At 70.8% G+C, this 50,975-nt stretch carries 40 protein-coding genes; 22 read left to right on the top strand and 18 right to left on the bottom strand.

The genetic code is table 11. The features are described from left to right. On the top strand, positions 1-507 hold a 507-nt coding region (locus tag AB0395_RS29400), incomplete at its 5' end, for a tectonin domain-containing protein (RefSeq protein ID WP_366286529.1). A gap of 142 nt (positions 508-649) precedes the next feature. Here the strand turns inward: AB0395_RS29400 and AB0395_RS29395 are convergent. Beyond that, on the bottom strand, positions 650-1,003 hold the full coding sequence (locus tag AB0395_RS29395) for a TetR-like C-terminal domain-containing protein (protein WP_366286556.1): 354 nt from the start codon (positions 1,001-1,003) through the stop codon (positions 650-652). On the opposite strand from AB0395_RS29395, the gene AB0395_RS29390 reads away from it, so the two are divergent. Next, the gene (locus tag AB0395_RS29390) at positions 935-1,603 is read left to right on the top strand and encodes a hypothetical protein (RefSeq protein WP_366286561.1); all 669 of its coding nucleotides are present in this window, start codon (positions 935-937) and stop codon (positions 1,601-1,603) included. The genes AB0395_RS29395 and AB0395_RS29390 overlap by 69 nt on opposite strands. 119 nt (positions 1,604-1,722) lie before the next feature. Here the strand turns inward: AB0395_RS29390 and AB0395_RS29385 are convergent, their stop codons facing one another. The 3 genes from AB0395_RS29385 to AB0395_RS29375 form a co-directional block, all read right to left on the bottom strand. Continuing rightward, the gene (locus AB0395_RS29385) at positions 1,723-2,727 is read right to left on the bottom strand and encodes a P1 family peptidase (protein ID WP_366286527.1); all 1,005 of its coding nucleotides are present in this window, start codon (positions 2,725-2,727) and stop codon (positions 1,723-1,725) included. Positions 2,728-2,987: 260 nt separating this feature from the next. After that, entirely contained in the window at positions 2,988-3,413 is a 426-nt protein-coding gene (locus AB0395_RS29380; RefSeq protein ID WP_366286525.1) for a nucleoside deaminase, read from the bottom strand. Next, entirely contained in the window at positions 3,410-4,264 is an 855-nt protein-coding gene (locus AB0395_RS29375; protein WP_366286522.1) for an LLM class flavin-dependent oxidoreductase, read from the bottom strand. Before AB0395_RS29375 ends, AB0395_RS29380 begins: the two co-directional genes overlap by 4 nt. Before the next feature lie 93 nt (positions 4,265-4,357). Here AB0395_RS29375 and AB0395_RS29370 point away from each other — a divergent pair, with 93 nt between their 5' ends. Beyond that, positions 4,358-4,813 carry an Lrp/AsnC family transcriptional regulator gene (locus tag AB0395_RS29370; protein WP_366286519.1) on the top strand — a complete coding sequence of 152 codons (456 nt, stop codon included), beginning with the start codon at positions 4,358-4,360 and terminating at the stop codon, positions 4,811-4,813. A 280-nt stretch (positions 4,814-5,093) separates the two neighbouring features. On the opposite strand, the gene AB0395_RS29365 is transcribed toward AB0395_RS29370, so the two are convergent. Beyond that, positions 5,094-5,639, bottom strand: coding sequence for a hypothetical protein (locus AB0395_RS29365; protein WP_366286517.1), 546 nt, complete (start codon positions 5,637-5,639; stop codon positions 5,094-5,096). A gap of 136 nt (positions 5,640-5,775) precedes the next feature. Here AB0395_RS29365 and AB0395_RS29360 point away from each other — a divergent pair, with 136 nt between their 5' ends. The 4 genes from AB0395_RS29360 (at position 5,776) to AB0395_RS29345 (ending at position 10,899) form a co-directional block, all read left to right on the top strand. Next, the gene (locus AB0395_RS29360; RefSeq protein WP_366286514.1) at positions 5,776-6,450 is read left to right on the top strand and encodes a response regulator transcription factor; all 675 of its coding nucleotides are present in this window, start codon (positions 5,776-5,778) and stop codon (positions 6,448-6,450) included. A 29-nt stretch (positions 6,451-6,479) separates the two neighbouring features. Beyond that, positions 6,480-7,871 carry a HAMP domain-containing sensor histidine kinase gene (locus AB0395_RS29355; RefSeq protein ID WP_366286511.1) on the top strand — a complete coding sequence of 464 codons (1,392 nt, stop codon included), beginning with the start codon at positions 6,480-6,482 and terminating at the stop codon, positions 7,869-7,871. Then, a complete protein-coding gene (locus AB0395_RS29350) occupies positions 7,868-8,350 on the top strand; it encodes a hypothetical protein (RefSeq protein ID WP_366286509.1) in 483 nt (160 codons plus the stop codon). Before AB0395_RS29355 ends, AB0395_RS29350 begins: the two co-directional genes overlap by 4 nt. Before the next feature lie 254 nt (positions 8,351-8,604). Next, the gene (locus tag AB0395_RS29345; RefSeq protein WP_366286506.1) at positions 8,605-10,899 is read left to right on the top strand and encodes a bifunctional serine/threonine-protein kinase/ABC transporter substrate-binding protein; all 2,295 of its coding nucleotides are present in this window, start codon (positions 8,605-8,607) and stop codon (positions 10,897-10,899) included. Between the two features lie 117 nt (positions 10,900-11,016). Here the strand turns inward: AB0395_RS29345 and AB0395_RS29340 are convergent, their stop codons facing one another. From AB0395_RS29340 to AB0395_RS29305, 8 genes are read right to left on the bottom strand one after another with little or no spacing between them, the layout of a single operon-like run. Next, a complete protein-coding gene (locus AB0395_RS29340; RefSeq protein WP_366286505.1) occupies positions 11,017-11,232 on the bottom strand; it encodes an MbtH family protein in 216 nt (71 codons plus the stop codon). Positions 11,233-11,263: 31 nt separating this feature from the next. Next, positions 11,264-12,298 (bottom strand): methyltransferase, encoded by a 1,035-nt coding sequence (locus AB0395_RS29335; protein ID WP_366286502.1) that lies wholly within the window; start codon positions 12,296-12,298, stop codon positions 11,264-11,266. After that, on the bottom strand, positions 12,295-13,110 hold the full coding sequence (dpgD, locus tag AB0395_RS29330; protein ID WP_366286500.1) for an enoyl-CoA-hydratase DpgD: 816 nt from the start codon (positions 13,108-13,110) through the stop codon (positions 12,295-12,297). Before dpgD ends, AB0395_RS29335 begins: the two co-directional genes overlap by 4 nt. Continuing rightward, positions 13,107-14,342 (bottom strand): enoyl-CoA hydratase/isomerase family protein, encoded by a 1,236-nt coding sequence (locus AB0395_RS29325; protein ID WP_366286498.1) that lies wholly within the window; start codon positions 14,340-14,342, stop codon positions 13,107-13,109. The genes dpgD and AB0395_RS29325 overlap by 4 nt, the downstream gene beginning before the upstream one ends. Next, on the bottom strand, positions 14,339-14,947 hold the full coding sequence (gene dpgB / locus AB0395_RS29320; protein ID WP_366286495.1) for an enoyl-CoA-hydratase DpgB: 609 nt from the start codon (positions 14,945-14,947) through the stop codon (positions 14,339-14,341). The genes AB0395_RS29325 and dpgB overlap by 4 nt, the downstream gene beginning before the upstream one ends. A 17-nt stretch (positions 14,948-14,964) precedes the next feature. Then, positions 14,965-16,011 (bottom strand): 3,5-dihydroxyphenylacetyl-CoA synthase DpgA, encoded by a 1,047-nt coding sequence (gene dpgA / locus AB0395_RS29315; protein ID WP_366286492.1) that lies wholly within the window; start codon positions 16,009-16,011, stop codon positions 14,965-14,967. A gap of 11 nt (positions 16,012-16,022) precedes the next feature. Further along, entirely contained in the window at positions 16,023-36,209 is a 20,187-nt protein-coding gene (locus AB0395_RS29310; RefSeq protein ID WP_366286490.1) for an amino acid adenylation domain-containing protein, read from the bottom strand. Between the two features lie 23 nt (positions 36,210-36,232). Then, a complete protein-coding gene (locus AB0395_RS29305) occupies positions 36,233-37,438 on the bottom strand; it encodes a PLP-dependent aminotransferase family protein (protein ID WP_366286487.1) in 1,206 nt (401 codons plus the stop codon). An 847-nt stretch (positions 37,439-38,285) separates the two neighbouring features. On the opposite strand from AB0395_RS29305, the gene AB0395_RS29300 reads away from it, so the two are divergent. After that, the gene (locus AB0395_RS29300; protein ID WP_366286484.1) at positions 38,286-38,786 is read left to right on the top strand and encodes a SigE family RNA polymerase sigma factor; all 501 of its coding nucleotides are present in this window, start codon (positions 38,286-38,288) and stop codon (positions 38,784-38,786) included. Next, entirely contained in the window at positions 38,783-39,814 is a 1,032-nt protein-coding gene (locus tag AB0395_RS29295) for a PASTA domain-containing protein (RefSeq protein ID WP_366286481.1), read from the top strand. The genes AB0395_RS29300 and AB0395_RS29295 overlap by 4 nt, the downstream gene beginning before the upstream one ends. Here AB0395_RS29295 and AB0395_RS29290 read toward each other — a convergent pair. Together AB0395_RS29290 and AB0395_RS29285 are read right to left on the bottom strand one after the other, a co-directional pair. After that, a complete protein-coding gene (locus tag AB0395_RS29290; RefSeq protein ID WP_366286478.1) occupies positions 39,776-40,183 on the bottom strand; it encodes a hypothetical protein in 408 nt (135 codons plus the stop codon). The two genes, AB0395_RS29295 and AB0395_RS29290, sit on opposite strands and share 39 nt — an antisense overlap. Further along, complete coding sequence (locus AB0395_RS29285; RefSeq protein ID WP_366286475.1) at positions 40,180-40,683, bottom strand: hypothetical protein; 504 nt, start codon at positions 40,681-40,683, stop codon at positions 40,180-40,182. The genes AB0395_RS29290 and AB0395_RS29285 overlap by 4 nt, the downstream gene beginning before the upstream one ends. Before the next feature lie 285 nt (positions 40,684-40,968). On the opposite strand from AB0395_RS29285, the gene AB0395_RS29280 reads away from it, so the two are divergent. The 11 genes from AB0395_RS29280 (at position 40,969) to AB0395_RS29230 (ending at position 49,055) form a co-directional block, all read left to right on the top strand. Further along, on the top strand, positions 40,969-41,709 hold the full coding sequence (locus tag AB0395_RS29280; protein ID WP_366286472.1) for a DUF4118 domain-containing protein: 741 nt from the start codon (positions 40,969-40,971) through the stop codon (positions 41,707-41,709). Between the two features lie 256 nt (positions 41,710-41,965). Further along, positions 41,966-42,295 (top strand): PadR family transcriptional regulator, encoded by a 330-nt coding sequence (locus AB0395_RS29275; protein ID WP_366286469.1) that lies wholly within the window; start codon positions 41,966-41,968, stop codon positions 42,293-42,295. A gap of 2 nt (positions 42,296-42,297) precedes the next feature. After that, entirely contained in the window at positions 42,298-42,711 is a 414-nt protein-coding gene (locus AB0395_RS29270) for a DUF1048 domain-containing protein (protein WP_366286466.1), read from the top strand. Further along, positions 42,711-43,511, top strand: a complete 801-nt coding sequence (locus tag AB0395_RS29265) for an ATP-binding cassette domain-containing protein (protein ID WP_366286465.1) — start codon at positions 42,711-42,713, stop codon at positions 43,509-43,511. Before AB0395_RS29270 ends, AB0395_RS29265 begins: the two co-directional genes overlap by 1 nt. Before the next feature lie 9 nt (positions 43,512-43,520). After that, positions 43,521-44,282 carry an ABC transporter permease gene (locus AB0395_RS29260; RefSeq protein WP_366286462.1) on the top strand — a complete coding sequence of 254 codons (762 nt, stop codon included), beginning with the start codon at positions 43,521-43,523 and terminating at the stop codon, positions 44,280-44,282. 588 nt (positions 44,283-44,870) lie between these two features. After that, positions 44,871-45,398 carry a hypothetical protein gene (locus tag AB0395_RS29255; protein ID WP_366286461.1) on the top strand — a complete coding sequence of 176 codons (528 nt, stop codon included), beginning with the start codon at positions 44,871-44,873 and terminating at the stop codon, positions 45,396-45,398. 32 nt (positions 45,399-45,430) lie between these two features. Beyond that, complete coding sequence (locus tag AB0395_RS29250) at positions 45,431-46,339, top strand: DUF4097 family beta strand repeat-containing protein (RefSeq protein ID WP_366286459.1); 909 nt, start codon at positions 45,431-45,433, stop codon at positions 46,337-46,339. A gap of 17 nt (positions 46,340-46,356) precedes the next feature. Next, entirely contained in the window at positions 46,357-47,322 is a 966-nt protein-coding gene (locus AB0395_RS29245) for an ATP-binding cassette domain-containing protein (RefSeq protein WP_366286457.1), read from the top strand. After that, positions 47,319-48,122: an ABC transporter permease gene (locus AB0395_RS29240; protein WP_366286454.1), complete on the top strand. Its 804-nt coding sequence runs from the start codon at positions 47,319-47,321 to the stop codon at positions 48,120-48,122. Before AB0395_RS29245 ends, AB0395_RS29240 begins: the two co-directional genes overlap by 4 nt. After that, entirely contained in the window at positions 48,119-48,661 is a 543-nt protein-coding gene (locus AB0395_RS29235) for a DUF1707 domain-containing protein (protein WP_366286452.1), read from the top strand. The genes AB0395_RS29240 and AB0395_RS29235 overlap by 4 nt, the downstream gene beginning before the upstream one ends. A 112-nt stretch (positions 48,662-48,773) precedes the next feature. Continuing rightward, entirely contained in the window at positions 48,774-49,055 is a 282-nt protein-coding gene (locus AB0395_RS29230) for a putative quinol monooxygenase (protein WP_366286450.1), read from the top strand. A gap of 16 nt (positions 49,056-49,071) precedes the next feature. Here AB0395_RS29230 and AB0395_RS29225 read toward each other — a convergent pair whose 3' ends face one another. Next, a complete protein-coding gene (locus AB0395_RS29225) occupies positions 49,072-49,275 on the bottom strand; it encodes a hypothetical protein (RefSeq protein WP_366286448.1) in 204 nt (67 codons plus the stop codon). A gap of 10 nt (positions 49,276-49,285) precedes the next feature. Then, the gene (locus AB0395_RS29220) at positions 49,286-49,621 is read right to left on the bottom strand and encodes an IS3 family transposase (RefSeq protein ID WP_366286553.1); all 336 of its coding nucleotides are present in this window, start codon (positions 49,619-49,621) and stop codon (positions 49,286-49,288) included. A 44-nt stretch (positions 49,622-49,665) separates the two neighbouring features. Between AB0395_RS29220 and AB0395_RS29215 the strand changes: the two genes are divergently transcribed. Together AB0395_RS29215 and AB0395_RS29210 are read left to right on the top strand one after the other, a co-directional pair. Beyond that, on the top strand, positions 49,666-49,809 hold the full coding sequence (locus AB0395_RS29215; RefSeq protein WP_366286550.1) for a hypothetical protein: 144 nt from the start codon (positions 49,666-49,668) through the stop codon (positions 49,807-49,809). A 232-nt stretch (positions 49,810-50,041) separates the two neighbouring features. Continuing rightward, positions 50,042-50,413, top strand: coding sequence for a hypothetical protein (locus tag AB0395_RS29210; protein WP_366286445.1), 372 nt, complete (start codon positions 50,042-50,044; stop codon positions 50,411-50,413). A 243-nt stretch (positions 50,414-50,656) separates the two neighbouring features. Here the strand turns inward: AB0395_RS29210 and AB0395_RS29205 are convergent. Next, positions 50,657-50,975 (bottom strand): tetratricopeptide repeat protein (locus AB0395_RS29205; RefSeq protein WP_366286442.1); only part of this gene is annotated, 319 nt, incomplete at its 5' end.

Genomic DNA, 50,975 nt, shown 5'->3' with positions numbered 1-50,975 from the left:
TCGGCAGGAAACATCTTCAGATACACCGGAGACCAAGGCCCAACCCACTGGGTCCAGATCCCCGGCGCCCTGACCCGGATCTCAGCCGGATCGAGGACCAATGTGTGGGGCGTCAACTCCGCCGGAAACATCTTCCGCTACACCAACGATGACGCCAATCCCTGGATCCAGATTCCCGGCGGCCTGAGCGACATCGGCGCAGCCGCCGACGGCACCGTCTGGGGCGTCAACTCGGCAGGAAACATCTTCAGATACACCGGAGACCAAGGCCCAACCCACTGGGTCCAGATCCCCGGCGCCCTGACCCGGATCTCAGCCGGATCGAGAAGCAATGTGTGGGGCGTCAACTCCGCCGGAAACATCTTCCGCTACACCAACAACGACACCAGCCCCTGGATCCAGATCTCCGGCGGCCTGAGCGACATCGGCGCAGCCGCCGACGGCACCGTCTGGGGCGTCAACTCCGGTGGAGACATCTTCCGGTACGCCGGGGACCAGCCGGGCTAGGAGCTGTCAGGCGAAGCGGCCCTGGTTGTCGAAAACCGCGCCAGTCTCGCCCCCGCGACACCTGCCTCCCCGGGCGTGAGCACACGACAAGGACGGCTCCGCTGACGTCCGTCAGCTCGTCGTCCGGCGAGGACCCCGGGGATCAGGTGCCGTGGCGATGCGGTGACGGTGTCCTGCGGCTGATCTCGAGGAGTTCCTCGAAGTCGACGGCGATCCCCTGCAGGAGCATGTCCACGAATCCCACGGCGAGGGAGGAGGTGAAGCGGGACTCACCGAACAGACTCGCCTGGAACACCGCGGACGCGAGCAGATCGATCACGAGCTCGGTGTCGAGCCCCGGCCGGAGGTGTCCTCGGTCCACCGCCCTGGTCAGTGTGGCGGCAACCGCGTCACGAACGGGCCGGATGAGCGTGTCCATGAGGTGCCGGTGAAGTTCCGGGTCGGCGGAGCAGTCCGCGACCAGCGGGGCGAACACGCCGTTCGGTACCCGCTGCAGCAGTGCGTCGGCCAGCAGTTCGACGCTCTGGATGAGATCACACCGGGTGCATTCGTATCGTTCTTCGGGCAGCACCTGGGCGGCTTCGACCCGCTGCCCGCAGGTTTCCTCGGCGCGGCGCTCGCGGCGGGCTGGACCGTCGGCTCGATGCTGAGTGCCGGCAGAGCCGGCCAGGCGCGGCAGCTGATGGCGATCGCGCCCCTCGTCTCCGCGATCGGCCTCACCGGTCTGGCGCTCTCCGCACACCCCGAGGCGTCACTGATCACCGTGCTGCTCTGGGTTGTCCTGCTGTTCGTCGCCGGTAGCGGCGTCGGCATCGCGTGGCCGCACATGATGACGACCGTGATGAGCACAGGCCGCACCCCGGAGGAGAAGGACACCGCGTCCGCGTCCATCACCACCGTCCAGTTGATCGCCACGGCGCTGGGTGCTTCCCTCGCCGGAACGGTCACCAACCTGGCCGGGATCGACGGAGACGCGTACGCGATCGGCACGGCGGCGCGGTGGCTCTACGGCACCTTCGCGGTGATCGTGTTCCTGGGCGTGCTGTACGCCAACCGCATCGTCCCGCCGTACGAAACGAGCAGGTCGGAAGCCTGAGCGGAAGCCTCTTCACGGCCCGGCGTTGCGGTCGCACGGCGACGCCGGTGCCGCAGAGCACGTCATCCTGAAGGCCGGCTCATGACTGCGCCTTCAGGATGGCGATCATGACAGTGCCTTCATGACAGTGCCTTCAGGACGGCGGAGTGCGGTACGGCGACAGCTTGGCGACCGCAGGGCGCGGTCACGGTGGTAGCCGCGAGCAACGCGTCGAGCACCGCTTCCTCCACCGAATCCATCACGGCGGCGAACACGAGGTCCAGCTCACCGGACCGGAGGTCGGACGGAGGCGAGCCGGCATCGGTGGAGAAGGCGAGCGCGTAGTCGCCGCTGCCGTGGCTGTAGGCGGCTCCGGTCCGGCCGAGCGCGAGGACACCACGGTTCGCGATCCGGGTCAGCTGCCGTGCCGAGCAGGGGAAGTCGATGGCGACGACCACCACGCAGGACCCCTCAGCCGAGCGTGGACCCGCCATGGGCAGGTCCAGGCTCTGCGGCGTCACCAGCTGTCCGCGGAGCCGGAGTTCACCGCCCATGTTGGCCTGCACGAGCACGCCGACCACGGCGTCCCGGCCACGCACCCGCACCTTGCGTGATGAGGTGCCGATCCCGGCCTTGTAGCCGAGGGCGCACGCTCCCGTTCCACCGCCCACATTCCCCATGTCGACCGGGCCGCTTCGAGCCGTGTCCAGCGCGCTCCACACGTGCTCCGGGGTGATCGGCCGCAGGTTCGTGTACGACAACCACGTGTCATTGACCTCGCCCACGACCGGATTGATCGACCGCACCGGTTCGTCGGCGCGGTCGATGATCCAGGTGAGCAGAGCGTCGGCGACGCGGAAGGTGGACAACGTGGAGGTCAGCAGGATCGGGGTCTCGATCTCCCCCAGCTCCATGACCTGCGTGGCACCGACGAACTTGCCGTAACCGTTGGCCACGCTGAACCCGGCCGGGAGTCGCCGGCCGTGCGGCACGATCGCCGTCACCCCCGAGTACACCCCCAGCTGCTGGTCGCTGATGGTCGTATGGCCCACCCGGACACCGCTGACGTCGGTGATGGCATTCCAAGGACCGGGGTCGAGCCGGCCGATCACTTGACCCGCATCCCGGATCCGCAGCTCACTCACGCGCCTCCACCTTTCTCATGTACGCCGTCCACTCTGCGGAAGACATGAGGTGGGGACACCGTACCCGCGGACAAGAAACAGGGACCGGATTGGGCCCGCGGACAAGTTCGTACCGCTGTCCCGGCGAGGCCGCCCGTTTTCGCCCGAGGCGACGACCCGGTACGGCCTGTGCAGGCCGTACTCAACGCAGCCGCGTGATCCCCGAAAGGGGCATCACCGCCAGGGCAGGCCGTGGGTGTGACCAGGGCCTGCCTGGCGACTCACCGGTAGTACCCCTCGACCGGGACGCGCGCCTCGTCATAGAGGGCCGGGCCCTCCTGCGGCACCTGCGGAAAGTCGCCACCCGGTTTGAGGCCGGTGAGCTGCTCCCCGGAGAGGGCGAACACGACGCGGCCGAGCCCGGAGCGCTGGAGCGCCCCCGTGCACATGGTGCAGGGCTGGCAGCTGGTGTACATGGTCGTGGCGGCCGCGGTTGCGGGATCGAGCTCGCGGGCCGCCCAGCGGGCCAGTTTCAGCTCCGGGTGCGCGCTTATGTCGGCGTCGGTGAGCGTGGTGTTCTGCTCCTCGACAAGCACGTTGCCGTCAGAGTCCGCCAGCAGCGATCCGAACGGCGGGTTGCCGCCCGCCCGTGCCGCGGCGGCGAGCTCGATCGCGCGGCGTAGAAGTCGTTCCTCGTTCTTTGTCACGGTTGCTCCGTTCGCGGGTGAAGGTCCCAATGAGCGGCGACAGCTGCGAGCATCTGCCATTTCGCCTCGGGGTGAAGGGTCTCGTCCGGGTCGCCGCCGAACGGGTCGAGCACGACCGTCTCGGCACCGAGCAGCCGTAGCTGTTCGAGGTCCTCGACGACCTGGTCAATGGTGCCCTCGCCGGCGAGGCGGTTGGGATCGGTGACGTGCGAGCCGGTGATCCGCAGGACGATGCGTGGGACGAAAGCAGGCACCGGCCGGTCACCGGCGGCGGCCTTCATCCGGTCGACCGCCTCGCGCAGCCAGGGGAGAGTGTTCCTGAGCGGATGCCACCCGTCGCCGAGGCGAACCGCTCGGCCGATGGCGGCGTCGCTGTTGCCGCCGACCCACAGCGGTATCGGTCCGGCGCGGTAGTCCTCGATGTCGTCCCGGGCGGCCCGTAGCGCCAACAGGGTGTCGTCGGTGAGCTTCCCACGCTGGCCGAACGGCACGCCGAGCGCTGCGAACTCCTGCCGGGCCCAGCCTGCGGCCACGGCGAGGACCAGTCGGCCGCCGCTGAGCCGGTTGAGGTTGGCGGCCATGCGAGCGGTCAGGAGCGGGTGCCGGTAGGGCGCTATGAGCGCCGTGGTCCCGAGCCGGACCCGGCCGGTGATGCCGGCGAGCCAGGCGAGGGTGGTGAACGGCTCGTAGAACGGCGCGGGATATTGTCTGGCGACATCGGGCGTCACCACGACATGGTCGGAGACCATCAGGAGATCGAAGCCCAGCCCCTCCACCGTCTGCGCCCAGCTGTGCAGGACGCCGGGGTCAGTGCCGGGCCCGAAGTTCGGAACGTTCACACCTATTCGCACCGGTTCAGGCTATCCAGGCGATCGCCCGATGATTAAGAGGTTCCTTCCGGCATAGGCGGTAGACATCCGGGATTCTGCCGGTATTTTTACCAGATGGCCGAGAATCTTGACTTGACGGACTGGGCGATCCTCGTAGAGGTCCAACGGGACGGCCGCGTCCCGCTCACCGAGCTGGGACGGCGGGTGAACCTCAGCTCCTCGGCGACGACCGAACGGGTGAGACGCCTCGAATCGATGGGCGTCATCACCGGCTACCACGCCGAGGTCGACCTGGAGAAGGTCGGGTTCGCGGTGCTCGCCATCGTGCGCCTCAAGTACCCCGGCAACCGGCACGAGCCGCTGCACCGGCTGCTCGCCGAGCGGGCGGAGATCCTGGAGTGCCTGCGAACCACAGGCGACGACTGCTACACGCTGAAGGTCACCGCGGCGTCCATGCTCCATCTGGAACGGCTGGTCGGCGAGATCGCCGAGTTCGGAAGCACGACGACCAACATCGTCTACAGCCAGACGCTGCCGTACCGCGGTCCGCAGCGAGCCCCGGACGCCTGATGGCCGCGTGCACGTCCGCTATCGTCTCGAGCCTGTTCGCCATCTGCGCCTACCGGTTCTCCCCGTGGACCGCCGACCTGGGCGATGCGCGATCGTGGCGTGCCAGAACCCGCACTGTCTACGGGCCGCTGGAACACATGTCCCGTCGCAGCGCAGGCCACCTCGACCGGCCCCGGCTCCTGACAGGAGAAGCCGGGGCCGACCGTGTCCTCGCCAACCCTTCCCTCAGCCCCGAAAAGGGAAGAGCATGGCCTGGCGAGAGCTCGGGTGGCTGGTTCTTCTACTGCGGCTGCGGGTCCAGGGAGGCGCACCCCTCCTGGACCTTCAGCCAGGCCTCCGACTTGGGCCTGAGCTCCTTGAACCCGGCCGGCTTCTTCTCGTCCTTGGTGATGGGCTGCCAGGCGCCCCCCTTACGCAGGCACAGGGCCCACGCGGCGAACGCGTCGTCCTCCTCGGGAGAGGACGGCTCTGAGTCGCCGAGGATCACCGAGTTCCACTCCTCGCACGCCTTCATGGCGGCGTCGAGCTTGGCCTGGGTGGCCTTGGTGACGGCACTGGTGTCGAGGTCCTGGCCCTTGACCGGGTCCGGGATGTCGATCCCGTTCTCCCGCATGCACCCGGCGAACTTCACCGCGGTCTCGTGCCAGCTGGGCTTGGCGGAGCTGGAAGTAGCGGGAGCAGGGGAAACAGCGGAAGCAGCGGAAGCAGCAGGAGCAGCGGAAGCAGCGCTCGACGTGCTGGCGAAACTCTGAGCCCCGCACGCCGTGGTCAGCGCCAGAGTGGGAAGAGCGGCCAGGACGGCAAGACGCCGTTTGGTGATGAACACATGTCCTCCAACGGGTCGCTTACTGCCCAAAACCCTGGCCCACCCGTATGAGCGGCCCGTCCGTGCCATGTCATGAACGTGTAATAGCTTTCAGGTCCGGACAAACCGCGAGTCAGAGACGCCGATACTGGGACACATGGCGCGCGTGTTGCTGATCGAGGACGACCCGAACGTCAGGAACGCTCTGACGCTCGCCCTCAAGGGCAGGGACCACGAGGTCGAATCGGCGGCGTCTGGGGAGGAAGGGCTGGAGCGGCTGACGCGCTTCGCCGCCGACGTGGTCGTGCTCGACCTCATGCTGCCCGGAATCGATGGGTTCGAAGTCTGCCGTCGCATCCGCGCGACCACCTCAACCTCGATCGTGATGCTGAGCGCGCGGGGCGACGACTTCGACGTGGTCGGCGGGCTGGAGGCCGGCGCGGACGACTACGTGGTCAAGCCGGTGCGCCCGCAGGTGCTGGAGGCCCGGATCAGGGCGGTGCTGCGCCGTACCAACGGCGTGCCCTCGCCCGTGGAGACCTACGGCGCACTGTGCGTGGACCGCGCCTCCCTGACCGTGAGCAGAGACGGACGGCGGGTCGCACTGCCACCGATGGAGCTGCGGCTGCTGCTGCATCTGTCGGCCGCGCCCGGGCAGGTCTTCAGCAGGCAGCAACTGCTGGAGTCGGTGTGGGAGCACGACTACCTGGGCGACTCGCGGCTGGTGGACGCGTGCGTGCAGCGACTGCGCGCCAAGATCGAGGACATGCCTGCCGAGCCGAGGTACGTGCAGACCGTGCGCGGATTCGGTTACCGCTTCGGGCCGGTATGACCTGGCTGCGGGGGTTACGGGCCCGGCTGGTGATCACGTTCGTCCTGGTGGGCGCGCTGAGCGCGGTGGGGTCCGCCGGACTGACCTACTACACGACGCGGGTCAACCTGCTGACCGGGGTGCAGAACCGGTTGCTGAAGGACTTCAGGAACCGGGTGGTGCTGCTGTCGCGCGACATCGTGCTGCCCGCCGGCGACGAGGAGCTCGCCCAGCTGGCCGAGGACCTCGAGGTGGGCGACCGCAAGGTGTACGTGGTCAGGGACGGCGCCATCCCCAGCGACGCCCGCATCACCGCCGAACTGCGCGCGCGCGTTCTGCAGCGGCCCGAGCTGGCCTGGCAGCGGGTGATCCGCGACGGCGTGCCGTACCTCGTGGGCGGCAGCAGGGTCATGCTCCTCGCGGGCGGCAACCCGTCGGGGATCACCATCTATCTCGTCGAGTCGCTCGCGCGAACAGCCTCCGACGAGACGACCGTGCTGCGCGCCGCGCAGGCGGCGATCCTGCCCGTCATCCTGCTGGCGGCGCTGGCCGGGCTGCTGGCCGCGCGCGGCGTGCTGCGCCCGGTCGCCGACCTGGACCGCGCGGCCCGGCGGCTTGGCGAAGGCCGGTTGGAGACCCGCCTGCCCGTACGCGGCGGTGACGAGCTGGCCCGGCTGGCGAAACAGTTCAACGAGACCGCCGCCGCGCTGGAGCGCTCGGTCGGCGAGCTGCGCGAGATGGAGGCCAGGTCACGGCGGTTCGTCGCCGACGTCTCCCACGAGCTGCGCACCCCGCTGGCCGCCGCCACCGCCGTCACCGACGTCCTCGAAGCCGGCGCCGACCGGCTGAACGGCGACGCCGGGACCGCCGCCCGGCTGGTCACCGCCGAGATCGCCCGGCTCACCAAGCTCGTCGACGACCTGATGGAGATCTCCCGCTTCGACGCAGGAGCCGCCGTGCTCAACCTCAACGACGTGGACGTCGGCGCCGCCGTCGCCGCCTGCCTGCGCTCACGCGGCTGGAGTTCCGGCATCACCACGGACCTGCCGCCGGACATCCGTGTTCCCCTCGACCCGCGCCGCCTGGACGTCATGGTCGCCAACCTCGTCGGCAACGCGCTGCGGCACGGCGCGCCCCCTGTCACGGTCCGGGTGCGCGCAGGCGGCCAGGCCGTCGCCATCGAGGTCGCCGACCATGGGCCGGGCCTGCCCGCCGACGTTCTCCCGCACGTCTTCGAGCGCTTCTACAAGGCCGACGCCGCCCGCGCCCGCTCAGAAGGCAGCGGTCTTGGCCTGGCCATCGCCCGCGAGAACGCCCTCCTGCACGGCGGCGACCTGACCGTCGCCTCCGGCCCCGGAGCCGTCTTCACCCTCACCCTGCCGAGGAACTACCCCGCCGGGAAGCCGCCCGTCAGAACCACCCCGCCGGGGAACCACCCGTGAGAATCTGGCCCCTCGCCTTGCTCCTGACGGCCTGTACGGCCTGCGGAGTCGGCCCCAGCCGCGTGATCGACGCCGGAGAGCCCGCCCGCGGCTTCGCCGAGGGCACCCCCCTGTACTTCGTGCGGGACGACCGCCTCGTCTTCGTCAGCAACCTCGCGGGCCCGTTGGAGGCCGCCGAGGCCGTCGAGTTGCTGCTCGAAGGACCCGGCCCGCAGGAGCGCGAGCGCGACTTCGTCACCCGCCTGCCCAAGAACCTGGCCGTCCAGGTGAACGACGACGGATTCACGCTGGGCAAGAGCGCCCCGATGCTGGTGGGCGGCCGATGGCTGCCGCCGGTAACCCGCCTGTCGCGGATGGCGACCGGGCAGCTCGTCTGCACGATCGCCGCCGCCACCGCCACCAAACGCGACGTGGACATGGATGACGTGCGGGTGGCCGTACCGGACAAGGGGCAGGTGCGCTGTAAGGACTTCACATGAGCTGCCCGGGCGGCCGAATTGATCCCGTTCTGGATGCACCCGGTCAGCTCGCGCCGTTTCCTGACCGGCTCCTCCACCACCGCACTGATCACGTCGACCGGGTTGTCCTTCGAGGCGAGGGCCTTCCCAAGGTCGTGTCCAATCCGGACGAGGTGTTCTTTGATTCGTTACAGCGCTCTGCTGTCAATGCTCCGAACACAGGAATAATGTGCTGATCTATTAGGCCTGGTTGCGATGGTTCCGAGAGGTGTCGCGTGCAGGTTTTCGAGACGCTGCAGGCCGAAGACCCACGGCACGTAGGGCCTTATCGGATTGTGGCGCGGCTCGGCGCAGGCGGAATGGGCCGAATCTATCTGGGGCGCTCCAAGAGCGGCCGGGCGGTGGCGATCAAGGTCATTCGCCCGGAGCTCTGCGATGACCGTCAGTTTCTGGAGCGGTTCGCCCGGGAGGTCGCCCTCGCCCGCGCAGTGAGCGGTTTCTTCACCGCGGCCGTGGTCGACGCCGACCCACAGGGTTCGCCTCCGTGGCTGGCGACGGCCTACGTGCCCGGACTCTCACTCCATGACGCGATAGCCGAGCACGGGCCGTGGAAGGAGATGTCCGTCCTGGCCCTGGGGGCTGGGCTGGCAGAGGCACTGGGATCCATTCACGCCGCCGGAGTGGTGCATCGCGACCTGAAACCCTCCAACGTGCTCCTCGCCGCGGACGGACCCCGGGTGATCGACTTTGGCATCTCGTTCGCCATGGAGGGCAGCAGGCTGACCGACACGGGCATGGCGGTGGGAACGCCTGGCTTCATGTCCCCCGAGCAGTTGACGGGAGACCCGGTCGGACCGGCCAGCGACATTTTCTGCCTGGGGGTCGTGCTCGCGTTCACCGCCACCGGAGCGGGCCCCTTCGGCACCGGCTCCTGGCAGCGCCAGTGGTATCGCACCGTGCACGAGGAGCCGAACCTGGAGACGCTCCCGCCTCGGCTGCGGAGCGTGGTGGCGCGATGCCTGGCCAAGCAGCCCGGGCAACGGCCGACCGCAGCCACCCTGCTGGACGAACTAGCCGAGCATGTCACCGACGAAACCGCCGTCACCGCGCTGTTCGCCGACACCACCTGGCTTCCGGAAACGGTCGCGCAGGCCGTCCGGACCCGCACCGCGACGCCGCTGCCCGTGTCACCGCCTCCGGTGACACCCCCTGCCGTCCACGCGACGCCGGGCACAGCCTCCGACTCGCAACCCACTCCGATCACGGCCGAGGCCTCGCATCCGACGCTTCACGTCTCCGCCGCGAATCGGCGGCCCGGACCGCAGCCCGTGCCCACGGATCAGCCGGCGCCCGCGCTGACGGGAGATGATTCGCACCGGCGGCCGACGGCGGCCAAGGGCGTACGACGCCGACGCACCCTACTCGGCCTTGCGGTACTCGGTGCCGCGGCCGGTTTCACCGGCTGGCAGCTTTACGGAACCGGCCCCCGCGCCAACGAGCCCGACGCCTCGCCCAACCGGAGCGTCCTCGTCGGCGGGCCGAACGCTTCGGCAGGTCAGGGCAACGCCATGGTATCCACCGCCACGTCCGGCAAGATCGGCGTCATCCTTCCCCACGACGCGGTGGCCCGCTGGGAGAGCACGGACCGCAAGTACCTCGAGGCGGCCTTCAAGGACGTGGGCGTCCAGTACGACATCCAGAACGCCCAAGGCGACAAGGCGGCGTTCCAGACCATCGCCGACCAGATGATCAGCAGCGGTGTCACCGTTCTGATAGTCGTCAGTCCGGACGGCGAAACCGGCAAGGCCGTGCTTGACAAGGCCAAGGCTCAAGGGGTCGTCACCATCGACCACGACCGGCTCACCTTCGGCGGCAACGCCGACTACTACGTCGGCTTCGACCAGACCGCTGTCGGCAGGCTGCAAGGTGAGGGCCTGGTCAGGTGCCTGACCGGCAAGGGCGTGGACAAGCCCGTCGTCGCCGAGCTCAACGGCTCCCCGACCGACGACAACGCCGCCCGCTTCAAGGAGGGCTACGACAGCGTGCTCCGGCCGAAGTACGACTCGGGCGAGTACGTCAAAGGCCCGGACCAGTCGGTGCCCGAATGGAACGACGTCAAGGCGCAAAGGATCTTCGAGCAGATGCTCGCCCGCGAGTCGAAGATCGCGGGTGTGCTGGCCGCCAACGACGGCCTCGCCAACGCCACCATCACCGTGCTGAGAAGCCAGAAGCTGAACGGCACAGTCCCGGTCACCGGCCAGGACGCGAGCGTGCAGGGCCTGCAGAACATCCTCTCCGGCGACCAGTGCATGACGGTCTACAAGGCGCCCAAGCTGGAGGCCGACGCGACCGCGCAGCTCGCGATCGCCCTCGTCCGGGGCCAGAAGCCGACCGCGACCGGCACCGTCAAGGACCCCGAGACCGGCAAAAACATCCCGGCTGTCCTGCTCACCCCTGCGGGGATCTTCAAAAACGACGTCAAGGATGTCGTCGCGGACGGTTCCCCGACGAAGGAGGAACTATGCGTCGGCGAATTCGCCGACAAGTGCGCCGAGGCCGGCGTCAGCTGAACCCATTCCCTCTGCTCCGTGTGGCCAGAGTCATGGCAGGGGGTCACGTGACCCTGTGACACGCTCGCAGGTGTACCGGCCCGGTGTCCCATCAGGGCGGGACACCGGGCCACCTGGTCAGCCGTCGGCGTCCATCGCCTGCACGAGGCTCGCCGGGCGCATGTCCGTCCAGTGCTGCTCGACGTAGTCGAGGCACGACGACCGATCCGCCGGTCCGTGTACCGTGTTCCAGCCTGCCGGCGCATCCACGAAGGACGGCCACAGCGAGTGCTGGTTCTCGGCGTTGACCAGCACCAGGAACGTACCTTCTGAATCGTCGAACGGGTTGGTCATCGGGCGGGTTTCCTCTCTTGGCGGGCTCCGGTCACGGCTTGGTGCCGACGACCAGGGCATGTTCGTAGGGCAGGTCGGGAGTGACGGTGACGTCAGCGCAGCCGGCGTGCCGGAGCCAGTCCGCGCAGTCGCGCGCCGGCCAGGCCATGCCCCGGCCCGTGGCCAGCACGTTGAGATACAACGACAGGCGGGCGGCGATGACGCCGCCGCGCTCGTCGTCGTCGGCCATGAACCCGTAGATCACGATGCGACCGCCGGGCGGCAGCATCGTGTAGGCCTTGCCGATGAGCTCTCTGGCCTGCGCCTCGGACACGGTGTCGAGCAGGTGGCTGAAGAGGACCGTGTTCGGCCCCTGTGGGAAGGGCAGCTCGAACATGTCGCCGGCGAGGAACTCGACGCGGCCGGCGAGATCCTCCGGGAGTGACTCGCGGGCGAGGCCGACGACACTCGGCAGGTCCAGCACGGTGACCCGCAGGTCCGGGTGGCGCCGGGCGAGATGCTGAGCGTTGGTGCCGTTGCCGCCGCCCACGTCGAGCAGATGGCGGGCGCTCGCCCAGCCGGGGCCGTCGAGCAGGCCCGCCATGGTGCGCAGGGTGAACGCGGCCATCGCGTCGTGGAAGATCTTCTCCAGTTCGGCGTCGTGGGCCAGCCGCTCGTAGAGAGTGGGCTCGTCACCGTCGTGCGCGGAAAGGGTGGCGTTGGTGCCGGCCTGCAACGCCTGCGTCATCCGGTAGAAGGCCGGGTAGTACAGGCGGTGCCAGCTGCGCAGGGTGTGCCGCCAGCTGTCGGCGGTTTCCGGAGCGAGCAGTTCCTCGGCGACCGGGTGATTGGCGTACCGGTCACCGTTCCTGGTGACCAGTTCGGTAGCGCACAGCCCGAGCAGCAGCACCCGCAGCTTGTGCGCCTCCAGCCCGGTGAACTCCTGGAGCTCGGTGAACTCCGCGTCCGGATGGGCCGACAGGTACCCGAAGATGTCGAGGTCGGTGGCGGTGACCAGGGCGTTGAACAGTGCCGGGCCGTTCGCGATCAACTGGAATCGCTCGTACACCCGGTCGCGATCGGTCATGGCGTGCCCTTCCATTCGGGGTGGCGTTTCTCGATGAAGGCCCGCGGGCCCTCGATCGCATCGGGCCCGTGGGCGCGTAGTTCTTCCCACGGGTAGTGCGCGGTGAACGCGTCGGGCAGCGACAGCGTCTGCGCTTGGGCGGCGGCCTGCTTCACCGCGCGTACGGCCAGCGGCGAGCAGCGCAGGATGTCGGAGACCCAGCCGTCCACGCACGCGTCCAGCTCGACTGCCGGGACCACCTCGTTGACGAGGCCCAGCTCGTAGGCACGGACGGCGCTCATCGGGCGGCCGGTGATCAGATGACCCAGTGCCACCCGGTACGGCGCCTGCCGGGTCAGCCGGAACACCCCGCCCGCCCCGGCGATGAGGCCGAGCTTCGCCTCCGGCAGCGCGAACGAGGACCGGTCGGAGGCGACGATGACGTCGCAGGCGAGGGCGAGCTCGAACCCGCCGCCGTAGGCGTAGCCGTCGACGCGCGCGACGACCGGCTTGGCGAAGTCGAAGCGCTCGGTGAGCCGGGGCCAGCCGGGCTTGCCGCGGCTGCCGAAGCTGGAGGTGTCCGCGGTACCGGCCCGCAGCCGTTCGGCGAGCTCGCCGAGGTCCTGGCCGGTGGAGAACGCCAGGTCCCCGGCGCCCGTGAGCACGACCACCCACACGTCGTCGTCGGCCTCGACGTGGTCCCACACCAGGCCCAGCTCCTCGTGCATGCGCCGGTCCATCGCGTTGAGCTTGGCCGGGCGGTCGAGCGTCACGTACGCCACTCGGTCGCGGCGCTCGTACCGCACCCGGGTCAACCCCTCGACGGCTGTCACGGGCGGCCCTTCCTCGCGGCGAACCCGTCGGCCTTGGCGAGCACGTCCGGGGCGTACAGGCGCAGCCCCTGGCGCAGCGCGAACTCCGCCAGGTATCCGCGGAAATGCTCGGGGGGCTCCTCGGCGAGGCTCAGCATCGCGCGGTTCGCCGCGACGGCGGGCGCGGACAGCTCGGCGATCGCCTCCGCCACGGCGTCGTCCATCTCCGCGTCGTCGAGAACCCGGTCGCAGATCAGGGCGATCTCCGGCTCGTCGGCCTGGATGCGGCGCCCTGCGAGGATGACCTGCCGGGCCAGCCGGGGGCCGACGAGACGCGGCAGGCGCAGGCTGCCCACGCCGGGGATGATGCCCTCCTGCGCCGCGGGCAGGCTGAAGTAGGCGTCCGTCCCGGCCAGCACCCGGTCGCACACCAGTGCGAGCTGCATCCCGCCTCCGATGGCGAACGTGTCGACCACCGCGATCCATGGCTTGTGCACGACGTCGGGTGCCCAGTCCAGCGGGCCACCGTCACGCACCAGACCGTGCTGCATCTTGCCGAGATAACCCAGCTCGCGGCCGAGCAGGAAGTCGGCGTACGGAATCCGCCCTGCGGCCAGCTCGACGAGGTCGATACCGGCGCTGAACACCCGGCGGCCGGCGTACTTGGGATGGGTCATCACGTCGCCACGCAGCACGCCAACCCGGATGGTGTCGTCGAGCAACACCAGGTCAACCGCGACCTGCATGGCGGCGATCATCCCCATGTCCTCCGCGTTGAGCGAGCGGAGGTTGCGGAAGGTGATGTGGCCCGCCACGCCGTCGCGCCGCAGCAGGACCGGCCCCAGGTCCGCCTCCCCGGTGCGCAGGAAGCCGTCCAGCAGATCCTCGGCCGCGGGGGTTGGGCGCCGCATCCGGTGGATCAGAGCGTCGCCTGTGGCGGGGTCGCTGAGCCAGGCGTGGAAGAGGATGGCCTGGTCGAGCTCCAGCCCCGCTTTCTCCGGCTGCGGCCTGCGGGACTCCCGCTCCATGTCCTCACGTCCCGGCGCCAGACCGGGAAAGATCTCGGCGGCCGCATACGCCAGACCGGCGGCTCCGGCCGCGAGCGGGGCCAGATCAGCGGCCGCAGCGTACACGGCCGGGCCGTGCCGGCGCAGGAAATCCCGGCGGGCACGTCGAGCGGCGGCCACGTCGAGGCCTGCGGGCGGGTGCCAGTCAAGCGTGGCGTCGAGCCTGGTAAAGGCCGGCGTGCTCATCGCACGCGCCGCAGGACACGATCGCAGGCGGCCAGGTGCGTGCCGAGGGCCGTCTCGTACGGCACCCGCGGCGCCTCCTCGATCAGCGTGCGCAACAAGGCTGCATCGCGTATCCGGCCGAGCCGCTCATGCGGCACCGCACCGATCTCGTCGACCAGACCGGCCGCCTGTGCCTGTTCCGCGGTCAGCGGCTCGCCGTCGGCCAACAGTAGGCGCCGGGCGGCGTCCAGGCCGAGGCGAGAGGCCAGCCGGTGCAGGCCCATGCCCGGCCACACACCATGGATTGCGGACTGCCAGGTCAGCCGCGTCCCGAGGGATGCGTACCGCACGTCGGCAGCGAGCAGGATCTCCACGGCGGGCGAGCCGCAGTCGGCGGTCATCACCGCGACGGTCACCGCGTCGAGGCGCTCCCAGCGGCGCAGCGCCCGTTCCCACTTGCCGACGGCGTGGACATCGGCCAGTCCGGGCCAGGCGGGATCGCCGCCCGATAGTTCGAGCACCGCGACCGGGTGGCGGCTGTCCTCGACGGCCAGGGCCGCCTCGTTCAGCGCGGCGGTCAGCTTGGGCAGGCTCGCGGTCAGGTCCAACTCGGTATGGTGTCGCACTTGTGCTCCTGTCTTGTTCACCACTGGATCAGGGCGGTCTCGATGGTGGATCCGGGACCCATCGTCATGAGCACCCCGTATTCACCCGAGCGCACGACCCCGTCGGCAAGCAGCCGCTCGTATGAGAAGAGGAAGGACCCGCTGGAGACGTTGCCGTAGTCGCGCAGCACCCCGGAGGTGTGCCGGAGATCGTGCCGGGTGAGCCCGAGGTTGACCCGGACGGCGTCGATGACCTTTCGGCCGCCGGAGTGCACCAGCCAGTGCGCGATGTCGCCGCGGCGCAGGCCGGTCCCGGCCAGCAGCCGGCCGACCACCTCCTCGGCGTGCGCGCCCACCACGTACGGGATATCCCTGTCCAGGTAGAAGCTGAACTTGCCGTGGTCGTCGTCCCAGTCGTAGCGCATGGCCTCGATCGCTTCGGGAATCACGCAGCTGGCGAACCGCAGCAGCGCAGGTCCGCTGGGCTCGCCCCCGGCGCGGACCGCGACGGCGGCGGCACCGTCGCCGAAGAGGCTGTTCACCACGGCCGTGCGCATGGTGCCGTCGAACACGTACGCGGCCGAGCAGACCTCGACGCACACCAGCAGCGCCAGCCGTCCCGGGTGCAGGGCCGCCCAGCCGGCCACGGCGGTCAGTCCGTTGAGCCCGCCGTGGCAGCCCATGCCGACCACGTCCGCCCGCGCGCAACCGGACGGCAGGCCCATCTCCCTGATGATCCAGGCGGACAGGCCCGGAGTGAGAAAGCCGGTGGACGTGACGCAGCCGAGGTAGGCGATGTCCTCCCGTGAGACGCGCAGCTGCTTCAGGCACGAGTCCACCACGTCGATGCCCAGCTCGATCGCCGTGCGCCGGTGCTTGGCGAGCAGCTCACCCTGCGACTCGCCGGCGGGCCTGCCGGTGCCGGGGTCGACGGGTGGCAGCACCAGGTGCCGTCGTTCGATGCCGCCGTTGCGGAAGACCGAGCGGATCCGCTCGTCGGTGATCGTGTAGCGGTCGAGGATCTCCTCTTGCGTGTAGGAGTTCGGCGGCGCCGCGGTCGCGACCGCGGCGATCGTCGGGGACATGCTGCTCCTGGTCACAGGCGCTCCAGTTCGGCGGCGAGCACAGGGCCGATCACGCTCAGCGCCGGACGGCGCATCATGTCGTGGTGGCCGCAGGGGACGTGACGGACGTCGAGATCACCGGTGACGTGCGGTCGCCAGGCGTCGGGGGTCGGCGGGCCCTCCCGCCAGACCGGGGAGTCCTGCGGCTCGGCGGTGAACAGCAGCATCCTCCCGGCGTACGCCCGCTCCGGCTCGTAGGCCTGGAGCAACCGCAAGTTGTTGAGGTACACCTGGTGGATCCGCTCCAGGGTCGCGGCGTCGAAGAGGTCCTCGGTGATGCCGATCTCGTTGCGGACGCCCTCGTGTCCCTCCGCGAGCAACGACCACGTCCGCTCGTCCTGCTCGGCGAGCGCGTCCGGATCGAGCAGGCCGCGGATCGGGTAACCGTCGAGCACCACGAGCAGCGGCACGTCCTGCCCCGCCGCCTGCAGCCGGGTGGCGATCGCGTGCACCAGCACCCCACCGAAGGACCAGCCGAGCAGGTGGTAGGGGCCGTGCGGGCGGATCGCGCGAATGCGGGCCACGTAGTCGTCGGCCATCTCGTCGATCGACGCCGGCAGCGGCTCGTCGCCGGTGAGCCCGACCGCCTGCAACACCTGGATCGGCTGGTCGTCGGCCAGGTGGCCGGTCAGCCCGGTGTACGCCCAGCCGATGCCGGCGGCCGGGTGCACGCAGAACAGCGGCGCCCGGTCGCCGCGGGTCCGCAGCGGCAGCAACGGCCCGAACCCGCCGTCCACACTGGCCGACGTCAGCCGTTCGGCCATGCCGGCCGGCGTCTGCGCCTCGAACACCGCGTGCACCGGCAGGGCGATGTCGAGGGCGGTGCGGAGCCGGCCGATCAGCCGTGCGGCCAGGATGCTGTCGCCGCCGGCGTCGAAGAAGCTGTCATCGGGTCCGACCGACTCGACACCCAGCGCCTCGGCGAACAGGTCGCACAGCACCTCCTCGACAGGGGTGCGGGCCCGGCGGGAGCCGCCGTCGGTCGTGTACAGCGGCGCGGGCAGGGCGTCGCGGTCCAGCTTGCCGCTGACCATCACCGGAAGGTCGTCCACCACCACGACGGCCGCGGGGACCATGTGCGGGGGCAGAATCCCGGCGGCGTACGCGCGGAGCCGCGCCGGCAGGAGCGCCCCGATCAGCGCCCGCGCCGGGTCGTTGACCGGCGGGCCGTCCTCCGGCCAGGTGCGGGTGTCGTCGGCGTCCACCGTGCTGATCAACGTACCGATCGGCATGCCGATCAGCACGTCAACGGTGTCGGCGGCCCCGGTACCGGGGGCGACCCGCACCTGGCGGCCGTGCCGGGCGGCGAGGTCGTGGAACCACTCGGGGTCCACCCCATCGCGGGCGAGGGGTCCCTCACCCGTGAGCCGGCCGTCGGGCACGCCGGTGACCCAGACGGGCGCCTCGCCGGCCAGCAGGGCCTCCACGTCGACCGGCCACGCCACCTGCTCTGGCGTCTGTTCCGGCCCGGTGCCGGTCTCGGGCGTCCGCGCAGGCCCGGCGACGGCACCGGTCTTGCGCAGCACGACGTCGTAGCGGTACCGGCTCAGCTCATTGTGCCGGTGGGCCCGCTTGACGTGCGTCTGCAGCGTGGCCACCGCCGGGTTCCCGACCCGGTACGCGGCGAAGAACGCGGGTGCGACGGCCAGCTCGCGCTCGCCCGCCACGCCGCGGTCGGCCGCCTCTCGCAACCGCTCCGGGTCCGTGACGCCCCGGTGGGCGGCGACGGCCGTGTGCAGCATCGGCAGCCTGCGCAGGTCGCGGATGTCCCCGGCGAACAACGCGCCCCCCGGGGCGAGCAGGTCGATCGCCCGGTCCAGGACGTCGGTGAGGTATCCGGCGTCCGGGAAGTACTGCGCCACCGAGTTGAGCACGATGGTGTCGAACCGGCCACCGGGCAGCCCATCGAGCTCGTGGGCGGCGGCGACACGCAGGTGGGCCCGTCCGGCCAGGCGTGGGTCGGCGTCGACCTGTCGGCGCAGCGCGTCCACGGCGGTGACGGACAGATCGAGACCCCAGTACTCCTCGCAGTCCGGCGCGATCCGGTGCAGCAGCAGACCGGTCCCGACGCCGATCTCCAGGACGCGCCGCGGGCGCAGGGCGCGGATGCGGTCCACGGTCGCGTCCCGCCACTCGCGCATGTCGTCCAGCGGGATGGGGCCCCCGTCGTAGCTGCTCTGCCAGCCGGAGAAGTCGGCGTCCACGGTTGAAGGCGCGTCACCGCCGACCAGGGCGGCGCCGCCTGCCAGGGCGGCGCCGTCGGACAGCACGGCGCTCCCGGATGGCGCGCCGGCCGCGTACACGGAGTCGTAGACCTCGCGCCACCGGCCGACCTGCTCCTGCGCCACCCCGGCGACCGCTGGAGCCGACGGCACCACGTAGCCGACCAGCCGGTGGTCACCGGGCCGGTCGGTGCGGACGAACGCGGCGGCGCGGGCCACCTCGGGATGCTCGGCGAGGACCGCCTCCACCTCTCCCGGCTCGATCCGGAAACCCCGGATCTTGACCTGTTCGTCGTCGCGGCCCAGGAACTCCAGCAGGCCGTCCTGCGTCCAGCGGACCCGATCGCCGGAGCGGTACATCCGCTCGCCCGGCGGTCCGTAGGGGTCCGCGACGAAACGCTGCGCGGTCAGGCCTGGCTGCCCCAGGTATCCGCGGGTGACCTGGCCGCCGGCGAGATACAGGTCGCCGGGCGCGCCGGGCGGCACGGGCCGCAGGCCGGTGTCGAGTACGTAGGCCCGGGTGCCGGGGATGGCCGTGCCGATCGGCGGCTGCCCGTCCCCGGCGAGCGGCGCGGAGAAGTGCGTGTAGACGGTGGTCTCCGTCGGCCCATAGGCGTTGACCAGCTCGGGGATGTCCCGCCAGGCGGCGGCCAGCGCCGCGGGGAACACCTCACCCGCGACGAACGCCCGCCGCACGGTGGCCGTCACCCGCTCCCGGGCGACGGGGTCCTCGGCCAGCATGGTGAACGCGGTCGGGGTCTGGCACAGCACCGTGACCCCGGCTTCGGCGATCGCGTCGGCGACCAGCGCGGGCGACCCGACCGTCTCGTCCGTCAGCACAACGAGCCTGCCGCCGTGCAGCAGCGGACCCCATATCTCCCACACGGACACGTCGAACGCGTACGAGTGCGCCATCGACCAGACATCGTCAGCGCTGAACTCGTACCGCAAGGCGCCCCCGGCGAGCAGCTGCGCCACGTTACCGTGCGAGACGACGACGCCCTTGGGCTGGCCGGTCGAGCCCGACGTGTAGATGACGTACGCGGCGGTGGCCGGGTGGATCTCGGCGGGCAGGGGCTGTTCCGGCCCGGGCTCGTCCAGCGGCAGGACCGGCACGCCCGGCAGCAGGCGGGTGCCGGGGGTCGCCACGACGAGGCGGCATCGCGCGTCGGCGGCCATGAGGGCCAGCCGGGCGCTCGGATAGCCGGGGTCCAGCGGCAGGTAGGCCGCTCCCGCCTTGAGCACACCGAGGATGCCGACGATCTGGTCTGCCGAGCGAGGGAGAGCCAGTGCCACGACCTGCTCGGGACCCGACCCGGCGGCGACGAGCCTGCGGGCGAGCCGGTCCGAGGCCGCGTCCAGCTCCGCGTACGTCAGCGTCTGGGTGCCGCTCTGTACGGCGACCGCGTCCGGCGTCCGGCGCACCTGCTCGCGGAACAGGTCGGGGATGGCCCTGCCCGGGAGCGGGTCCGTCACGACCGTCGGCAGGACAACGGCCCGTTCCGCGTCGGTGAGTACGTCGACGTCCGCGAGCCGGCCGGACGGTTCGCGGGCGATCGCGGTCAGGATCCGCACCAGCCTGTCCAGGATCGCCTCGGCGGTCTCCCCCGCGACCAGGTCGGGCCGGTAGCCCAGCCGCATGCGGAACGTGGCGCCGGGCAGTGCGATCAGCGACAGCGGGTAGTGGGTGGCATCGGTGCCTGCGACGTCCACCACCGTGAGACCGGCGATCTCCCGGTTCAGGTGGGTCATGTCGAGGGGGTAGTTCTCGAAGGCCAGGAACGTGTCGAAGAGCTCGCCGAGCCCGGCGGCACGCTGGATCTCGCTGAGGCTCAGGTGGTGGTGGGCCAGCAGGTCGGCCTGCTCCCGGTGGATCCGGGCCGCCAGGTCGCCCAGGCTGGCCGCCCGGTCCAGCCGCACCCGGACGGGGACGGTGTTGACGAACATGCCGAGGGTGTCCGCGATGCCGATGACCTCCGGCGCGCGACCGGTGACGGCCGTGCCGAACACCACGTCGTCACAACCGGTCAGCCCGGCGAGTACCGTCGCCCACCCGAGTTGGAGCAGCGTGTTGACGGTGGTGCCGATCTCGCGGGCGTGCCGGACGAGTCCGGCGGTGACCGCCTCGGGCAGCGCGCGGGCGACCTGGCGCGGCGCGGCGGTGGCGGACAGCGCCCCGGACGTGACGAGCGTCGGCTCGCCCAGCCCGGCGAGCGCGGCCTGCCAGCCGGCCTGTGCGGCGGCGCGGTCCTGGGCGGCCAGCCATGCCAGGTAGCGCTGGTAGCCGCCGAAGTCGCCGGCCGGCGTGCCGAGGGCGTAGGCGGTGAAGATCTCACGCAGCAGCACCGGCATGGACCAGCCGTCGAGGAGCAGGTGGTGGTTGGTGAGGATGAGCCGGTGTCGGCCGTCGTCCCCGCCGGCCAGGGTCAGCCGCAGCAGCGGCGCGGCCGCCGGGTCGAAGGGAAGGGCGCGGTCCTCCGCGGCGGCGCGATCGGCGTCGTGCGCGGTCCGCCAGGGCAGGACGACGACCTCGTTGACGATCTGCACGGGCCGCTGATGCTCGTCGCGGGCGAAACTCACCCGCAGGCCGGGGTGGCGGTCGAGCACGGACTGGGCGGCGGCGCGCAGCCGGACGGCGTCCACCTGTCCGCCGAGCGTGATCACTGTCTGCACGGTGTAGACGTCGGGGGCGCCGTCGCCGTACGCGGCGTGGAAGAGCAATCCTTCCTGAAGCGGGGTCACCGGGTGGCCGGCCGTGCCTGCGGGGGCCGACGCGGTGTCGCCAGCGGTGTCGCCGGCGGTGTCGCCGGCGGTGTCGCCGGCGGTGTCCACCAGCTCGGTCAGGGCGGCGATCCACGCGTCGGCCAGCGCCGCGATCCGCTCGCCGGTGTCCGCCCCCGCCGTCCAGGACCACGTGGCGCGCAGTTCGGGGCCGTCGGCGGTGTCCACGGTCATCGAGTTGATCTCCAGGCCGTGCCCGAACGGCAGCAGCGGGGTCCGCCCGTCCCCGTCACCCTCGATGTCGCCCTCGACGTCGACCACGGGCGTCCACGCGCCGGTGGCCGCCCCCGAGGTGACCCGGCCCAGGTAGTTGAAGCCGGTGTCCGCGGCGGGCAGGGCCGCCAGTTCCGCCGCCGTGTCCGGGTTGAGGTGACGCAGCATGCCGTAGCCGAGGCCGTGCCCGGGGATCGCGTGCAGCTGCCGGCTCACGGCGCCGACGGCGGCGGCGGGGTCCTCGCCCGCGATGTCGAGGCGTACGGGGTAGAGCGAGGTGAACCATCCGACGGTACGCGACAGGTCGAGCCCGGGCGCCAGTTCCTCGTGCCGGCCGTGGCCCTCCACGTCGAGGACCACGGGCACCTGCGGCGTCCCCTCGGCCGAGCGGACCCGGCGGACCGCGACGGCGAAGGCGGTCAGCAGCAGTTCCCGGACCCCGGCGCGGAACGCCTGCGGCGCGGCGGTGAGCAACCGGGCGGTGACCTCCGTGGGCAGCACCCGCGACAGCGTCCCGCCCGGGTCCGCACCGGCCCCGCGCAGCAGCGGTCGCGCGTCCGCCACCGTGTCCCGCCACCAGGGCAGCTCGGTGGTGACCGCGGGCTCAGCGGCACGCTTGGCGAGCAGCGCGGACCACGCGCGCCAGCCGGTGCCGACCGGAGGCAGCACTGCGGGCCGCCCCGCCTCTGCGGCAGCGGCGGCGGCCGCCAGGTCGGGCAGCAGCACCCGCCAGGAGACGCCGTCGACCGCGAGGTGATGCGCGCAGACCACCAGCACACCCGGCACCTGTGGGCCCGCGTCCAGCCACTCCGCCTGCACGAGCACCCCGACGGCCGGGTCCAGCCGGCCCTCGGCCGCCACGATGCGCTCGGGCAGCAGCGACTCGGGCGTCACACCGGTCGCGTCGATGCGGGTGAGTACCGTCGCGACGGGGATCGCGCCGGGCGGACGGAGGTCCAGGTTCCAGCCCTCCGGCTCCACGTGCACCCGCATCCGCAGCGCGTCGTGGTGATCCAGCAGAGACTGCAGGGCGGCGGCGAGGGTGGCCTCCGTGATGCCCACGGGCAGGCGTACGGCCACCGACTGGGCGAAGGTGTCGACCAGCCCGGACTTCTCCCGCAGCAGCTCCATGATCGGGGTCGGCCGGGCGCCGCCGATGCCCTGGTCCGGGATGGCCTGCCCGGCCGTGGTCGCGGGCATCGTGGCCAGCCCCGCCGGGGTGCCGGAGGCGAAGACGTCCCGGACGTTGATCATGAAGCCCGCGGCGCGGGCGCGGGTGACCAGTTGCATCGCCATGATGGAGTCGCCGCCCAAGGCGAAGAAACCGTCGTCGGGCCCGACGTTCTCCACCCCGAGCACCTCGGCGAACAGCGCGCACATGGCCGCCTCACCCGGGTTCTCCGGCGCACGGCCCGGGCTCGCCGGGCCGAACACGGGGGCGGGCAGGGCACGCCGGTCGAGCTTGCCGCTGACGGTGAGCGGCAGCACGTCGAGCACCGCGACGGCGGCCGGGACCAGGTAATCCGGAAGCCTGCCGGCGACGGCGTCCCGCAGCCGCACCGGGTCGGCGTCCGCGCCGGGAGCGGGCACCACGTAACCGATGAGACGCCGGTCGCGCACCACCACGGCGGCCGCGGCGACGCCTGGCTGCTCGCGCAGCACGGCGGCCACCTCCTCCGGCTCGATCCGGAACCCGCGTAGCTTGACCTGGTCGTCGACGCGACCGATGAACTCCAGTTGCCCGTCAGCCCTGCGGCGCGCCAGGTCGCCCGTGCGGTACATGCGCGCGCCGGGCGGCCCGTACGGGTCCGCCACGAAGCGCAACGCGGTCAGGCCCGGTTGGCCGAGGTAGCCGCGGGCCAGGCCGCCGCCGGCGAGGAACAGCTCGCCGGTGACCCCGGGGGGCAGCGGTCGCAGGCCGGCGTCGAGCACGTACGCGCGCTCGCCCGGGATGGGCCGTCCGATGGGCGGCGGCGCGCCGGGCACGAGCGACTCAGAGAGCGTCGCGTAGACGGTCGCCTCGGTCGGGCCGAAGGCGTTGATCACCTCGGGCAGCCCCGCCCACGCGGCCACCAGGTCGGCCGGGAGGGCCTCACCGGCGATGAAGGCCCGGCGCACGGTCGCCGCGACCCGCTCCCGGGCGGCGGGATCCTCGGCCAGCGCGGCGAACGCGGTCGGCGTCTGGCTCAGCACGGTCACGCCGCGGGCGGCGACGATGTCGGCCAGTTGTTCGGGTGAACGGGTCGCCTCCCACGGCAGCACGACCAGACGGCCGCCGTGTAGCAGCGCGCCCCACATCTCCCAGACCGAGACGTCGAAGGCGGACGAGTGGAACATCGACCACACATCGTCCAGGCCGAAGCCGAAACGGTCCGCCACACCGGCGAACAGCCGGATCACGTTCTCGTGCGGGACCACCACACCCTTCGGGCCGCCGGTGGAACCCGAGGTGTAGATGACGTACGCGGCCTGCCCGGGCAGGATGGTCACCTCGGGGGCGAGCGCCGGGGCGTCCCCGTCCTCCTCGACGTCCTCCTCGACGAACAGCACTTCGGCGTCGAGCCCGGGGTCGGTCCCGACGGTGGTGACCACGATCCGGACGCCGGCGTCGGCGGTCATCGCCGCCCGCCGTGCCGCCGGGTACCGGGGGTCCAGCGGCAGGTACGCCGCGCCCGACTTCAGCACGCCCAGGACGGCCACGATCAGCGAGACCGACCGGGGCAGCATGATGCCGACCACGGTCTCGGCGCCCGCGCCCGCGGCGACCAGGCGGTGGGCTAGGCGGTTGGCGGCGGCGTCCAGCTCGGCGTAGGTGAGCGAGTCGGCACCGCACTCGACGGCGATGGCCGAAGGCGTGCGCCGGGCCTGCTCGGCGAAGCGCGCGGGCAGCACGCCGTCGGCGGTGTCGGCGGCGACCTCGCCGGTCGTGCCGTGGGCGAGGGCCAGCTCCTGTTCCGCGGGAGTGGTCACGGGCAGCCTGACCAGCGGCGTGTCCGGTGCGGCGAGAGCCCCCTCCAGCAGCGACCGCCAACGGCCGAGCAGGGTCTCGATCGTCGCACGGTCGAACAGGTCGGTGGCGTACTCGGCCTCACCGCGGATCCCGGCCGGGCGGCCGTCCGTGTCGAACCGTTCGACCAGGGAGAAGGACAGATCCAGACGGGAGCGTCCGGTGGCGGCGGGCAGCGCCTCGGCCCCGACCCCGGGGAGTTCGGCGTCCACCTGCGGGGTGTTCTGCCAGGCGAGCAGCACCTGGAACAGCGGGTGATGGCTGAGGGAGCGTTCCGGCCGCAGCGCCGTGACCAGGTGCTCGAAGGGCACGTCCTGGTGGGCGTAGGCGGCGAGGGCGACGGTGCGGACCCGGTCGGTCAGCGTGCGCAGCGACGGCGCGCCACCGGTGCCGACCCTCAGGACGAGCGTGTTGACGAACAGGCCGACCAGGTCCTCGGTCGCCGATTCCCGCCGACCGGCCGCCGGAACGCCGATCGCGACGTCGTCGGCGGCGCCGAGCCGGGAGAGCAGCGCGGCGAGGCTCGCGTGGACCACCATGAACGGGCTCGCGCCTGCCTGGCGGGCGACGGCGACCAGCGCCGCGTGCGCCTCGGCCGGCCAGTCGAACGTGAGGGTTTCGCCGCGCTCGGAGGCGATGTCCGGGCGGGGGCGGTCGGTGGGCAGCTCAACGCGTTCAGGCAGGCCCGCGAGGGCCTCCCGCCAGTACGCGGTCTGCTGTTCCAGCAGCCCGCCGGCCAGCAGTTCGCGCTGCCAGACGCTGTAGTCGGCGTACTGCACCGCGAGCGGGGTCCACCGGGGCGCCTCGCCGCGGGCACGGGCGGTGTACGCGGCCGCCAGGTCCCGCCACAGCGGCCGCAACGACCAGCCGTCCACCGCGATGTGGTGGGCGACCAGCATCAGCACGTGCTCGTCCGCCCCCGCGTCGAGCAGGTACGCCCGCAGCGGGGCCTCGGCGGACAGGTCGAACGGCCGCCGGGCCAGCTCGTCGAGCAGGTGCGGCCGCAGCGCCTCCCGGGACAGCTCCACCGGCTCGGGCAGCACCCGCTGCCAGGTTCCGTGCCCGTCCTCGGTGACGACGGTCCGCAGCACCTCGTGCCGGGTCGAGACGTCCGCGACTGCGGCGGCGAGCGCGTCGACGTCCAGTTTCCCGGTCAACCGTACGGCCACCGGCACGTTGTAGGTGGCCGCCGCCGGGTCGAGCCGGTGCAGGAACCACATCCGGGCCTGCGCGGGCGACAGCGGGGGCCGCGTAGGCCGGGGGTCCGCGGCACGCAGCGGCGCCCGGGCCGTCGCGGCGTGCCGCAGCGTCGCGGCGAGGGCGGCCGGGCTGGGCGCCTCGAAGAGCGCCCGCAGCGACACCTCACGGCCCAGGGCGGAGCGGATGCGGTTGACCAGCCGCATGGCCTGGAGGCTGTCGCCGTCGGCCGTGAAGAAGTCGGTGTCGGGGTCGACCGCGGGCACGCCGAGGACCTCGGCGAACGCCGAGCACAGCGCGATCTCCTCCGGCCCTTCCGGAGCGCGCAGCAGGGCGATCTCCTGCGCCGGGGCGGGAAGGGCACCCCGGTCCAGCTTGCCGTGCGCGGACAGCGGGAACCGGTCGAGCGCGACGATCGCGGCCGGCACGAGCTGATGCGGCAGCCGCGCGGCGACGAACTCCCGCAGGGCCCCGGTGTCCACCCCGGCCGGCGTCACGTAGCCGACGAGCTGCGGATCCCCGAGCCGGTCCTCGCGGACGACCACCTCGGCGTGGCTCACGTCCGGGTGGGCCCGCAGCGCCGCGGCGATCTCACCCGGCTCTATGCGCACGCCACGGATCTTGACTTGCTCGTCGACGCGGCCCATGAAGACCAGCGCGCCGTCGTTCGACCAGCGCACCAGGTCGCCCGTGCGGTACATGCGCTCACCCGCCGGACCGAACGGATCGGCCACGAACCGGGCAGCGGTGGTGTCCGGGGCCCGCAGGTAGCCGTGGGCGAGCAGGACGCCGGCCAGGTAGAGCTCGCCGGGCATGCCCGGGGCCACCGGACGAAGCATGGTGTCGAGCACGTACGCCCGGGTGCCGCCGACCGGCCGGCCGATGGGCACAGAGCCCTCCCGCGGCACCGCGTTGAACCACTCGGTCGCGGCGATGGTGCACTCGGTCGGGCCGTACAGGTTGTGCACGTCGGCGCCGAGCACCGCGGCGGCGCGGGCCGAGAGCTCGGGCGGCAGGTTCTCGCCGGCGGCGATGACCTGCCGCAACGCCGTGGACTCCGCGGCGGCCTGCTCGTCGAGGAGCATCCGCAGCATCGACGGCACGAAGTGGGCGGTCGTCACCCCGGCGTCCCGGATCAGTCCGGCCAGGTAGCCCGGGTCCCGGTGGCCGCCGGGCCGGGCGACCACGATGGCGGCCCCGGCGAGCAGCGGCCACACCATCTCCCAGAGCACGACGTCGAAGCCGGCAGGCGTCTGGAACAGCATCCGGTCGTCCGGGGTGAGCCCGTACGTGCGCTGCATGCCGGTGAGGTGGGCGGCCAGCGCGGAGTGCGGGACGGCGACGCCCTTCGGCCGCCCGGTCGAGCCGGAGGTGTAGATCACGTAGGCGATCGCGGCCGGCGGGATCGCCGGGGCGTCCAGGTCCGCGACCGTCTCAGGAAGCACCATCGTGCCCGGTCCCGCCTCGGCCGCGACGGTGAGGACCGGGGCGGCGTCCGCGCGCAGGAAGGCGATGCGCTCGGCCGGATAGTCGGGGTCGATCGGCACGTACACCGCGCCGGTGTGCAGGACCGCGAGCGCGGCGACGACGGCCTCGGCCGAGCGGGGCAGGCACACGGCCACTCGGTCGCCCGGACCTACCCCCGCCTCACGCAGCGCCAGGACCGCCGCGCCGACCCGGCCGCGCAGCTCGCCGTAGGTCAGCCGGATGCCGCCGGCCTCGACGGCGAGCGCGTCCGGCGTCCGGCGCGTCTGGGCCTCGATCAGCTCGGGCACGACCGGGCCGGGCGCGCTCGCCGGTCCCTTGCCCCATCCTTCAAGCACCCGTTCGCGCTCGGCGCCGGTCAGCAGGTCAAGCCGGTGCAGCGGCAGGCCGGGCGCGTCGGCCACCGCCGCGTAGACGGCGACCAGCCGGTCGAGGATCCGCTCGGCGGCCGCCGGGGAGACCTGGGCGGGGTCGTGATCCACCCACAGCGTCAGTTCGGCGCCAGGCAGGACGGTCAACGTCAGCGGGTAGTGGGTCGCGCTGACTCCCGTGGCGCCCGTGATCCGCAGGCCCGCGACACCCTGGTCGAGCGCGTCGGCGTCGAGGGGGTAGTTCTCGTAGACCATGAGGCTGTCGAAGAGGTCGCCCAGGTCGGCATCGCGCTGTACCTCGGCCAGGCTGAGGTGCCGGTGCGGCAGAAGCGCCGACTGGCTCTCCTGGACTCTCCTGGCGGTGGCGCCGAGCGTGGCGGCCGGATCCAGCTCGACGCGGACCGGCAAGGTGGTGATGAACATGCCGATCGCGGTGTCGATGCCGGTGATCTCCGGCGGCCGGCCGTGCGCGGTGCCGCCGAAGACGACGTCGCGGCGCCCGGTGAGCGCGCCGAGCACCACGGCCCAGCCGGTCTGCAGCAGCGCGTTGACGGTGACGCCCAGCTCCCGGGCGCGCGCGTCCAGGGCCGCGGTCGCCTCGGGCGACAGCGTCCGCGCGGCCCGGAGCGGAGGTTCGGCGGCGGGCTTGGCTCCCGGTGCGATCAGGGTCGGCCCCTCCAGGCCGGCCAGCGCGTCGGCCCACGCGTGCCGGGCCGCCTCGGTGTCGCGGGTGGCGAGCCAGCCGAGGTAGTCACGGTAGGCGTTCCCGGCAGGCGGCAGCGTGCCTGTGTCGTACGCGACGAACAGCTGCCGCATCAGCACCGGCATGGACCAGCCGTCGAAGAGGAGGTGGTGCACGGTGAGGACGAGCAGGTGCCGGTCAGGCCCGGTCCGCACCACGGTGATCCGCAGCAGCGGGGCGGTTGCGGGGTCGAAGCGTTCGGCGCGGTCGGCCGCGAGCAGGCCGGCGAGCTCGCCGGGCTCCGCGTTCACGAAGCGCCACGACAGCTCGACGTGCCGGTGCACGACCTGCACCGGGGTGTCCAGGCCGTCGACGGCGAAGCCGACCCGCAGCGTGGGGTGCCGGTCCAGCAGTGCCTGGCCGGCCCTGCGCAGCCGGTCGGCGTCCAGCGGCCCGGCGAGATCCAGGCGTACCTGCCATACGTAGGGGTCGGTCGCCTCGGGGTCGTAGCCGGCGTGGAAGAGCAGGCCCTGCTGCAGGGGGGTGACCGGCCAGACGTCGTCCGGGCGGCCCGCGGGCGCGCGGTCCAGCCGGTCGACCTGCTGCTGAGTCAGCGCGACGAGGGGGAAGTCCGAGGGACTGTGGCCACCGTCGAGGGTGGTGATGGCCTCGACGGCCGCCTGCCACCGCTCGGCGAGCGTCGCGACCGTCTCGCCGCCGCGGGTCCACACCCAGGTGGCGACGAGCTCCGCTCCGGCTTCTCCCTCCGCGATGAGGGCGTTGATCTCCAGCGGGTGGGCGCCGGGGAGCACACCGGTCATGTCCAGGGCGCCGGGGAGCGGCGTCCAGTGGGCACCGGGCCGGGCGGCGATCCGGCCGAGATAGTTGAAGCCCACCTCGCGGGGCGGGGGAGCCGCGAGCACGGGTGCGCTCTCGGGGTCGAGGTGGCGCAGGAGACCGTAGCCCAAGCCGCGCCGCGGCACCTCGCGCAGTTGCTCCTTCACCGCGCGGACGACGCGGTCCAGATCGTCCGCCCGCGTCTCGAGGCGGACCGGGTAGAGAGTGGTGAACCAGCCGACGGTGCGAGAGAGGTCCAGGCCGGGGGCGACGTCCTCGTGCCGTCCGTGGCCCTCCAGGTCCAGGGTGAGTGGCCCGGTCACCGCCGCGAGCGCGGCGAGCAGCAGTTCCTGGACACCGGTGTGGAAGCCGTCGGTGGCGTGTGCCAGCAGGCGCGCGGTGGTCTCCGGGCTCCATCGCAGGGTCAGGCTGCCCGCCGTACCGCCTGCAGGGAGGACGGGCGTGGCCCGCTGGGTCACCGAACGCCAGTGCGGCAGTTCGGCGCGGACCCCCGGGCTGGTGGCGGCCGTCGTGAGCAGGTGGGCGTAGCGGCGTACCGAGGTGCCGGTCGGGGGCAGGGCGACCGGTCTCCCACCGGCGGCCGCGGCGTGCGCGGCGGCCAGGTCGGGGAGCAGGACCCGCCAGGACACCCCGTCCACGGCGAGGTGGTGGATGCTGAGCACCAGCAGGCCGGCCGCGGCGGGGCCCGCGTCCAGCCAGACCGCCTGGACCATCGTGCCGGTGACCGGATCGAGGCGCAGCCGGGCGGCGGCGGCCTCGCGGCGCGCGACGGCGAGCCGCTCGCCGTCCGGCACCGCGCCGGCGTCCACGCGGGTGAGCACGGGGCCGGTCCCGTCGGTCGTCTGTTCCCAGCCGCCGTCGTGCGGGCGCACGCGCAGACGCAGCGCCTCGTGCAGGTCCGCGACGGCGCGCAGCGCCGTGGTGAGCGCCTCCGCGGTGGTCGGCGGCACCGCCACCACAACCGACTGGTCGAACTCGGCGACCAGGCCGGCCCGTTCCCGCAGGTCGGCCACGATGGGCAGCAACGGCACCGGACCGCTGTCCACGGCGGTGCCGGCGGCGGCGGTCACGTCCTCGGCCGGGACCGCGCGGGTCGCGAGCGCGGCGGGGGTCCCGGCCTCGAAGACGTCGCGGACGCCGAGGACCAGCCCGGCGGCGCGGGCCCGGCTGATCACCTGCATGGCGAGCACGGAGTCGCCGCCCAGGCCGAAGAAGCCGTCGTCGGGCCCGGCCTCGGCGAGGCCGAGGACCTCGGCGAACACGTCGCAGAGCACGGCCTCTGCGGGGGTCGCGGGCGGACGCCGCTCCGCCACCGTCCCGTAGTCGGGTGCCGGCAGGGCACGCCGGTCCAGCTTGTGGTTCTGGGTCAGCGGCAGCGCGTCGAGCGCCACGATCGCGGCCGGGACCATGTAGTGCGGCAGCCGGTCACCGGCGTACTGTCGCAGCCGCTCCGGGTCGGCTGTCGCCGGGACCACGTAGCCGACCAGGCGTTTGTCACCGGGGCGGTCCTCACGCAGCACCACCACCGCCCGATCGACGTCGGGATGGGCGCCGAGCACCGCGGCGATCTCACCCGGCTCGACCCGGAAACCTCGAACCTTCACCTGCTCGTCGGCACGGCCGACGAACTCAAGCTCGCCGTCGTCGTTCCACCGGCCGAGGTCGCCGGTGCGGTACATGCGCTGCCCCGGCGGGCCGTACGGATCCGCGACGAACCGTTCGGCGGTCAGCGCGGGCCGGCCGTGATAGCCGCGGGCCACGCCGGGCCCGCCGAGGTAGATCTCGCCGGCCACCCCGGGCGGCGCGAGCGCCAGCGCGGCGTCCAGCACGTACACCCGGGAGCCCGGAATCGGCCGGCCGATCGGCGGGGCGATCTCGTCGCCGCCGAGCGGTCCGGTGGTCGTCGAGTACACGGTGGCCTCGGTCGGGCCGAAGGTGTGCAGCATCCGTCGGCCGTCGCGGGCCCACGCCTGCACCAGGCCGGCCGGGCATGCTTCGGCGCCGATGACGACGTGCGGCAGAAAGGTCGTGCCGGGGCCGGGCTCGACCCCGAGCAGCGCGGTTGAGGGCAGCTGTGCCTGGGTGATCCGGTACCGCTCGAGCACCCGGGTCATCACCTCGCCGACCAGCGGACGCTCGGTGGGGATGACGAGAGTCGCCCCGCCCAGCAGAGCACTCCAGGTCTCCCCCACGAACGAGTCGAAGCTGGAGGAGGAGAACTGCAGGACGCGGCTGCCCAGCCCGATGCGCAGCGCGGCGTTCTGGGCGCGGGCGAAGACCTCGACTCCGCGGTGCTCCACCACGACGCCCTTGGGCTCGCCGGTCGAGCCGGAGGTGTAGATGACGTACGCGGGGTGCCCCGGTCGCAGCGGCGCACCCCGGTCGGCGTCGGTGACCGGGCCGTCCGGGCAGTCCGCGATCTCGGCGGTGACCGCCGGACTGTCGAGCACCATCACCCGCGCGCCGGTGCCGCCCAGCGTCGCCGCGGTGGCCGCGGTGGCGAGCACGAGCACCGGCTCGGCGTCGGCGAGCATCACCGCCAGCCGTCGTGACGGGTACTCGGGGTCCAGCGGCAAGTAGGCGGCGCCGGCCTTGAGTACGGCGAGCACCGCGGTCAGCAGTTGCACCGACCGTGGCAGCGCGAGCCCGACGAGGCGCTCGGGGCCCGCGCCTGCTGCGATGAGCCGGTGGGCGAGCCGGGAGGAGGCCGCCTCAAGCTCGGCGTACGTGATGCCGTCCTCGCCGTTTCCGACCTCGACGGCAACCGCGTCCGGTGTGCGGGCGGCCTGCTCGGAGAAGAGTTCGGGCAGCGTTCGCCCGGGGGGTGTGGCGGGCCCGGTACTCCACTCCAGGATCCGCTCACGGATCGCTTTGGCGAGCAGTTCGACGCGGTGCAGCGGCAGAGCCGGGTCGGCGGCGACCGCTTCGAGGAACGCGGTCAGCCGTCCGAGCAGCGCCGTGGCGGTCGCGGCGGGCACCGCAGGGCCATGGTCCAGGCGCAGCCGCAGCTCCGTCCCGGGGACGATGCTGAGCCCGAGCGGGTAGTGCGAGGCGTCGACCCCTTCGGCCGCGGTGATCCGGAAGCCACCGAGATCCCGGTCCAGGGTGGACGCGTCCAGCGGGTAGTTCTCCAGCACCATGATGGTGTCGAACAGCTCGCCGAGGCCGCAGGCCCGCTGGATCTCGGCGAGGCTCAGGTGCTCGTGGGCCAGCAGCCCGGACTGCTCGTCGTGCATCCGGCGCAGCAGCTCGGCGAGGGTGGCGGCGGGGTCGAGCCGCACCCGAACCGGGACGGTGTTGATGAAGAGACCGAGCGCGTCGGCGACGCCGGGAACCTCCGCCGGCCGCCCTGAAACGGTGGCGCCGAAGACCACGTCCGTACGCCCGGTGAGCTGGCCGAGCACCACCGCCCAGCCGAGGCGCAACACGGTGCTGAGGGTGACGCCCAGTTCGCGCGTGCGACGACCGAGCGAGTCGGTGAGGGCTGTCGACAGCACACGGGTGACCCGCTGCGGCGCGCTCGGAGCGGGGTGCGCCGCGGGCGCGACCAGGGTGGGCTCTGCGAGACCCGTGAAGGCGGCGCGCCACGCGGCGCGCGCGGCGTCCCGGTCTCGGCCGGTGAGCCACTCCAGGTAGCGCCGGTAGGTCTGGCCGTCGCCGACCGGCTGCCCGCCGACGTAGGCGGCGAGCAGCTCGCGCACGAGCGAGGGCATCGACCACCCGTCGAGCAGCAGGTGGTGGTTGGTCAGCACCAGCCGGTAGGCGTCCGCGCCGGTCCGGAGCAGCGTCATCCGGAGCAGCGGCCCCGAGGCTGGATCGAAGCGCAGCAGCCGGTCCGCCGCGAGCAGTTCGTCGAGCTCCTCAGGTGTGGTCTCGATCTCCCGCCAGGGCAGCGTCACGCCCGTGCGCACCACCTGCGTCCGGCTGTCGGCGTCGAAGGTGACACGCAGACTGGGGTGCCGGTCGAGCACCGCCTGGCCGGCCGCGCGCAGCCTCGCCGGGTCGAGTGCGCCTTCGAGCGTGAGCACCACCTGGACGGTGTAGACGTCGGGTGAACTCGTGTCGTAGGCGGCGTGGAAGAGCAGGCCCTCCTGGAGCGGGGCGAGCGGCCAGACGTCACCCAGCACGGGTTCCGGCTTGAGCTCCGACGCGGGGCCGGCCACCGTACCGGCGCGCTCGGCCAGGTCGGCGAGAGTGGCAGCCATGATCACATCACGGGTGGACAGGGCGAGCCCGGCGGCGCGGGCCCGGCCGACGAGGTCGATCGCCATCACCGAGTCGCCACCCAGAGCGTAGAAGGCGTCGTCCGGTCCGACCGCGGGGACGCCGAGCACGGCGGCGACCTCCGCGCAGAGCACCCTCTCCGCGTGGGTGCGGGGCTCGCGGCCTCCGGCGCCCTCGTACACGGGTGCGGGCAGGGCCCGCTTGTCCAGTTTGCCGTTGACCGTCAGCGGCAGCTCGGCCAGCGTGACCACGACGGCCGGGACCATGTAGGACGGCAGGCGCTCGACCGCGTGCGCGCGGATGGCGGCGCCCTCCGCGCCGTCCGCGGTGACCACGTAGCCGACCAGACGGCGGTCGCCCGGCCGGTCCTCGCGGACGACGACCACGGCTTGGCGTACCGTCGGGTACTGGCCGAGGACGGCGGCGATCTCCCCCGGCTCGACCCGGAAGCCACGGATCTTCACCTGGTCGTCGGCACGGCCCAGGAACTCCAGCTGCCCGTCGGCGGTCCAGCGGGCCCGGTCGCCGGTTCGATACATCCGCTCACCGGGCGGACCGTACGGGCAGGCGACGAAGCGTCCGGCGGTCAGGGCGGGACGACGCAGATAGCCACGGGCCAGGCCGGGACCGGCGAGGTACACGTCGGCCGCGACGCCCGGAGGCACCGGCGACAGCCGCCCGTCGAGCAGGTAGGCCCTCAGGTCGGCCAGGGGCACACCGACCGGGAAGACGCCGGGCGGGGGCAGCTCGCCGGTCCGGGGCACCTCCATGTACGTGGCGTGCACAGTGGTCTCGGTTGTGCCGTACATGTTGATCTGCACCGGGCCGTCCGGGCCGAGCAAGGTGTACCAGTCGCGAGAGGCGACGGGGTCCAGCGCCTCGCCCGCGAAGACGATCGCCCGCAGCCGGGTCGCCAGCGCCGTCCGGCTCGACACGTCCTCGGCGAGTGCCTGGGCGAGACCGGCGAAGGCCGACGGGGTCTGGCTGAGCACGGTGACGCCGCTCTCGGCGAGCACCCGGGCCATCAGCGCCGGGGTACGGGTGACCTCCCAGGGCAGGACGACCACGCGTCCGCCGTGCAGCAAGGCACCCCACATCTCCCAGACCGACACGTCGAACGCGTACGAATGGAACAGCGACCAGACATCGTCCTCGGTGAAGCGGTGATGTCCGGCCACGGCGGTGAACAGGCGCACCACGTTGGCGTGGGTGATCATCACGCCCTTCGGCAGGCCGGTCGAGCCCGAGGTGTAAATGACGTACGCGGCGTCGCCGGGCGCGGGCGTCGGCAGAGGCCCATCGGACGCGGGCGCGGACGCGGACGCGGCGTCGGCGCTGGACGGCCCGGCGTCGGCGCTGGACGGCCCGACGTTGTCGCCTGGCAGCCCGGCGTCGTCGCTCAGCGGCAGCGTGGGCACGCCGAGGTCCGCCACCGCCGCGACGGTCTCCTCGGTGACCAGGATCAGCGCCGGCTCGGTGTCCTCCGCCATCAGTCTCAGCCGGGCGGCAGGGTACTCGGCGTCCAGAGGCAGGTACGCGGCACCGGCGCGGAGCACGCCGAGCACGGCGACGACGAGGTCCGCCGAACGGGGCAGGCACAGCCCGACCACTCGGTCGGGCCCGGCGCCCGCGGCGACGAGACGGCGGGCGAGCCGTTCGGACACGGCATCCAGCTCGGCGTACGTCAGGGTGACGTCCCCGCACTCGACGGCGACGGCGTCGGGCGCCTGCCGTACCCGGGCGGCGAACAGCTCGGTGAGTGACTCCGTGACCGGCGTCTCCCGGCCGGGGTTCCATTCGTGCAGGACGCGGTGCCGCTCGCCGGGTTCGAGCACGGGCAGGTCGCCGACCGTACGGCCTCCGTCACCGGCGAACTCGGCGAGCACGGCGAGATAGCGGCGGGTGTGGTCGTCGGTTGCCGTGGCGTCGGCGACCCGGGCGTTGGCGATGACGTCGACGGTGACGCGGTCACCGGCGAGCGAGGCGGTGAACGAGATCCCCTCGATCCAGCCGATGGAGAGGTTGCGCATGGTGGCCCGGTGCGGCCCGAACGCGACCACGTACTCGGAGGCCATCACGTTGGTGTGGCAGACGGCGAACGCGCCCATGCCCGGGGCCAGGGCCAGCTCCCGGACCAGCTCTTCACCGCGGTAACGCTGGTGGCGTAGCAGCTCCCGGGTGGCGTCGGCGACGCGGCGCACCAGCTGAGCCAGGGTGGTGTCCGCGGTGACCGTGACCCGCAGCGGCAGGACGTTGGCGAGCGTGGTCACCAGTTCCCGGCTTGAGCTGGTGGGCCGGGCCGTCACCGGCATACCGAGGATGACGTCGGTGTGCCCGGTCATACGGTGCAGGTACGCGGCGGTCGCGGCGGCGAACAACACCGACCAGTGGGTGCGGGCGGCCCGGGCGGCGCGCCTGAGGGCGTCGGACTCGGCGGCGTCAAGCCGGTGTGTGCCCTGGTGATAGGCCCGCGGACCGGACCGTTCGCGGCGGGGCAGGGTGACGGGCTCGGGCCGGTCGGCGAACCGGGAGTGCCAGTACGCGCGGTCGGAGACGTACCGGTCTGAGGAGCGGTAATCCTCGTCGGAGGCGAGGATCTCGACGATCGAGCCGAACGGCGGCGCGGGCGGCCCTGGCTCGCCCGCCGCCAAGGCGGTGTAGATGTCCGCGGCCCGGTGCACGACCAGCGTGGCGCCGACCGCGTCCGTGACCGCGTGATGGGCGCTGACGTACAAGGTGTACGCCTCGTCGGCGACACGCAGCAGCGCCGCGCTCATCACCACCTGCTGTTCGATGTCCCGCGGCCGGGCCAGGTCGGCCCGCATCCAGGCGAGCGCGGCATCGGCCGGGCGGTCCTCGGTGCGCAGGTCGATGTGGGGAATCGGCCAGTGCGGCAGGCTGTCCCGGACACGCTGCCGGGGGACGCCGGCGACCTCGACGAAGACGGTCCGCGCGGCGGCCGCCTCGCCGACGGCCTGCCGGAGTGCCGTCTCGATCAGCTCCGGATCGATCGCACCGGGGATGTCCACCGCCGTGCCCACCAGGAAGGCGGCGTCCTGCTCGGCGAGCTGTGCGGTCCAGATCTCCCGCTGGGCGGCGGAAAGCGGGTACGTGTGCATGCCGGGTCTCCTTGGCACGTCGGTCACGGAAGCTGACGGTCGGCCACGAGCGCCGCGAGCCGGTCCAGGCCGGTCTCCATCTCCTCCGGGAGGATCCGGCTGAAGGAGAGTCGCAGTTGCGAGACGGCCCGGCCGCCGCGCAGGAAGTAGGACATCGGGGTGAACAGCACGCCGTAGTCGCGTGCGGCGAGTTCAAGGAGGTCGTCGTCCACGACGCAGGGCACGTCGACGACGAGGAAGAAACCACCCTCGGGGGCCGTCCAGGTCACCCGCCCGCCGAAGCGCGGTTCGCTGAACCTGCGCTCAAGGCCGGCCAGCATCCGGTCCAGGTTCCGCCGGTACTCGGCGGCCGGCCCCGCGTTGGCCTCGCGTAATCTGTGGTCCGCCTCGATCAGCCGTCCGCCGATCACCGCCTGTGCCAGCGGCGAGGTGTTCACCGTGACGACGCTCTTGAGCTTGGCGAGTTCGTCGGCGAACAGGCTGACGGAGCCGTCCGCCGCGTGGACTCGCTGGTCGGCGACGACGTAGCCGACTCGGGCGCCCGGCAGCACGGTCTTGGCGAAGGTGCCCACGTAGATCACGCGGCGGTCGTGATCGAGCGCCTTGAGGGAGGGACGGCGAGGTCCGAAGAAGCCGTACGGGTTGTCCTCGATGAGCAACAGGTCGTGCTCGGCGGCCGCCTCCAGCAAGCGGTGCCGGACGGGCACGTCCATGCTCCGCCCGGACGGGTTGGCGAAGTCCGGCATGACGTAGCAGGCGCGTGGGCGCAGTCCCAGGTGCCGGACCCGGCGCACGGTTTCGGCGAGGTCGTCGAGGTCGATGCCGTCGTCGCCGTCGCGCACGTCGAAGACCGGCAGATCCATGGTCAGGGCGGCCCCGGTGAACCCGACATAGGTGGGGGCCACCGCGAGCACCGCGTCGCGGTCGTCGCGGCGCAGCGCCCGGAGCACCAGGTGGATGGCCTCCTGGGCACCGACGGTGACGAGGACGGCGGCCGGGTCGATCTCGATGCCCTCGTCGGCGCGCAGGTGGCGGGCCACGGGCTCCGCGATGATGCCCTTGGTGGGGCCGTACTGGAACAGCGCGCTGGCGGGGATTCCCTCATGTTTCAGGTAGACGTCCAGCCAGCGGTGCACGTCGGCGGCGTCGAAGTGCTCGTCGATGGGGCGCCCGGCGGCGAATGAGATGGCATGGGGATGCCGTATGGCCACCTCGTTGAGGAAGTTCATGGACCCGAGGCCGTCGTCGCCAATCGAAGCATGCAGATTGGTAAGGAGCATATTGACTGTGTCCGTTTTCCCCGGTTTGCGTGGCCGATACCGACCATAGGGAGCGGCTTACACCCCCTCAAGATCAATCTTGACAAACACTGCATGAACTAACGAAGCCTCAAGATCCATATTGATTAACAGCGCGTGAACCCGCGAGGCCTCTTTCATTCGGGACAGTGGGCGTCTTCCGCGGAGTGGAGGACACGGTCGGCTCGTACGGCCCGGGCGGCACCCAGCCCGCACGAAGGCGCCTCAGGGCGCCCCGAACACGAGGAAAAGCCCCGGATCGACAGAGGTCTCGCCGGAGCCGACGACTCCGAAGGCGCGCAGCGTAGTCGTAAAGTTGATCTTGGTTGGGCCACGGGTTCGGCTACGACATCGGCGGTTCCGGTCCACCTCACCGGGTGCCCGCCTCCTCCGTCCGCCACCGTTCGGGATCACGACTGGAGTCCGGGGTCGCGTCGGCGTGTGCGGCGGCATCGCCGCGCTCGGCTTGGCGGAGGCATCATTGGCCCGACCGGCGCGAACGGTCCCCGGCCGGTCGGATGACGAAGAGTTCAATAAGACGGCAGACCTCGTTAACCATGAGTTAAATCAAGTCCGCCTCGTTGTCAGACCACGCGGGTGACGGCAAGCGTGGCTTCTCCGGGGGCTCGCGCCGAACCGGTGTGACCATTTCCAAGCTGCCGCGCCTACCTAGGACCCGGCGATCGGCCGTGCCTTCCTCCTTGTTCCAACAAATCTCACGTTCTTCTCAACTTGGCGAGGGGTTCGTGTGTTGAGAGGGGTGAAAGGAGGCCCGCGAGTGACGGATGAGGACGAGAAAGCCTTCGACGAGTTCGTGGCCGCGCGGAGCACCGCGCTGCTGCACACCGCCGTCCTGGTCTGCGGCGCCTCCCGGCACGATGCCGAGGATCTGGTGCAGAACGCGCTAGAGAGGATCTACCGGCACTGGGGACGGATCCAGCACGACAACCCGGAGGCCTATGCCCGCAAGGTCGTGGTGAACCTCGCGATCAACCTCTACCGGCGCCGCAGGGTGATCCAGGAGATCACCTTCGCCAGGCCGCCGGACACCTTGGTCCACTCCCCGAACCTCGAGTTGCGCGACGCACTCCTGGGGGAACTGCGCAGGCTGCCCGTGCGGATGCGCGCGGTGCTGGTGCTGCGCTACTGGGAGGACCTGTCGGAAGCCGAGACCGCCACGCTGATGGGCTGCTCGGTCGGAACCGTGAAGAGCCAGGCCGCACGGGGGCTGGCCAGGATTCGCGAGCGCATGGGCACGTTGGAAGGAGTACGGGGATGAGACTCGAGGAGGAACTGGCCGAAGCGATGCGGGCGCAGGTCGAGGGGATACACGCGCCCTCCGTGATGGGGGCGGTGGTCCGCCACCGCCACCGCGTCCGCAAGGTGCGCGTCCGTACGGCGGGAGTCGTGCTGGCGACCGTCACCGTGGCGGTGGTGATGCCCGCCGGTCGGCAGATAGGGTCCGGCCTGGCGGTCAATCTCGAGGCCCGCCCGGGGTCCGCCTCCACGCAGGAGGCCACCTCCACACAGGGGGCCGCCTCCACGCAGGGGGACATGTCCGTGCGGGTGGACACGTCCGGGAAGGTGGAGGTTCCCACGGTCATCGACCTGACCAGGGAGAGGGCCAAGGCCGTCCTGAAGGCGGCGGGATTCAAGGCCGTCGTGCTGAAGGACTTGCGTCACGGCTGGGTGACGAGGCAGGTGCCCGACGGCGGGCAACTGGTTCCCGCAGGCAGCACGGTCTCGTTGGTCCTGGCTGCGGAGCCCGTTCCGGTACCGACCGTGCCCAATAGTCTGTTATCGACCTTGGCCCCCGCGGAGAAGGGGAGTGAGCCCACGCTCAGAGATCCGGGGGACGGCCGGGAGTTCGGCGGAGTGAGGTTCGGCTACCTGCCGAAGGACCTGATCTGGACGAGGTCCACGACCGGGGTGGCCTCCGGCGAGGACGGCAGCATCTTCTGGCGTGAGAGCGGCCTCCCCTCTGACCGCTACAGCGTTCGGGCGGTCGTCTTCCAGAGAAAGACGACCCTGCGGTTCAAGACCGCCGGAGTGCGAGACGCGGTCGTCACCTACGAGGTCGGCGCCGCACCGACCATCCTCTGGGCACCGCGCCCCGACCTGATGGTCCAGGTCGAGCTGAGCGTCGAATACGCCGCCAAGCTCACCAAGGCCGACTATGCCACCAAGCTCGGCAAGGACGTCAAGGCCGACAAGGACTCCTATGCCGACTATGCCGCCAAGTTCGGCAAAGCCGTGATCGGGAGGGAACTACGCAAGATCGCCAATGCCATCACGGCCACTGAATGACCTCTTCGGAGGTGCTACGAGTGCGGTCCGGACTCCCGTCCCCGGATCCGGGCCGCACAGGGGAGCGGTGCGGCGGCGTGCTGGGGGGGTGCGCCGCCGCGCCTGCTTCAGGGTGTCCGTCCCGGTGTAGGTGTAGGAGTAGGCCTCCTCCGGGGTGAAGGAGCAGGTGCCGGGTGCGCTCGCACAGTGGTTCACGGCGTCGGTGACCGCTCTGCGGTCGTTGCCGTCGAAGGCCTGGGCGACGGGCACGGGGGGCATGTCGGGCACGTTGGGCACGGGGGTGGCCAAGGCGGTCGTGGGCATGAGCGCGACCAGGACGGCGGCGGGAAACAGCGGCGTCCAACGCAGAGGAGAGTTCATGGTGGTCATGGGTTCATCAGCTCGCAGACACCGGTCAGCTGGGAGAAGTCAGGGGAGTTGCGCAGTACGGCGGGCAACCCCGCGGCGAACTCGTCGCATGTGCCCGCGATGGCGGATGCGGCGTTGTCCGAGGGGGCGGGCCGGAAGTCGGCCAGCGCCTGCCGGGTGTCGTCGATGTCCTTACGCTGACCGCCACCGTCGCCGATGAGGTTCTCCATGCACTGCTTCGAGGTCGGAGGGCATTCCTCCACCTTCTTCTTGGCCTCGGCGATGTCCTCCTTGGCCTTGGCCTCGTCCTTCTTGGTCTCTTCCCGGTCGGCGTCGACGCCGCCGCGTTCCTCCTGGGCACCACACGGTCTCGGCTGCCCGTTGGGGCACGGTTCCTCCTCGGGAGGGTCCGCCTGAAGCACGGGGAAGGTAGCGGCCACGGCCGCGGGGACAGGGGCGCAGGCGATCGCCAATGCCGAAGCGAGCATGACGAAGAAGCCAGAAATGCGGATGGGGTGCATGGTCCTCTTCCGGCGGGACGTGCGAATCAGGGGTCGCGCATCAACGAGACGCATGCATAAAGTAGCGATCCGAACACACAAAGCAAGATCGCCATGCCTGGCGTGTCCCCGATTTGATGGCGCCACCAGCGGTCTGCGTGCCGTCTTCGCCATCGGTCAGCCGTACGTCGATCCGGCAGCACGGGCGGACGACAATGCACCGAGCGCCGATCTCCGGACTGGGTAGAAGTGGAGTAAGGCGTTGACCTCGGCGGATACGAGGTGCGGAAGGGAGGTGCGGCGGGAATGCCTCGCTACCTGAACAGGGATCGCATCGCGCTCGTGGCCGCGCTGGTGGCTCCACTGGCGGTCGCGGTGGTGCTCCTGCCGTTTCGCGCCGGTCTGCCGAACACGAGCGTGGCCCTTGTCCTGGTCGTGATCGTGGTCGCGGTTGCCGCCGTTGGGAACCGTCTGGCCGGCGCGCTCGCGGCGGTGTCGGCCGCGGTGTGGTTCAACTTCTTCTTCACCCAGCCCTACCAGCGCTTCGCCATCACCAAATCCGCGGACATCCAGACCGCGGTTCTCCTGCTCGTCGTGGGTCTGATGGTCTCGCAGTTGGCCGCCCGCGCTCGGCGGCTACAAGTGATCGCCATCACCGACGCCGACTATCTGGCCCGGATCCACGACACCGCCACGCTGGCTCAGACGGCGAAGGCGCCTGACACGGTGGTCGATCACGTCACCGCCCAGCTCACCACGCTGCTGCGCCTGCGCGGGTGCCGCTTCGAGTACGGCACCCTGATCGGCCACCCGCCCCGGCTCGAACAGGACGGCAGCGTGACCTGGGGTCACAGACGCTGGGACGTCGATCGGATGGGCCTGCCTGGCGAGGAGGTCGAACTGCGCACGTTCGGCAACGGCCGCTTCTACGGCCGGTTCATGCTCGATCCCACACCCGGGACCGTCCCGCCCCTGCAGGCCCGCCTGGTCGCGGTGACCCTGGCCGACCAGGTGGGCACCGCACTCGACACCGCGGGCAGCGGCTGAGGCGGCACCGTGGTGGCTCGCCCTCTCAAGCGCCGCGTCCGCGGCGGCGAAGCCGGCGGTCGAGATCTTCGGTGGGCTGACGCGGCCCGTCTTCTCAGAGGGGGCGGCGGGCTCGCTCACGAGCAGTGATCAGGTCGCCTGCCCCACACTCTTGCGGTCTCGGCGTGCGCTTCAGCTATTCAGTATTGCTATATACCAGTAGTCAGTGTTACCGTGTACTGGTAGTTAGCATCAATGAGTAGCTGAGGGGTGTTCCGTGGGCAAGCAGGTGACGGAGATGCTCAAGGGAACGCTGGAGGGCATCGTCCTGGCGATCCTGTCCGGCCGGCCCGCGTACGGCTACGAGATCACGGCGTGGCTGCGGGATCAGGGCTTCTCCGACATCGCCGAGGGCACCGTCTACGCGCTACTGGTCAGGGTCGAGCGGCGCGGTCTCGTCGACGTGGAGAAGGTCCCGTCCGAGAAGGGGCCGCCACGCAAGGTGTATTCCCTGAACGCTCAGGGCCGGGAGTATCTCGAAGAGTTCTGGAGGACCTGGAGCTTCCTCACGGAACGGCTCGAACAGCTCCGCGAAGGAGGTAAGTAGCCATGGACGCAGGGGCGAACGAGCCGAAGAGGCGCTACCTGCAATACCTGGAGGTGGTCACGGGACCGCTCGAGGACAAGAGGCGCTGGCGGCAGTACAAGGCACGCATCAAAGCGCTTCCCGAGAACTATCGCACGGCAGTCGAAGCGCTGGAGCGGTACCTGATGCACTTCGGGCCGGGGGACGGCGCCAACGCGGCTTCGATGTTCGAGGATCTTGCCGATCTGTTCGAGCAGAGCGCGGCGGACGGAACCCCGATCCGCGAGATCTTCGGGGAGGACCCCGTGGAGTTCGTGGAGACGTTTGTGCAGAACTACTCGGTGGGGCGGTGGATCGGCCGGGAGCGAGAACGGTTCACCAGCGCCATCGAGCGCGCCGCCGGCGAAGACACCGGGAAAGAAGACAGGACAGGCTGATGACGACACAGCAAGCCCAGGCGATCCACGTACAGGGCCTGGAGAAGTCGTACAAGGAGCTGCGGGTGCTGCGCGGCGTGGACTTCGACGTGGCGCGGGGCAGCATCTTCGCCCTGCTCGGCTCGAACGGGGCGGGCAAGACCACGGTCGTGAAGATCCTGTCCACGCTGCTCAAGGCCGACGCGGGGACCGCCGGCGTCAACGGCTTCGATGTCGCCACGCAGGCCGCGAACGTGCGGGAGTCCATCAGTCTCACCGGACAGTTCGCCGCCGTCGACGAGATCCTCAGCGGGCGGGAGAACCTCGTGCTGGTCGCCCGGTTGCGGCACCTCAAGGACCCGGGCAAGATCGCCGATGACCTGCTCGAGCGTTTCTCGCTGACCGACGCGGCGGCGCGGAAGGTGTCGACGTATTCGGGTGGCATGCGCCGCCGCCTCGACATCGCGATGAGCCTCATCGGGAATCCGCCGGTCGTCTTCCTCGACGAGCCGACGACCGGACTCGACCCCCAGGCGCGCATCGAGGTATGGCAGGCCGTCGAAGAACTCGCCGCCCAGGGCACGACGGTGCTGCTCACCACCCAGTATCTGGACGAGGCCGAACAACTCGCCGACCGGATCGCGATCCTGCACGAGGGGCGGATCATCGTGAACGGCACCCTCGCAGAGCTCAAGCAGTTGCTCCCGCCCGCCAAGGTCGAATACGTCGAAAAACAGCCGACCCTCGAGGACGTCTTCCTCACGCTCGTCGGTGACAACGGCAAGAACGGCCATGACCGCAATGTCGGCACAGACGCGTAAGGAACAACGATGACCAAGCATTTCTTCGGCGACACCGCCGTCCTGCTGGGACGATCCCTGCGCCACATCACGCGCAGCCCGGACACCATCATCACCACCGCGGTCATGCCGATCGCCATGATGCTGATGTTCGTCTACGTGTTCGGCGGCGCGATCAACACGGGGGCGGATTCATATGTGACCTACCTGCTGCCCGGCATTCTGCTCATCACGGTCGCCTCGGGCATCGCCTACACCGCGTACCGGCTGTTCATGGATATGAAGAGCGGCATCTTCGAGCGATTCCAGTCCATGCCGACCGCGCGGTCGTCCGTACTGTGGGCGCACGTGCTGACCTCACTGGTCGCCAATCTGATCTCGCTCGTGGTCGTCGTGCTCGTCGCCCTGCTCATGGGCTTCCGCTCGGCAGCGGGGGTGCCGGCGTGGCTCGCGGTCGCCGGCATCCTGATCCTGTTCACCCTGGCGTTGACATGGATCGCCGTCATCCCCGGTCTATCCGCGAAGACCATGGAAGGCGCGAGCGCGTTCTCCTACCCGCTCCTCTTCCTGCCGTTCCTCAGCTCGGCATTCGTGCCCACCGACACCATGCCCACCCCGGTGCGCGTCTTCGCCGAGCATCAGCCGGTGACCTCCATCGTCAACGCCATCCGCGCCCTGTTCACCCAGCAGCCGGTCGGCACCGACATCTGGATCGCCCTCGCCTGGTGTGTCGGCATCCTCATCGTCGCGTACGTCTTCGCCATGAACACTTACCGCCGCAAGATCTCCTAGGGGCTGCGGAAAGCAGACACAGACACGATCGTGCTCGACGCCCGTCCGCAGGGTTCCCCCGACGTCGAAAACGGGTTTGAGCCCCCACCTCATAAACCGTCGTAGTACGGCCGGCTCTTGCCGATTGACGGTCATTCTGAATGCAACGTTGTTCCGGTTCTTCCCTCCTGCCCCGGCTGATGTGGCGTTCGTCGATCGGGGCCGGGGCCGTGGCTCGGCGGACCGGTCGGAGCTTGCGGTCGCGGTGTGCACGTTGCCGTGGTTGGGGTTCGTCCCGGACGATGTGGCCTCGGTGCCGCGGGCGCGGCGGTGCGGCCGGCCGGGCAGTTCCAGGTCGATCCGGATGCGATCCGCTCCTACGGGCGCCGGGCCAAAACCCGCACGGAGCATCTTCGGCCGGCGGCGCAGCATCTGGGACTGGCGGACGCCGACTACCTGACCAGCGCGATAGTCGACAGATCACGGCTGGTCACGCCCCATCCGCTCGATTTTCGGCGAGCGCTACGGCAACCCCGTTGACCACGTGACGTCATTCACGACATCAGTGAGCGCCTTGCAATGACGCCATAGTGGCGTCATAGTGGCGTCATGGACCTTTCGCCGTATGTCGATCACCTCCGTCGCGAACTTGCCATCGCTGCCGGAGCAGGCGGCGAAGAAGCCCGTGCGCTGGCCGAGCGCCTCGCCGCAACGCTCGAGTCGGCCACCCGGCTCGCCTTGCTGGAGGCCCTGTCCGCCGCCGCGGACGAGATCACCCAGGAGCTCGCACCCGGCTCGGTTGAGGTACGCCTGCGTGGACGCGACCCCGGCTTCGTCGTGACACCACCAGTCGGACGATCGTTCGAGGGAGAGGACGAGATCGAGCGGTACGAGCGGCCGCCTGCCCCGCCGCCACCCGCAGACGCCGAGGAGGGCGGCACCTCTCGGATCTCGCTCCGGGTCCCCGAGCACCTCAAGCCGAGCATCGAGGAAGCGGCCGCCCGAGACGGGCTATCGGTCAACGCCTGGCTGGTTCGCGCCGTCGCCGCCGCGCTCGACCCGGGCGACGCCGGCCGCCGCCCCGCCCGGCGCGCGACCCAGCAGACCAGTAATCGCTACCGCGGCTGGGTGCGCTGATGGCCACGCCAACGCGTAAGGAGGGAACCGCAATGCCGACCTTCGACAGCCCAGAACCGATTCTCGCCGTCATCGACATGGCGACCGCCAATGTCCGGATCAACGCGAGTGACCGCGCCGACACCGTCATCGAGATCCGCCCGAGCGACGAGCTCAACGACGCCGACGTGCACGCCGCCGAGTACGCCCAGGTGGAGTACGCCGACGGCAGGCTCCTGGTGCGAGCGGCCAAGGACCGAGTCGCTTCGACATCGGGTTGGGGCCTCTCGTTCGACAAGCTGCTGGAGTCGCCCGCGAACTGGGCGCGTTCGCTGCTGCTCGGCTGGGGCGGCTCGGTCGACGTGATGGTCGAGCTTCCGACGGGCTCCCGCATCGACGCCAAGACGGCGGCGAGCCTCCGCTGCCGGGGCGCGCTCGGCGAGGTGAGCTTCTCCACCTCCTATGGCGATATCCAGGTCGAGCAGGCCGGCCGACTGCGGCTGAGCTCCACCCATGGCGACATCTCGGTCACCCGCGCGGCCGGGCACGCCGAGGTGACCACGACCAACGGCAACATCCACATTGGCAAGATCGACGGCACGGCAGTGGTCAAGACCGCACACGGCGAGATCCACCTGCGCGAGGTGACCGGCGAACTGCGGCTGAACTCCGCCCATGGCGACAGCACCGTCGATCGCGCCCTGGCCGGCGTCGCCGCCAAAACCGCCTACGGCAGCGTCCGGATCGGCGAGGTGGTGTCCGGCTCGGTCGTCATGGAGACCACCGGCGGCGGGCTGGAGCTCGGAATCCGGGAGGGCAGCGCCGCGTGGCTGGACGTGAGCTCGCAGTACGGCACCGTGAACGTCTCCCTGGACCCCAGCGACACCCCCGGTCAGTCCGACCAGGTCGTCGAGGTCCGGGCGCACACCGCCCACGGCGACATCGTCATTCATCGTTCCTGACAACCAAGGAGATTGCCATGCCAGACGCGATCGTGGCCGAGGGCCTGGTCAAGAAGTACGGCGACGTGGTGGCCCTCGACGGGATGACGCTGACCGTTCCTGAAGGGACGGTGTTCGGGCTGCTTGGCCCGAACGGAGCCGGAAAAACGACCACCGTGCGAATCTTGACCACGTTGCTGAAGCCGGACGCCGGACACGCCAGGGTGGCCGGGCTCGACGTCGTCCGCGAAGCACACCGGCTGCGCGCCCACATCGGCGCCTCCGGCCAGTACGCTGCCGTCGACGACCACCTCACCGGCGCCGAGAACCTGGAAATGGTCGGCCGCCTCTACCACCTGGGCGTCAAGCGCGCCAAGCAGCGTGCCCGCGAGCTGCTGGAGCGCTTCGACCTGACGGAGGCCGGCGACCGCCCGGTGCAGGGCTACTCCGGCGGCATGCGACGCCGCCTCGACCTGGCCGGCGCGCTGGTCGCCAACCCCCCGGTACTGTTCCTCGACGAGCCTACGACCGGCCTCGACCCCCGGGCCCGCGCGGGCCTGTGGGACGTCATCGCCGAGCTCGTCACGGCGGGCACGACGGTGCTGCTCACCACCCAGTACATGGAGGAGGCCGACCGGCTGGCCGACCGCATCGCGGTGGTCGACCACGGCCACGTGATCGCGCTCGGCACCGCCGACGAGCTCAAGGACCAGGTGGGCGGCGACCGGATCGAGCTGTCGGTGACGAGCGCGGCGGACCTGGAGGCCGTCAGGCGGACGCTGGCGCCCCTGGCCGTCGGGGACATGCAGACCGATACCACCGCCCTGCAGGTGACGATCCCGGTCACCGGCGGCGCCGCCGCGCTGACCACGGCTCTCGGCCACCTGACCACCGAACGGATCACCGTACGCGATGCCGGGCTGCGCCGGCCGACCCTGGACGACGTGTTCCTGACCCTCACGGGACACGAGGCCGACGAGAAGATCAAGGAGACTGTGCGATGAACACCCTGCAGATGGCACTCGCCGACGGCATGACGATCACCAAGCGCAACGCGTTGAAGATCAAGCGAGCACCCGACCTGCTCGGCGGCGTGGTCCTGCTGCCGATCGTGTTCGTGCTGCTGTTCGCCTACGTCTTCGGCAGCATGATCGAACTGCCCGGCATGTCATACACGGAATACCTGCTCCCCGGCATCTTCGTCATGACGATCACCACCAGCGCGCAAATCACCGGATACACCCTCACACAGGACCTACAGAAAGGCATCTTCGACCGGTTCCGCACCCTGCCGATGTCCCCCTCGGCGGTGTTGACCGGCCAGACCTTCAGCGACCTGATCACGAATGTGACCAGCATCGTGACCATGGCCCTCGTCGGGCTGCTCGTCGGATGGCGCATTCACACCTCGCCGCTCGAAGCGGCCCTGGGATTCCTGGTGCTGCTGCTGTTCGCGTACGCCTTCTCCTGGGTGACGGCGACGGTCGCACTGGCCCTGCGCACGCCCGAGGTGTTCAACAATGTGGCCACCCTCGTGTCGCTTCCGCTGGTCTTCCTGTCCAACGCCTTCGTCGACAGTGCGCGCCTGCCCGGGCCTCTGAAGGTGGTCGCCGAGTGGAGCCCGGTCTCCACGCTCATCCAGGGCACGCGTGAGCTGTTCGGCAACACCAGCTCGGCCATGCCCGTGCCCAGCGCCTGGCCGCTGCAGCACGCGGTGCCGGCGTCGATACTGTGGTCGCTCGTGCTCCTGATCGTGTTCGTGCCGCTGGCCACGCGGCTGTACAAGAGAGCCGTCAGCCAATGAACCCGCGCGAAGCGGCGGTGGGCAGGGCACTCCAGGCGCGAGTCTCCGACGACGATCGCGACAAGGCCGTCCACCTGCTGCAGGACAGCTTCGCCGACGGACGCCTCAGCGCCGGTGAGCTGGAACGGCGACTCGAACTGGCGCTCACCGCGCACTCCCACGACGACCTGCTCGCGATGATCTCCGACCTGACGGTCGACACGGTCCACCTGACGCCCGGAGGCGGACGCATCAGGAGAGAGGGCGACTGGCGGGTCCCCCGCCTGCTACGGATCGACTCCGAATACGGCAAAGTGCGGCTCGACCTGTCCCAAGCTCTCATCCGATATCCCGAGGTCGACATCGAGCTTTGGCTCACGTACGGCTCCGCAGCGATCATCCTGCCCGCCGACGCCAGTGCGAACGCCGACGGAGTGCGAACCGAATGGGGCAGCGTGACCTGCAAGGCACCGGACCATCGACGTCCCGGCAAGCTGCACGTTCACCTCACGGGAGAGCTCGACTACGGCCGCCTGACCATCCGCAACTCGCGCACGTAAATCACCACCCAGGCATTGGGACACTTCAGGACGGCCATGCCCCTGGTGCGTGGAATTTGATGAAGATCGCCTTGGTTGGCTGGTTCATCTGATCGACTAAGGAGACGAACCCATGATTACCGCCGTTGCTCGGTTGCGTGCCCGCCCCGGCCATGAGGACCGAGTGCGCAAGCAGGCGCTTTCGCTTGTCGCGCCCACGTTGGCCGAGCCTGGTTGCTTGTCCTACAGGCCGTATGTTGATCCACTGGATCCTGGCGCATGGCTGGTCTTCGAGGAGTGGTACGATCGCGCGTCTTTCGACAAGCACCTGACCAGCCCGCACATGGTTGAGGCTTTCGAGGCCGGGGCGGAGTTGCTTGATGGACCCCCAACGCTGACCTTGCTTGAGGGGTAGGGGCAATGCCGGTTAGTTAAGGTGCTTGGGCGGTTGTCGATTCGGGGTCGGTGAGGACGTCGATGGTGATGGCCGCTCGATGGTTGGTACGGTCGATCTGGCCTTTGGCGCGGTGTTTGGAGATCGCGCGTTTGACGATCCGGGGGCTGCCCCGGACGCGGCGGGGTGGCAGGGGGTCGGCCAGTACCGCTCGGCTGATCTTGCCGATGAGGTCGATCACATCGCATACCTCAGATCCGCCGGGAGAACAGATCGGACACCGCCGCCAGATACAGTTGGCCCTCACCGGTGGGAATCTCGGTGCCGTCCGCGCACCAGCACACGTCCGGCGCCGGGGCGGCGAACCGCCGCTGCAGGTGATCGGGGGCGCGCCAGCGCCCCTTGCCCGGCCGGGTGGTGTTCCTGCGCCGCCGTGCGGGACGCGCCACCAGGGCTTGCCGGCGCATCGAGGCGGCCACGGTGTTCTTACCGATCCGCCAACCGGCCCGGCGCAGCCGCACGGTGATGCGTGGCGAGCCGTCCTGCCCACCACGCCGATGGAAGATCGCCGCCACCGCGGCATCCAGTCTTTGCCGACGTTTTCGTCTCGCTGCTGCCGGACTCCGGTGTCGTGCTGGAGAACATCTCCCGCCTGGTCGGCCACAAGGGAACCGTGGTGACCGAGAAGGTCTACCGGAAACAGCTCCGCCCGGTGCTGCTGGAAGGGGCTGAGGCGATGAACCTGATCTTTCCTGGTGAGGCCAAAAGGGCTTAGTCACCCGGAAGATCAAAAAGGCCACTTCCTCTAACAGGAAATGGCCTCTGAGCTGGGTGGGGCTACCAGGACTTGAACCTGGGACCTCTTCCTTATCAGGACTGTCCCTGCCGTGCTCCAGGGCTCGAAACCGGGCCCTGACCAGTGCTGGACGGGTGTGGACGTGAGCCAGCGTATGCCTCTGTTGCAGTACTCGTTGCAGTACCGCGACACCACGGGCAGAGTGAGCCGCATGATCGAGATCGACGGCCCTTTCTACCGGGTCAGCGAACCCGGCTTCGAGATGCTGATCCCCCAATGGGAAGGGCACGAACCCGAGACCACCGAGGAGGCCGACGCGACCATCACGTTTCCCGACGGCACTCGCCGCTACGCCACCTTCATGACCCTCGATGTCGTCAGCAGAGTCATGGACCGCTGGAAGGACACGGGTGAGTGCCTCAACGGGCGGTACTTCTGGTGCTCCGACCTGATCATCATCCGCGAGCCGGGCTTCGCTTCGATGATCGATTCCGTGCGAGACATGATCGCGACCGGAGAGATCGACGGCGCTTGCGGTTTGCTTTCAGATGATGACGAGGACGAGGAACAGACTGCGGATTAAAAGATCGCCCTCGTGCCGTTCCGGACGGTTCAATGCAGGTCAGAGGGCATGCGTGATCCATCCTGAACGGCTCTGAACGCCCCTGTATTGCAACCCGAAGTGCAACCCCGGTGCCCGGTGGGCCGGGGCTGAGGCACGAAGCCCTGGACCGTCGATCGCCCCCAACCACATACGGTGATCGGCCACAGCATGGCGATCGTAGAGCTGTACTGGCAACGGCGATGGCGGAGCGAGGACGATGGATTATGAGTCGGGTGGTGTTTCTGGGGAGGTGGAGAGGATTTCAAGAGCACGTTGTGCGTAGGGGGCTGCCAGTTCATGGCCGGAGTCGATGGCCAGCTGATAGGCGGCCCGCGCCCCCTCGGGGTCACCTTGTTCACCCAGCAGGATTCCCAGGTTGAAGGCTGCCTTTGGTGCCTGGTCAGGGTGGCCGGAGTCGATGGCCAGCTGATAGGCGGCCCGCTCGCCCTCGGGGTCACCTTGTTCACCCAGCAGGATTCCCAGGTTGAAGGCTGCCTTTGGTGCCTGGTCAGGGTGGCCGGAGTCGATGGCCAGCTGATAG

Origin of the sequence: Streptosporangium sp. NPDC051023, assembly GCF_040689595.1 — a bacterium.
Taxonomy (GTDB): Bacteria; Actinomycetota; Actinomycetes; order Streptosporangiales; family Streptosporangiaceae; genus Streptosporangium.
Note: the sequence above shows the minus strand (reverse complement) of the source record. Positions and strands in the feature narration are given on the sequence as shown.

Excerpts from the sequence above, each read along its gene's own strand:
- AB0395_RS29235 (WP_366286452.1), top strand. The coding sequence starts at position 48,119 with ATGAACCCGCGCGAAGCGGCGGTGGGCAGGGCACTCCAGGCGCGAGTC.
- AB0395_RS29370 (WP_366286519.1), top strand. The coding sequence starts at position 4,358 with ATGGCCGAGAATCTTGACTTGACGGACTGGGCGATCCTCGTAGAGGTC.
- AB0395_RS29340 (WP_366286505.1), bottom strand. The coding sequence starts at position 11,232 with ATGACCAACCCGTTCGACGATTCAGAAGGTACGTTCCTGGTGCTGGTC.
- AB0395_RS29255 (WP_366286461.1), top strand. The coding sequence starts at position 44,871 with ATGGACCTTTCGCCGTATGTCGATCACCTCCGTCGCGAACTTGCCATC.
- AB0395_RS29240 (WP_366286454.1), top strand. The coding sequence starts at position 47,319 with ATGAACACCCTGCAGATGGCACTCGCCGACGGCATGACGATCACCAAG.
- dpgA (WP_366286492.1), bottom strand. The coding sequence starts at position 16,011 with ATGTCCCCGACGATCGCCGCGGTCGCGACCGCGGCGCCGCCGAACTCC.
- AB0395_RS29310 (WP_366286490.1), bottom strand. The coding sequence starts at position 36,209 with ATGCACACGTACCCGCTTTCCGCCGCCCAGCGGGAGATCTGGACCGCA.
- AB0395_RS29335 (WP_366286502.1), bottom strand. The coding sequence starts at position 12,298 with ATGACCGATCGCGACCGGGTGTACGAGCGATTCCAGTTGATCGCGAAC.
- AB0395_RS29250 (WP_366286459.1), top strand. The coding sequence starts at position 45,431 with ATGCCGACCTTCGACAGCCCAGAACCGATTCTCGCCGTCATCGACATG.
- AB0395_RS29305 (WP_366286487.1), bottom strand. The coding sequence starts at position 37,438 with ATGAACTTCCTCAACGAGGTGGCCATACGGCATCCCCATGCCATCTCA.
- AB0395_RS29290 (WP_366286478.1), bottom strand. The coding sequence starts at position 40,183 with ATGACCACCATGAACTCTCCTCTGCGTTGGACGCCGCTGTTTCCCGCC.
- AB0395_RS29360 (WP_366286514.1), top strand. The coding sequence starts at position 5,776 with ATGGCGCGCGTGTTGCTGATCGAGGACGACCCGAACGTCAGGAACGCT.
- AB0395_RS29295 (WP_366286481.1), top strand. The coding sequence starts at position 38,783 with ATGAGACTCGAGGAGGAACTGGCCGAAGCGATGCGGGCGCAGGTCGAG.
- AB0395_RS29270 (WP_366286466.1), top strand. The coding sequence starts at position 42,298 with ATGGACGCAGGGGCGAACGAGCCGAAGAGGCGCTACCTGCAATACCTG.
- AB0395_RS29280 (WP_366286472.1), top strand. The coding sequence starts at position 40,969 with ATGCCTCGCTACCTGAACAGGGATCGCATCGCGCTCGTGGCCGCGCTG.
- AB0395_RS29245 (WP_366286457.1), top strand. The coding sequence starts at position 46,357 with ATGCCAGACGCGATCGTGGCCGAGGGCCTGGTCAAGAAGTACGGCGAC.
- AB0395_RS29210 (WP_366286445.1), top strand. The coding sequence starts at position 50,042 with ATGATCGAGATCGACGGCCCTTTCTACCGGGTCAGCGAACCCGGCTTC.
- AB0395_RS29260 (WP_366286462.1), top strand. The coding sequence starts at position 43,521 with ATGACCAAGCATTTCTTCGGCGACACCGCCGTCCTGCTGGGACGATCC.
- AB0395_RS29285 (WP_366286475.1), bottom strand. The coding sequence starts at position 40,683 with ATGCACCCCATCCGCATTTCTGGCTTCTTCGTCATGCTCGCTTCGGCA.
- AB0395_RS29325 (WP_366286498.1), bottom strand. The coding sequence starts at position 14,342 with ATGAGCACGCCGGCCTTTACCAGGCTCGACGCCACGCTTGACTGGCAC.
- AB0395_RS29230 (WP_366286450.1), top strand. The coding sequence starts at position 48,774 with ATGATTACCGCCGTTGCTCGGTTGCGTGCCCGCCCCGGCCATGAGGAC.
- AB0395_RS29265 (WP_366286465.1), top strand. The coding sequence starts at position 42,711 with ATGACGACACAGCAAGCCCAGGCGATCCACGTACAGGGCCTGGAGAAG.